Source organism: Yimella sp. RIT 621 (assembly GCF_004146205.1).
Classification (GTDB): Bacteria; Actinomycetota; Actinomycetes; order Actinomycetales; family Dermatophilaceae; genus Yimella; species Yimella lutea.
In genome coordinates this window covers 1-57,170 of the sequence record NZ_SEIP01000015.1, presented here as the reverse complement: position 1 = coordinate 57,170, position 57,170 = coordinate 1, and the positions used below count along the sequence as shown (strand labels likewise).

Genomic DNA, 57,170 nt, shown 5'->3' with positions numbered 1-57,170 from the left:
CGACCACGCCTCGGCGGTGACCGGGCAACGGGATGCAGGTGTCGTAAACTCGGGCGACTCTACGAAGGGAACACCAACAGTGAGCAGCCGCTCCGACTCCCGCTCCGAGACTTTCGAGCGCGACACGACCCACCAGCGTCCAGACGCCACCGCCGAACTCACCGAAGCGCTCAACTCCCGCGTGATGATCCTCGACGGCTCGATGGGTGTCTTCATTCAACGCCACAAACTGTCGGAGGACGAGTTCCGCGGCGAGCGATTCGCCGACTGGGAGCGTGACGTCAAGGGCAACAACGACCTGCTCTCGATCACCAAGCCCGAGTTGATCGCCGACATCCACCGCGCCTACCTCGACGCCGGCGCCGACATCATCGAGACGAACACCTTCTCGGCACAACGGATCTCGATGGCCGACTACGGCATGGAGGATCTCTCCTACGAGTTGAACTTCGCCTCTGCCGCGCTCGCCCGCGCGGAGTGCGACAAGGCCGCGACCGATGACAAACCGCGCTATGTCGCCGGTGCACTCGGCCCGACCAACCGGACGGCGTCCATCTCTCCTGAGGTCAATGACCCGGGTGCCCGCAACATCACCTACCAGGAACTCGTCGACGCTTACCTGGAACAGGCGCAGGGCCTGATCGACGGCGGCTCGGACCTGCTGCTGGTCGAGACGATCTTCGACACCCTCAACGCCAAGGCGGCGATCTTCGCCCTGGAAACCCTGTTCGAGCAGGAGGGACGCCGGTGGCCGGTGATCATCTCCGGCACGATCACGGACGCGTCCGGTCGCACGCTGTCCGGTCAGGTCACCGAGGCCTTCTGGAACAGCGTCCGCCACGCCAAGCCGCTCGCTGTCGGGTTCAACTGTGCGCTCGGGGCCGCCGACATGCGCCCGTACGTCGCGGAACTGTCGAAGGTCGCGGACGCGTTCGTCTCGGTTTACCCGAACGCCGGCCTGCCCAACGCCTTCGGTGAGTACGACGAGACTCCTCAGGAGATGGCGGACGTCGTCGGCGGCTTCGCCAAGGACGGACTGGTCAACATCCTCGGCGGCTGCTGCGGCACCACGCCCGAGCACATCAGCGAGATCGCCGACCGGGTCGAGGGCGTGTCCCCCCGCGAAGTACCGAGCATCGCCCCCGCACTGCGTCTGTCCGGTCTCGAACCGCTCAACGTGGTCGAGGACTCCCTGTTCGTCAACGTCGGCGAGCGCACCAACATCACCGGTTCGGCGCGTTTCCGCAAGTTGATCAAGGACGGCGACTACCCGACCGCACTGAACGTGGCGCGTCAGCAGGTCGAGGCCGGCGCACAGGTCATCGACATCAACATGGACGAAGGCATGATCGACGGCATCGAGGCGATGGATCGCTTCTGCAAGCTGATCGCCTCCGAGCCCGACATCAGCCGCGTCCCGGTGATGATCGACTCGTCCAAGTGGAGCGTCATCGAGGCCGGTCTGCGCTGCGTACAGGGCAAGCCCATCGTCAACTCGATCTCGATGAAGGAGGGCCTGGAACCGTTCATCGAACAGGCCCGCCTGTGCCGCAAGTACGGCGCCGCCGTGGTGGTCATGGCCTTCGACGAGGAGGGACAGGCCGACACCATCGAGCGTCGCAAGGAGATCTGTTCCAAGGCTTACGAGATCCTCACGCAGGAGATTGGTTTCCCGGCCGAGGACATCATCTTCGACCCGAACATCTTCGCGGTCGCGACGGGTATCGAGGAGCACTCCAACTACGGCGTCGACTTCATCGAGGCCACCCGTTGGATCAAGCAGAACTTGCCCGGAGCCCTGGTCTCCGGCGGTGTCTCGAACGTCTCGTTCAGCTTCCGCGGCAACAACCCGGTGCGCGAGGCGATCCACGCGGTGTTCCTGTACCACGCCATCGAAGCGGGCATGGACATGGGAATCGTCAACGCCGGCGCACTGGTCGTCTACGACCAGATCGATCCCGAACTCAAGGAGCGCATCGAGGACGTCGTGCTCAACCGACGTCCCGACTCCACGGAGCGGCTGCTGGAGATCGCGGCCGAGCACAACAAGGAAGCCGGCCCGGTCGACAACAGCGCGGCCCTCGAGTGGCGCAATCTTCCTGTACGCGAACGCATCACGCACGCGTTGGTGAAGGGCATGGACGAGTATGTCGTCGCCGACACCGAGGAGATGCGGGTCGAGCTCGCCGAGGCGGGGGAGCGGCCACTGGCCGTCATCGAGGGCCCGCTGATGGACGGCATGGGCGTCGTCGGAGACCTCTTCGGTGCCGGCAAGATGTTCCTGCCGCAGGTCGTGAAGTCGGCGCGCGTGATGAAAAAGGCTGTCGCACACCTGATTCCGTACATCGAGGCGGAGAAGAAGCCGGGCGACGCGGTGCGCGCCAAGGGCAAGATCGTCATGGCGACGGTCAAGGGCGATGTGCACGACATCGGCAAGAACATCGTCGGTGTGGTGCTGCAGTGCAACAACTACGACGTCGTCGACCTCGGCGTGATGGTGCCCACCGCCAAGATCCTGGAGACCGCGAAGGCGGAGAACGCCGACATCATCGGCCTGTCGGGTCTGATCACTCCCTCGCTGGACGAGATGGTCGGTGTCGCGCAGGAGATGGAGCGACAGGGGTTCGACATCCCGTTGTTGCTCGGCGGCGCGACCACGTCGAAGGCACACACCGCCGTCCGCGTGACCTCGAAGTACCACGGACCGGTCGTGTGGGTGAAGGACGCCTCGCGTTCGGTGCCGACGGCGTCTGCGCTGCTGTCCGACACTCGCAAGCAACCTTTCCTGGACGAGGTCGAGCGTGATTACGAGTCGATCCGGCAGCGCCACGCGGCGAAGAAGAACGACCGCCCGCTGATCTCCTACGAGCAGGCGATGGCCAAGCGTCCCCCGATCGACTGGTCGAACTACCAGCCGCAGCGTCCGCACATGTTGCTGCAGCAGGACGAGAACACCGGTAACGACCAGGTGCACGGGCAGATCCGCAGCTGGACCAAGGTGGTGCGCAACTACCCGATCGCCACGCTGCGCAAGTACATCGACTGGCAGCCGTTCTTCAATGCCTGGGAGATGAAGGGACGCTTCCCCGACATCCTCAACAACCCGGCGACGGGGGAGACCGCGCGCAAGCTGTACGACGAGGCGAACGCGATGCTCGACAAGATCGAGGCCGAGAACTGGCTCGAGGCGTCCGGCGTCGTCGGGTTCTTCCCGGCCAACTCCGTCGGCGACTCCATCGAGGTCTACACCGACGAGTCGCGCAGTGAGATCCGCACGATGCTGCACCACCTGCGCCAGCAGGGGCAGCACCGTGAAGGTGTCGCGAACAAGTCCCTGGCCGACTACATCGCCCCGAAGGACTCCGGCCTGCGCGACTACATCGGCGGTTTCGCGGTCACCGCAGGCCTGGGCGCAGGCGACAAGATCAAGGAGTTCAAGGACGCGATCGACGACTACAGCGCGATCCTGCTGGAATCGGTCGCCGACCGCCTGGCCGAGGCCTTCGCCGAGCGGATGCATGAGGTCGTGCGTCACGAACTGTGGGGTTACGCCGCCGACGAGACGCTCTCGAACGAGGACCTGATCGCCGAGAGGTACCGCGGCATCCGTCCTGCCCCCGGCTACCCCGCTTGCCCCGATCACACGGAGAAGGCGACCCTCTGGGAACTGCTCGACGTGAAGAACCAGACCGGCATCGAACTCACCGAGTCGATGGCCATGTGGCCGGGCGCGTCCGTCTCGGGCTGGTACTTCTCCCACCCAGATTCGCAGTACTTCGTGGTCGGACGCATCAACCGTGACCAGGTGGAGTCGTATGCGCAGCGCAAGGGCTGGACGCTGAAGCAGGCCGAGAAGTGGCTCTCGCCCAACCTCGGCTACGAACCGGAGGACTGATCGTGATGGCAGAGATGCCGGAAGCGATTCTGTGGGACATGGACGGCACGCTGGTCGACACCGAGCCGTACTGGATGAACGCCGAGCGTGAACTTGTCGCCTCGTTCGGTGGTGTGTGGACCGATGAGTTGGCGCACCAACTCGTCGGTAACCCGCTCGTGGTGTCGGCGCAGATGATCAGGGAGAACTCGCCGGTGGCACTACCCGACGAGGAGATCGTCGACACCCTCCTGAAGTCGGTGATCAGGCAGATGCAGGAGCACATCCCGTGGCGTCCCGGTGCCGCTGAGTTGCTGAAAGCGGCTGTGACACAAGGGATTCCCAATGCCTTGGTGACGATGTCCTACGAGTCCTTCGCGCGGGTGATGGTGGACGAACTGCCCACGGGCACGTTCGGTGCGGTCGTCACCGGGGACGTGGTCGAGCACGGCAAGCCGCATCCCCAGCCCTACCTCGTCGCCGCCGAGGCACTCGGGGTCGATCCCAGCCACTGTCTGGCGGTGGAGGATTCGCCGACCGGTGCGCGCTCGGCGGTCGCCGCCGGAGCCCGGACCATCGCGGTGCCGCACATCGTCGACGTGCCGGACGAGGTCGGTGCGGTGAAGGTCGCGACGCTGGCCGGGGAGACCATCGAGTCATTGTGGAGCCGCACGACTCAGTCCTGACCTACCTCCGGCTCACCGGCATACGCGGGATCCACTGCGCGTTCCGCTGCGAGTGCAGGCAGCGGTGGCGCGGTGCCGCCGAACTCCGGACACAGCGCCTGGTGACTGCACCAGGAGCACAGGCGTGAACGGGACGGACGCCAGTCGCCGGTGCTCGCCGACCGCGCGATGGCGTCCCAGAGCGCCTTGATCTTGCGTTCGGTCGCCAGCAGTTCGCGCTCGTCGGGGGAGTAGCGGACGATTTCCCCGTTGCCGAGGTAGACCAGTTGCAGCAGGCGGGGGATCTCGCCCCGGGTGCGCCACAGCACCAAGGCGTAGAACTTCATCTGGAACAGCGCCTTGGCTTCGAACAGTGCGGACGGCGAGCGGCCGGTCTTGTAGTCGACCACCCGCATCTCACCCGTCGGTGCCACGTCGAGGCGGTCGACGTAGCCGCGCAGGGTGAGCCCGTCGACCTCGGCTTCGACATAGAGCTCCCGCTCGGCCGGTTCGAGACGGGTCGGATCCTCGAGCGCGAACCACTTCTCGACCAGCGTGCGGGCCGGACGCAGCCAGTCGCCGAGCTCTCCGTCGACCAGGGACGCGAGTTCGGGCTCGCTCTCGACGAGCGCCTCCCACTGCGGTGCGAGCAGAGAGTGGGCATGCTCGAGCGTCCGATCGGCCGCCTCGACATCGAAGAGTCGTTCCAGCACGGCGTGGACGAGAGTGCCGCGAGCGGCCGCGGCGGACGGTGGCTCGGGCAGCCGGTCGATGACGCGGAAGCGGTACAGCAGCGGACATTGCATGTAGTCGGCCGCGCGGCTCGGCGAGATCGCTCGTTTCACACGTGTCACCGGATGATCGCCAATCCTTGAATCAGTCATCATGCCGTCCTGCATGGGTATGACCCTAGACAGCCCCACCGACACTCAGCCCCGGCTCCGACAGGCTGGGACCTACGAGGCGTCGTGTACGCAGTCGGGGTAGGTGACGTATGTGCGGCCGGTGCGGGAGGTCCAGGTGCAGACTCCGTCGTCGCTCATTTGGTAGTCCCAGTGCTTCTTGGTCTTTGCGTCGTGATGGTGTCGGCAGAGTGCGGCGAGGTTGTGCCCGGCGGTGGGTCCCTGCGGCCATTCGATGACGTGGTCGATGTCGCACCTGATGGCGGTCCTGGTGCACATCGGGAACCGGCAGGTCTGGTCGCGTCGTTGGACGAACTCCCTCATCCTTGATGTCGGCTCGTACGCCGTCGTCGAGGTCTCGCAGGTGACTCCGGTGTCGGCGTCGACCATTGCTCGGGTCAGGCGGCAACCGAACTGGTCGATCAACGCGTCGAGGACTTCGGGCCGGATGAACCCAATCCCTGCGATCCGTGCCCACCCCGTTGTGTAGCAGTGGTTCGATTCGGTTGTCGTTGAGCCGGATTCGGAGCCACCAGTGTCGGCGGCCTGCTTGGAGTCATCAGGACCTCGCGGGGATGAGGTGGATTGTCCGGGTGGGGGTGATCCGTCGTCCGGGGACGCCTCGGGCTCGTGTTTCGGGTCGTCGGTGGCACGTTTGGTGGCCGTCGCAGCCTGTTCCTCGCGTTCCTCGCGCACGACAGGGACCTGGATCACGACCTGGTAGGTCACGTCGGCGCCTTGTGTGACGAGGTCGTGCAACGCGCCGAGGCGCAGTTGTCCGAGCGTCGGCTTCGACTCACCGGTCTCGCTGCCCTCGCTTGCGGTCGGGTTCTTCGAGCGTTGATCAGCCAACTGGTCCACGGCTCCGTAGATGCGGGCGATCTGGTCGGCCGGTCCGATGGCACACAGCTCGGCCATCCCGGCAATGTCGGAGGGACGCACCCAGACACCGGTGGCTTCTTTGGCTTCCTTCTGGCGGGTCTTCTTCGCGGCTTCTTCCTCCCATTGGGTCACCAGTGCCCGTGCGGCGCTCTTCACCTTCAGGTAACCCCAGGTGTCGAAGCCTTTGGTGTCGAGCAGGTGCTGCTCGACCCGGTGGGAGGTTTTGGGTGAGGCGTTCACCAGCTCGGAGGCAACGAGGCTGACCTTCCAGTACGGGATCGAACCCTCGACCGCGGCCGCCAACAGACCGGGCGTTTTGGTGCACGCATCGATGGAGTTGCTCATCTTGCTCGACGCGGTGCGGGGTGCCATCTGACAGGCAGCCGCCAGGTCGGTGTCGGCAAACGACGCCTGGTGACCGAGCGCGTGCTCGACCTTCGCCGTGACCCCGGTGTCGGAATCGACCAACTCCTCGTCGATCGCGGCATACCGAGCCATGGCCATGGCTTGGACGGCTTGGGAGGTGGATGCCAACTGGGTGGAACCGGTCACTGCTTTCTCGAGCATGCGATGGTCATCGACGTCGACGGATCGGGTGGTGGCGATGGACTCGGTGTTGCGCACGGCGTCTGATTCGAGCCGGTGGAACGCTTCACGGGAGATCCGGTTCGCGAACGTCAGCATCTCCGCGGGTGACCCCAAAGCGTTCAGAAGCTGGTTCAACAAACGCTGCTTCTGATCTGAAAGCGATTGCAGCAGAACGAATTCCACCGGTGAGACCGGTTCGTAGAACTCGTAGCTAAGGGCCATACGAAGACTCTAGGCGGGACCACCGACAACCTCCGTCGGCGAATTCGTGCCGTGCCGCGATCGACCAAACAGGAGGTTTCCGAAAGCGAGGCCGCCGTCGTGTCGCGTCCCGGTGGTTTCGGCACCGATGCCCTCGTTCCTCGGGCGTCGGGCTCAACCAGCGATGTCGGTCAGGCTCAACCCAGCGACATCGGTCAGGCTCGACCGTCGCGCAACTGGATTCGGAGGCGCACAGAGCCGACGGTTAACCTTCGTCCATGACGCAGACCCCGCAGCCGGCCCCCGGTCTCAAGATCGGATCGCTGCGCGGAGTGCCGGTGTTCATCGGACGCAGTTGGGTGCTCATCGCGGTCGTCATCGTGTTCACCTTCGGTCCACAGGTGCAGCGGGCACTGCCCGAACTCGGGACCACTGCCTACGTCGTCGCCTTCGCGTACGTCGTCGGTCTGCTCATCTCCGTCCTTGTCCACGAGGCTGCGCACGCGCTGGCCGGACAATGGCGCGGGTTCGAGGTGCACCAGATCGTCGCCGACCTCTGGGGTGGCCATACCTCCTTCACCAAGGAAGGCCGCACCGCCGGCAGCAGCGCGATTGTCGCGGCAGTAGGCCCGCTGTCCAATGCGCTGCTCGCACTCATCGGATTCGGTGTACTGCAACTCGATCTGCCGGATGTCGCCCGCCTGCTGGTCGTTGCGTTCACCTGGGCGAACGGCCTGGTGGCGGCGTTCAATCTCCTGCCCGGCTTCCCCCTCGACGGCGGCCACCTGGTCGAAGCGGGTGTGTGGGCCGCCACCGGCAACCGAAACAAGGGGACGGTCGTCGCCGGCTGGTGCGGACGTCTGGTGACGCTGGCCGTCATCGCGGTCCTCATCGTCTGGCCCATGGTGCAGGGCCGTCCGTTGTCCCTCATCGGCACGATCTGGATCGCGCTCATCGCGTCCTTCATGTGGTTCGGGGCGTCCGCGGCGATCAACCGGGGCAACGTCAGCAGCCAGCTCGGGTCGGTCGCGCTGCGCGACATCCTGCGTCCGTTGTCGGCGGCCCCGTACGACATCGCGGTCGAGCACCTGCCGCCGTACGACACCGTCCTGATGGCGCCGAACGGTGAGCCCGAGGGCTTCGTTCCGGCCGGGAGCGCGATGATGGTGCCGCTCGACCAACGAGCGGCCACCCCGGCTTCCGCGCTGATGCTCAAACCGTCCGGACCCTGGGTGGTACGCCTGGAACACGACGAGGACGCCGAACACGACCTTTCCAAGCTGGTCGACAACGCCGCGAGGCACGGCGAAGTCGCCGAGCGCACCGTCGTGCTGGCACCGGACGGACGCCCGGTGGGCTGGATCGAGCGCGACGAACTCATCGCTGCGGTGCGCTCCGCCGTCCGCTGACCCGTTCGCCGGTTCGGAGCACCAGCCGGTGCGACCTAGACTTGCGCCTCATGACCGACGCCCCTGAAAGCAGCACCGACAGCGTCCCGGCGACCACGGACGGCCCGCTCGGTGCCAACCTGCGCCGCGGACCCTTCACCGAGGGCGAACGCGTCCAACTCACCGATCCGAAAGGTCGGATGCACACGATCACGCTCGGCACGGGCAAGCAGTTCCACACCCACCGTGGGTACCTCGCGCACGACGATCTGATCGGCCGCCCGGACGGCACCACAATCACCAACACCGCCGGCGTCGAGTACCTCGCGTTGCGGCCGCTGCTGCCTGACTTCGTGCTGTCGATGCCTCGCGGGGCCGCCGTCGTCTACCCCAAGGACGCCGGTCAGATCGTCACCATGGGTGACATCTTCCCGGGCGCGACGGTCGTCGAGGCCGGCGTCGGCTCGGGTGCGCTGTCGATGTCGTTGCTGCGCGCGGTCGGCGACCAGGGACGTCTGTACTCCTTCGAGCGGCGCGATGACTTCGCGCAGATCGCGAAGGGCAACGTCAACTCCTTCTTCGGTGCCCCGCATCCCGGGTGGTCGATCACCGTCGGCGATCTGGTCGACGCACTCCCGCAGACCGTCGAGAACGGCACCGTCGACCGCGTGGTGCTCGACATGCTCGCGCCGTGGGACTGCCTCGGCGTGGTCGGCGATGCCTTGGCGCCGGGTGGACTGCTCATCTGCTACGTCGCGACCGCGACGCAGTTGTCCCGCACGGCCGAGGCGATGCGCGACCACGGCGGTTTCACCGAGCCGCAAGCGTGGGAGTCGCTCGTTCGCGGCTGGCACCTCGAAGGTCTCGCGGTGCGTCCGGAGCACCGGATGCACGGCCACACCGGCTTCCTCATCTCCACCCGCCGCCTCGCTCCGGGGGTCACCCCGCCGGTGCGCAAGCGTCGCCCGAGCAAGGGTGCCGCGGACGGTTACGACGAAGCCGACGTCCAGGCCGTCATGCCGTCGGGCGAGTGGAGCCCGGAAGACGTGGGGGAGCGGCCGGTCTCGGACAAGAAGGTCCGCAAGCTGGCGCGTTCATTCAGTGAGCAGCAATCGGACCAGGAGCGTCCCGGCGGTTAGGGTCGAAGCCGGAGCCGTCTGTCGAAGGAGAGTGACGTGTCCGACCAACGCCCCACCGGTCAGAACCCGCAGTACGACGAGATGCAGAGTCTGCGCGCCGAGGTCGAGGCCCTGCGGACGCGCGTCACCAACCCGACCCAGCGGCTCGATCTCGAACAGACGATCCGCCAGCTGCAGTCGGCACAGGCGACTTTGTCGACACAGAACGAGCGGCTGGTGCGCACCCTGAAGGACGCGCGCGAACAGATCGTGTCGCTCAAGGGTGAGATCGACCGCCTCGCCCAACCGCCGGCCTCCTTCGGCGTGGTGCTCGAACGATCCGACGACACCGTCGACATCCTGACGTCCGGGCGCAAGATGCGCGTCTCGGTCAGCCCGACCATCGAGCAGACCGACCTGGTCCCGGGACGCGAGGTCGTACTCAACGAAGCCCTCAACGTGGTCAAGACGCTGGGCTATGAGAACGTCGGCGAACTCGTGCAGTGCAAGGAGTTCCTCGGCGAGGACCGGGTGCTCGTCGTGCTGCACGGCGATGAGGAGCGGGTCTGCCGGGTGGCGGCTGCGCTCAAGGACGAACGCATCCGGGTGGGCGACTCGCTGCTGCTGGACGCACGCACGAACTTCGTCTTCGAACGTATCCCCAAGGCCGAGGTGGCCGATTTGGTGTTGGAGGAAGTGCCCGACATCCAGTACGAGGACATCGGTGGGCTCACCGGCCAGATCGAGCAGATCCGGGACGCGGTCGAGTTGCCTTATCTGCACGCCGACCTGTTCCGTGAGCACGCGCTCCGTCCGCCCAAGGGCGTGCTGCTGTACGGCCCTCCCGGCTGTGGAAAGACGATGATCGCCAAGGCGGTCGCGGCATCGCTGGCGCGCAAGGTGGCCGAGAAGACCGGTCAGGACCAGACCAAGAGCTATTTCCTGAACATCAAGGGTCCGGAACTGCTCAACAAGTACGTCGGTGAGACCGAGCGGCACATCCGGCTGATCTTCCAGCGCGCCCGTGAGGCGTCCTCGGACGGCACGCCCGTGGTGGTGTTCTTCGACGAGATGGAGTCGTTGTTCCGTACCCGCGGTTCGGGCGTGAGCTCCGACGTCGAGACAACCGTCGTGCCGCAGCTGCTCGCGGAGATCGACGGCGTGGAGAAACTCGAGAACGTCATCGTCATCGGTGCCTCCAACCGTGAGGACATGATCGACCCGGCCATCCTGCGTCCCGGACGTCTGGACGTGAAGATCAAGATCGAACGGCCGGACGCCCAGAGCGCCCACGAGATCTTCAGCAAGTACCTCACCGCGACGCTGCCGCTGCACCCCGACGACGTGGCCGAGCACGGTGGTGACAAGCAGGCCGCGGTCGACGCGATGATCCAGGCGACCGTTGAGCGGATGTACGCCGAGGTCGATGAGAACCGCTTCCTTGAGGTCACCTACGCCAGCGGCGACAAGGAGGTCCTGTACTTCAAGGACTTCAACTCCGGCGCGATGGTGCAGAACATCGTCGACCGGGCCAAGAAGATGGCGATCAAGGATCAGCTCACGACCGGCGTCAAGGGCATCCGGGTCGAGCACCTGTTGCAGAGCTGCGTCGTGGAGTTCAAGGAGAACGAAGACCTGCCCAACACCACCAACCCGGACGACTGGGCGCGCATCTCGGGCAAGAAGGGGGAACGGATCACCTACATCCGCACTCTGATCGACGGCAAGACCGGCGGCGGATCCGCCAAGGCGATCGATTCGGTCGCCACCACCGGCCAGTACCTCTGAGGACGCCGGCAGTCGAACAAGTACAGAAGATCGCGTGAATCACGGCGACCAGCACCCACAGCAACAAGCCTTCATCGACGGAAAACCGTTGTCCGCCAATGGCAACGGAGTTGTGCACCCGGGGGCTCAGGCGCTGCGGATCATGGCGTTCTCGCTCTGTGCCGCGATCGTCGCCTTCGGGATCGTCGTCGCCGTCGTGACGGGGCAGAACGACTTCCAGTTGGTTGCGACGCTGCTCGGTGTGGTGGTCGCGGTGCTGACCGCAGTCGCGATACAGATCGCCGGTTATCCGGAGAAGCCGTTCCCGGTCGGCGCCCGCCCGGATGCGAACACCGTGCTCAACGCGTACCGCCCCGGGATGATGCTGCGATTCGCTTTGGCGGAGGCGCCGGCGATCCTCGCGCTTGCGCTGACCATCGCGTTGCAGGGCAACATCCTCAGCTACATCCCTGCCGCCCTGATCAGCCTGGTGCTGATGTTCATGCACGTGCTGCCGACGCCCGCCGTACTGCGCCGGGTCGAGGCGCGATTCGACGCCGACGGCGCACGTTCGGGTCTGTCTGCTCTGTTTGGCCACTGAGGCGCGAAGTTCGTAATCAGTCGGCCTCCGGGACGTCTCTGTGAAAAGATAGTTCGGCAAAGAACTCACGTGCCTGCCTCGGCTGGTACACCGACGCGAGAGTGGTGCCCTCCTTGATCGAACAGACGAACTCACGGGTGGATCGGATGACCGACCCGCAGCGAGACGTCTTCGACGCGGTCATGGGCCTGGACGCCGCCCGGATGCGCGGGCACATCGTCGATTTCCAGAGTGCGCGCGGCAATGACGCGGTGGTCGCGGAATTGCTCGTGCCTGTCCTGGGGATCATTGGGGAGATGTGGGAGAACGGCACGCTCAGCGTCGCCCACGAGCACCACGGATCACAGATCATCCGCAATGTCATCGGGGAGTTCCGGCGCAAGGGCAGTGGCCCCGTCCACGGCAAGATCGTGCTCGCCTGTCCGCCCGGGGAACTGCATGACCTTCCGGCGCACCTGTTCGGGCTCATGCTGCGCGACCGCGGTTGGCAGCCCGTCGTCCTGGGTGCGGACACGCCGTGGACCGCGATCCTGGCCGCCGTGCGAGCGGTCTGCGCGGACGCCTGCATCCTCACCGGCACTCGCCCCGGCCCGTTGCTGCTGCACAGCGACCGCCTGCGCGAACTGAGCACCGTCACCAAGGTCTTCATCGGCGGCGGAGCGGTGAACGGACCGGCCGTGCGCGGAGTGACCCCGTTGCCGCTCGACTGGCCCGCCGCTGCGGACGTCGTTGCCGGAGCGTTGAAGACGCGTCAAGACCGGAGCGTCAGCCCCGCCTGAGCACCAGCGTCCGGATGAGGCGCCAGCCGATCAATCCGGCGCCGACGAACAGGGTCGCGACGACGACGAAAGCAAGCGCCGTACCGTCGCCCATGATCCGCCGCACCAGCATGCCGATCGCGATCGCGCAGACCCAGATCGCAACCCCGGCCGGGACATGCACCGGCACGCGGCGGTCCCAGTTGTAGTACGCGACCACCCAGCCGGCGACCATGCCGAGCAGGAACGGCCACGCCGTATCCAGCACTCCCACAAGAGGATTTGCCTCACCGTGAGTCCGGCGTCCGATGGCCGCGAAGACCGTCACGACGAAGACGTCGAGTGCGAGCAGGTACCAGCGCGCCGTCCTGTGGCGGGCCACCTCGGCGCTCATCGCACCCACCAGTCGTTCAGCTGGTCGGCAATCTCCATCCGTGCCTGGTGGCCGCAGCTGGTCGCGCCGGGCATGTTGAGGAAGCCATGCGGGACGCCGTAGTACCGGGTGAGGCGCACCCGGACCCCGGCGCGTTCGAGCATCCGGGCGAAATCGATCCCTTCCTGGGCCAGCGGGTCACGGTCCGCCGTCTGCACCAGAGCAGACGCCAGACCGCGCAGGTCGGCACGCGCCGGCGACAAGGTGGGGTCGGTGTCCCGCAGACCGGTGCCCTCGAGGTACAGCTCCTTGTAGCGGTCCATGTCGCCTCCGGTCAGTGCGGGCGCTCGGCGCATCTCGTGCACGATCGACAGGTCGGTCGCCGGGTAGATCAGCACTTGTCCCAGCAGTTCGCGGTTGTGGTCGCGGGCGTGGATCGCGACGAGCGCCGAGAGGTTACCGCCGGCGCTGTCACCGCCGACGACGACGCGCGGCTCATCCGTGCCGCACTCGGCCGGACCGTGCGACAACCAGTCGAAGACGTCCAGCGAATCGTGCAGTCCCGCAGGCGCTTTGTGCTCCGGAGCCTTGCGGTAGTCCGGTGCGAGCACGGTGCAGTCGGCCCGGTCGGCGAGCATTGACAGCATCGAGTCGTAGTCCCGCGGACGCCCGCGTACCCACCCACCGCCGTGGATGTACAGCAGCACGCGGTCGGTGTGGCGGCGGGTGCGGTAGCGGCGCACGGTGATGTCGTGCCCGTCGCGTCCGGCCATGCTGAATTCGTCGATCGACACGCCCTTGGTCACCGAGCCGATGATGAGCGAGGCAGGGAACTTCGGCGCGGGGGAGAGGGCTCGGGACGCTGCGATCTGTTCCAGGCTCATCTCCGACAAGGTGGTGCGCTGCAGGCGCGCCAAGCCGAAGCACAGGGCACGGGTACGCAACGGCATGCCGGCGGTGTCGGACCAGGTCGTTCGGGACATGGCAGCAGTATCGCTGCCGGGCACGGACACCACGGGGTGCGACACAGCCTCGGCTCATAGGCTGGGCCCATGAGCGTGCGCCGGGTGATGGGTATCGAGACCGAGTACGGCATTTCGCAGCCGGGGGACCCGTCCGCGAATCCGATGCTGATGTCCGGGCGGGTCGTCACCGCGTACGCCCGATCGGTGGGACTTCGCTCGGGACAGACGGGCTGGGACTACGCCGACGAGGCGCCGTTGCAGGACGCCCGCGGGTTCGCGATGGACCGCGAGTTCGCCGATCCGAGTCAGCTCACCGACGAGGAAGATCCGACGATGGCGAACGTCGTGCTGACCAACGGTGCACGCTTGTACGTCGACCACGCCCACCCGGAATACAGCTCGCCGGAGGTCACCGGGCCACGGGACGCGGTCATCTGGGACCGCGCCGGTGAACTCGTGATGCGCGAGGCGGCCAGGCTGCTGAACCAGCCTGGCATGCCGCCGCTCAACCTCTACAAGAACAACACCGACGGCAAGGGCGCGTCCTACGGAACGCACGAGAACTACCTGATGCGGCGCCTGACGCCGTTCGCCGACATCGTCAGTGGCCTCATCCCGTTCTTCGTCTCACGTCAGGTCGTCTGCGGTTCGGGCAAGGTCGGAATCGGCACCGAATCACAGCGTGCCGGATTCCAGTTGTCGCAGCGGGCCGACTTCTTCGAGACCGAGGTCGGCCTGGAGACGACGCTGAAGCGTCCGATCATCAACACCCGTGACGAGCCGCACGCGGTCACCGAGAAGTACCGCCGGTTGCATGTCATCATCGGCGACGCCAACCACTGCGATGTCGCGAACTTTCTCAAGCTCGGCACGACCAGCCTGGTGCTCGGGGTGATCGAAGCCGGGGCGGTGACGCAGAATCTCGCCCTGCAGGAGCCGGTCGCCGCGCTGCGGGCGATCTCGCACGACCCGACGCTGCGCACCTCGGTGCGGTTGGAGGACGGCCGCGAACTCACCGCACTGGAGATCCAGTACGCCTACCTGCAGATGGTGCGTGACTGGTTGGGCAGCGACGACCTCGACAGCGAGACCGTGGAGGTGCTCGACCGGTGGCAGCAGGTGCTCGACAAGCTCGCCGACGACCCGATGTCGGCGGCCCGCGAGGTTGATTGGGTTGCGAAACTTCAGCTGCTGCAGGGGTATCGGAACCGCGGGCTGGAATGGAGTGACCCGAAGATGCGGGCGATCGACATTCAGTGGAGTGATGTACGGGCCGAGAAGGGGATCTTCCACAAGCTCGCCGCGAGCGGCCGGTTCGACGAACTCATCTCGGCGGCGGACGTCGAGGCGGCGGTGAGCAACCCGCCGACCGACACCCGTGCCTACTTCCGCGGACGCGCCGTCCGTCAGTTCGGCGAGAACATCGCCGCAGCCTCGTGGGACTCGGTCATCTTCGACGTCCCTGAGCGATGCACGATGCAGCGGGTGCCGATGCTCGAACCCCTGCGCGGCACCCAGCAACATGTCGGCGCACTGTTCGACCGGGCCGGCAGCGCGGACGAACTGCTGCGGACGCTGCTCACCGACTGACGGAGCGCTTCAACTCGCGGGCGACAGATTGCACGAGTTACCCGGCCCCTTGATCAGGCTGCTGGTGCGCTCGTAGGACACCTTGTTGGAGTCCGCGGTGACCAGGCGAACGAAGTAGCCGGCCGTACGGGCGACCCGGGTGGGTTGGAAGACGGCCTTGGGCTGTGTCCACCTGCCGTCGTCACCGCGCTCGAAACTGACCTTGACCATGACGCCGTCCTGGGTGGCGTCCGGGAAGCCCCAGTTCACGCCCTGGTCGGAGATCTGGTTGCCGAGGCCGAAATAGACCATCTTCCCGTTGACCCGCTCGCACTTCTGGACGACGTGGGCGTGGTTTCCGATGATCGTGTCCACCGAACCCGACTGCATGAGCTCGTTCGCGGTCTCGACCATGGCCGGTGTGGGGGCGTGATCGTTCGCGTTGCCCCAGTGCATCGAGACGAGCACGATCTGAGCACCGGACTTGCGTGCGGCGACGGCGTCGGCGATGATCCCGCTCGCCTTCTTGCGTTTCCACATCGCCTCCTTCATCCAGATCGCCTCGTCCGGAACCCACAGGTCGCTGCCGCCGGCGAAGTTGTCGAGGGTGTAGCTGTAGGCGAGGTGGGCGACCTTGACGCCCTTGACGTCGTACATGGCCGGTTGACCCGGTGTGTTCGCGTCCGGCCCGGGTCCGGCGGCCTTCAGACCGTGGTCCGCCATCACCGTTCGTGTATCGGCGAGACCCTTCACGCCGGCATCGAAGGTGTGGTTGTTCGCGGTGCTGCAGCCGTCGTAGCCCATCCACGCCATCGCTTCGGCGAACTCGCGAGGACCGTTGTGCCGCAACCCCTTCGTGAGGTTGGTGTTGTCAGGGGACAGCGCGGCCTCCATGTTGCAGATGGCGAGGTCGGCGGACTCGGTGAACGGCTTGGCATCGGCCATCAGAGCCTTGAAGTCGTAACCGCCGTCCTTGCTCTGCGCCTTGGCGGCCTTGATGGGATCTTCCTGGGGGATGTCGTCGCCGCTGAAGGCGATCGTGAGGCGGTCGGCCCCTGTCTGCGCGGTCTCGCCATCACTCCCGGGGCTTCCTGAACTACCGGAACGTGCGCTGGAGCCTTCACTTCGGCTCCCACCGTCTCCTGAGGTTCCGGAATCGGAACCACCCAGGGCGCAACCGCCCAGAATCACGGACGCGGCGAATGCCGCGGCGACCGTCACACGCGCCCTCTTCATACCCCTTGTACGCATGTGCGACACAGTAACCGCGGACTACCGGGCCGCCTCGCCGCCACGCGGTTAGGGTGGACGTAGTTCAGTACGCGCGAGGAAAGACGGTGTCATGGCACAGGAACGCATCAACCCCCAGCGCCGCGACGGCGACCCGGCGCAGGAGACGCCGCCACCCGCACCCGCTGCACCGCAGGTTCAGACCGGCGACATCGACAGTGTCCTCGACGAGATCGACGGCGTGCTCGAGGCGAACTCCGAAGAGTTCGTGCGCGGGTTCGTCCAGAAGGGCGGCCAGTGACCGCGGACCCGAGCGGACGACTGCCGGCCGCGTACTTCGCCCCGGGATCCTCGTCGTTTACCGAGTTCCTGCAGGCCTACGCCCCGACGCTGATGCCCGACTCGACCCATGCGCCCTCGAGTGTGCAGGTGGACGCTCCGCACGGCACGACGATCGTCTCGCTCACCTACAACGGTGGCGTGCTGGTCGCCGGTGACCGGCGCGCCACGATGGGCAACCTCATCGCCAGCCACACCATGAAGAAGGTCTTCCTCACCGACGACTACTCGTCGGTGGGCATCGCCGGCACCGCCGGTGTCGCGATCGAGATGGTGCGCCTGTTCCAGGTGGAACTCGAACACTACGAGAAGATCGAGGGAGACCGACTTTCGTTGCAGGGCAAGGCGAATCGGCTCGCCTCGATGATTCGCGGCAACCTCGGAATGGCGATCCAGGGGCTGGCGGTCGTACCGCTGTTCGCCGGGTTCGATCTCGACACCGGCAAGGGCCGCATGTTCAGTTACGACGTCACCGGCGGTTGCTACGAGGAGCACCAGTACCACTCGGTCGGCTCGGGGTCCTTGTTCGCCCGCGGCGCTCTGAAGAAGCTCTGGCGCTCGGGGATGAGTCAGGATGACGCCGTGCGGGTGATCGTCGAGGCGCTGTACGACGCCGCCGACGACGACTCCGCAACCGGTGGTCCCGACCCCGGCCGGCGCATCTGGCCCAATGTCGCGATCCTCGACGCCGAAGGCTCGCGGTTCGTCACCGATGTCGAGATCGAGGCGGTCGTGGAGACCGTCGTCCGTGCCCGCAGGGAAGGGGACGCGTAGCGATGAGCATGCCGTTCTACGTCTCGCCCGAACAACTCATGAAGGATCGGGCCGACTACGCGCGCAAGGGAATTGCTCGTGGGCGCGCGGTGGTCGTGCTCGCTTATGAAGGCGGCATCGCGTTCGTCGCCGAGAACCCCAGCCGAGCACTGCACAAGATCTCCGAGATCTACGACCGGATCGCCTTCGCGGCGGTCGGCAAGTACAACGAGTTCGAGAACCTACGGGTGGCCGGGGTCCGGTACGCCGATCTGCGCGGGTACTCCTACGACCGTTCCGACGTCACCGCCCGAGGCCTGGCCAACGCGTACGCGCAGACGCTCGGCACGGTGTTCACCCAGGAGTCGAAGCCGTACGAGGTGGAGATCGTGGTCGCGCAGATCGGCGCGACGGCGGACGACGACCAGATCTACCGCCTGATGTACGACGGGTCCGTCGCGGACGAGCACGGGTACGTCGCCATGGGCGGCGGCGCAGATCGGATCTCCGCCGGACTGGAGCAGGAATGGCGTCCCGACCTCGACCTCGGCGGCGCACTGCAGTTGGCGGTGCGGTTGCTCGGTGTCGATGCCGAAGGTAATCCGCGAGAACTCACCGCCGACCTGCTCGAGGTGGCGGTGCTCGACCGCAGCCGCGAGCGTCGCACCTTCCGACGCCTGCCCGTACCTCTACTGCGCGAATTGCTCAGCGCCCCGCAGGCCTGATTTCTCCCGAAGCCCGGTCACGATCCGTGGGTTGTTCGATGCCTGCTGGCATACTTCGGAACCGGCGCACAGTTCGGCGCCTAATGATTTTGGAGGGGGCGCGTCAGCTTTTGGCGGTCGAAGCACGCAGGACCACAGGTCGTTCGACGGAATCGGTGACGGACGCCGGCGAACTCCTCAGCGAACCCAGCATCTCCCCGCCCGGGCGCTCCGGTCTGCGGGGCAATGCGCTGGTCCGCTTGTTGCCGTACCTGCGCCCGTACCGCACCCGGATGATCGTCATGTTCATCGTCGCGCTGGCCTCCATCGGCAGCACGATCGCGATCCCGCTGATGACGCGGGCGGTGATCGACGGCCCGGTCGCGCACAACGACGAGCGCGGTCTGTGGATCCTCGGCGGTAGCGCTCTCCTTCTCGGTGTCGCCGAAGCGGCACTGTGGATGATCCGCCGGTGGCTGGTGCAGACCGCGAGCACCGGCGTCGAGAACGACATCCGCCAGCAACTGCACGCGCGCCTGCAGGTGCTGCCGATGAGCTTCCACGGCAGTTGGCAGTCGGGCCAATTGCTCTCCCGGGTGATGAACGACCTCGGCATGATGCGTCGCTTCATCGGCTTCGGGTCGGTCCTGTTGATTCTCAACGTGATTCAGGTTGTGGTTGTCACGGCGATCCTGCTCGGGATGTACTGGCCGCTCGGTCTGGTGGTGCTGATCTCGATCGGGCCGGTGGTCGGCGCGAACCTGCACTACGAGCGCCAGTTCAGCAAGGCCTCCCGTGCCGCTCAGGACCAGACCGGCAACGTCGCCACACAGGTCGAGGAGGCAGCGCTCGGCCTTCGCGTCGTCAAGTCGTTCGGACGCGAGCAGTACATGTTCGACCGATTCGACACCCAGGCGACCGAACTGCGTGAGATCCAGTTGCGCAAGGTCAAGATCATGTCGCGGTTCTGGACGCTGCTCGAAGTCATCCCGACCGCCACGCTGGTGATCGTGCTCGCGATGGGCGCCCATGCCGTCGGCAACGGCGACATCACGCTCGGCACGCTCGTCGCCTTCATCACCTTCATGCTCAACCTGGTCTGGCCGATCGCCGCCCTCGGCTTCCTGCTGTCCATGCTGCAGGAGACCGTGACCGCGGCAGACCGTGTCGCCGAGATCTTCGACACGCCACGCACCGTCGAGAGCGGCACGAGCGACACCCGCATCACCGGCGGCCGGCTCGAACTGCGCGATGCAGGGTTCCGGTTCCCCGACAGCGACGAATGGGTGCTGCGTCATCTGAACCTGGTGGTCGAGCCGGGGGAGACGGTCGCCCTTGTCGGCGCGACCGGCTCGGGCAAGTCGGTGTTCACCGGACTGATCCCGCGCCTGCGCGACGTCACCGAAGGCGCCGTGTTGATCGACGGCGTCGACGTACGCGAGCTTCCGTTGCCGGTGCTGCGCAAGGTCGTTGCGACGGCGTTCGAGGATCCCACGCTGTTCTCGATGTCGGTCCGCGAGAACCTCACGCTCGGCAACCCGGACGCGACGCCACAACAGATCGACGCAGCGATCCAGGTCGCTCAGGCGGAGTTCGTGCAAGACCTTCCGTTCAGCCTCGACACCCGCATCGGCGAGCAGGGGATGAGCCTGTCCGGTGGGCAGCGGCAACGGCTCTCGCTCGCTCGTGCGGTGCTGGCCGATCCGCGCATCCTCGTGCTCGACGACACGCTGTCCGCGCTCGACGTGCACACCGAGGCGTTGGTCGAGGAAGCCTTGCGCCACGTGCTCGCCGACGCGACCGGAATCGTTGTCGCACACCGTGCCTCGACCGTCCTGCTCGCCGACAAGGTGGCGTTGCTCGAGCACGGCACGATCACCCATGTCGGATCTCATACCGAGTTGTTGGCGACCGTCCCGCAGTACCGCTACCTACTGGCGGCGGACGACGAACTCGATCCCGATCTCGAGCACGACGAACCCTGGCAGACCGATGAACGACGTGAGGCGCGCGACGAGGTCGTCCTCGCCGGACGAAGCCGTGACGTCGAATCCGACGACGATCGCGAGGGACGCCGATGAGCACCGACACCGACCAGAAATCAGCCGGCACCACACCCGAATCGATCGAACAGGAAGCTGCCTCCTGGCGTGGCCGGATGGCAGAACAACAGCAGGACGACGTCGAGAAGAACGCCGAACGCGGTCAGGCGAAGGCGCTGCTGTGGGACCTCCTTCGTCCGTACCGCCGCCTCGTCGCGGTGCTCGGCGTCGCCGTCGTCATCGAGAATGCAGCACGCCTCGCCGTGCCGCGTCTGGTGCAGATCGGTGTCGACGAGGGAGTGCCGCCGCTGCAGCGCTCCGGCGACTCCAGCGTGCTCACCCAGGTCGTCATCGCCCTGCTGATCGCACTGGTTCTCCAGGGCTGCTTCCGGATGTTGTTCATCCTGCAGTCCGGGCGCATCGGCCAGAACGTGCTGCTCGAACTACGCCGCCGCGTCTTCAAGCACTTCGGCAAGCTCGACGTGTCCTTCCACGACCGGTACACCTCCGGCCGGGTGGTCAGCCGCTCGACCAGTGACGTCGAAGCCATCCAGGAGATGCTGGAGAACGGCTTCGACGGCCTCATCACCGCAGTCCTCACCCTGGTCGGCACCTCGATCCTGCTGGTCACCCTCGATCTGCGCCTGGGCCTGGTGTGCCTGATCAGTTTCCCGTTCCTGATCGCGCTGTCACTGTGGTTCCGCCGCGAGTCGGCGAAGGCGTACCGACTGGTGCGTGAGATCTCGGCGCTGGTCATCGTGCAGTTCGTGGAGTCGATGACCGGCATCAAGGCCGTCCAGGCCTACCGTCGCGAACCCCGCAACCAGCAGATCTTCGGTGACCTCGCCGACCGCTATCGCGACATCAACATCCGCACCATGCGCCTGATCGCCATCTTCATGCCCGGCGTGAAGCTGATCGGCAACCTCACGACGGGCGTGGTGCTGCTGTACGGCGGCTACCTGGCGATGCACGGCGAGATCACCATCGGCGTGCTGACCGCGTTCCTGCTCTACCTGCGGATGTTCTTCGAGCCGATGCAGGAGATCACGCAGTTCTACAACACCTTCCAGTCCGCGACCTCCGCGCTGGAGAAGCTCGCGGTGGTGCTCGACGAGAAGCCGGCGATCGGCGACCCGGAGCAGCCGACCGAGCTCACCGACGTCCGCGGCGAAGTGGAGTTCGACGACGTCCACTTCTCCTACGTCGAGGGACGACCGGTGCTTCCCGGGCTCGACCTGCGCGTCCCGGCCGGACAGACCGTCGCGTTGGTCGGTACGACCGGTGCGGGAAAGACCACGATCGCCAAGCTCATCGCCCGGTTCCACGACCCCGATTCCGGACGCGTCCTGCTCGACGGCCACGACCTGCGCGATCTGTCGCAGACCGACCTGCGCCGTCATGTCGTGATGGTGACCCAGGAGAACTTCATGTTCGAGGGCACCGTGGCCGACAACATCCGCTTCGGACGTCCGGACGCGACCGACGAACAGGTGCGCGAAGCGGCCGCAGCCGTCGGCGCCGACACCTTCGTGGACGCCTTGCCCGATGGCTTCGCCACCGATGTCGCCAAGCGCGGCGGACGACTGTCGGCCGGCCAGCGGCAGCTCATCGCGTTCGCGCGGGCGTTCCTCGCCGACCCCGACGTGCTGATCCTGGACGAGGCCACCTCTTCGCTCGACATCCCCAGCGAACGGCTGGTGCAGCAGGCATTGCAGACGATCCTGGCCGGCCGGACCGCGCTGATCATCGCCCACCGACTCTCCACGGTCGAGGTGGCCAACCGGGTAGTCGTTCTCGAACACGGGCAGGTACTGGAGGACGGTCCGCCACGCGACCTCATCACCCGTGAAGGCGGCCGGTACGCGTCCCTGCACCAGGCCTGGATCGACTCGCTCGCCTGACGCTGCCGCCCGACGACGGTTTCGGCCGGGGGTGCGACGGTTCCGTACTCGCGGCGCGGAATCCAGCACGGAGCGGAGCGAGCGTGAGCGTCGGGACGAACGGCGGCGGGACTGACAAGGACTGATCCGCGTCTGAGTGGATTGCCCGGCAGCGCGTAGCTGCCGGGCCGTTGGCGCGTTCAGCGTTCGCGCAGCCGGGTGGTGATCAGATCGGCTTCGTCGGTGGGGGAGAGACCCGCATTCCTGGGCCGGCCCGGACCCGCTCGTAGTTCCCAGGCGAGGGTGTCGGTGAAGGTGTCGGCCAGCGGCCGCACCTCCAGACCCACCTGCCGGGCCGCGCCGGCGTCGACGCTCATCATGCCGGCGAGTTCGGGCCAGGGCACCCACAGCGGTAACGAGCGCTCACCCATCCACGGGGAAACTGCGTGCGCCTGCAGCCAATCCGGCGGCACCGCAACGAGATCCGCAGTGTGTCCGGCGACCCGACGAGCGGTCGCGAGCACGGCGTGCAGCGGGACGGACGGTCCGGTCGCGTTGAAGACACCGGTCGTGCCGTCCTGCGCACAGCGCACCAGCCACTTCGCCAGGTCGCGAACGTCGATCAGTTGCACCTTCGCGTCCGGTACGTGGGGGACAAGCACCTTGTCGTCCGGGCGGGACGGATGGGCAAAACGCAGCGACCAGTAGCCGGTGCGGTCGGTGGTGTCCTCCGGTCCGGCCAGCAGACCGGCCCGGGCGATGAGGTGCGCTTTCGGGAAGGCCTGTGCGACAAGGCGTTCGCAGGTCACCTTGCCCGCACCGTACTGCTCGGGCGTCCAGTCGTCACCGTGCCACGCCTCGAGCAAGGCGGCACTTTCGTCAGCGCCGATGGCCTCGGGACCGACCCGCTCGTAGACGTTGATGGTGGAGACGAACAGCCATCGATAGGCACGGCCGCTGAGCGCGTCCAACGCTGTGCGGACATGCAGCGGGTCGCGGGCCACATCGATCACCGCGTCGAACTCGCCGATGAGGCCGTTGTACCCGTCCGGTGTGCTCCGCTCGCCCCGGACGAGTTCGGCCCCGTCGACCACCGACCCGCTCGCGCCACGGGCGAGACAGACCACCTCATGACCGGCGTCGAGTGCAGCCCTCGCGGTTGCTCGTCCGAGGAAGGCCGTACCGCCGAGGATGAGGAGTCGCATGACCCCATGTCAGCAGGCTTTCGTCCCACTGACCAGGATGTTTCGCTTTCGGCGCACAGCGCGCGTCCGACACCCGTCTAGGGTCGGAGCATGCAGCGGCGCATCTTTGGCATCGAGACCGAGTACGGCGTGACGTGCACCTCCGGCGGGACGCGCCGGCTGACGCCCGACGAGGTGGCGCGCTACTTGTTCCGTCGTGTGGTCAGCTGGGGACGCTCGAGCAATGTCTTCCTCGGCAATGGCGCCCGTCTCTACCTCGACGTCGGAAGCCACCCCGAGTACGCCACCGCGGAGTGCGACGACATCCGCGAGGCGGTGATCCAGGACAAAGCGGGGGAGCGCATCCTGGTCGATCTCGCGGTCGACGCCCAGGAGCGCATGGCCGAGGACGACATCCGCGGCGACATCTACATCTTCAAGAACAACACCGACTCGGCCGGCAACTCCTACGGATGCCACGAGAACTTCCTGGTCTCGCGGCACGGCGACTTCCAGCGGGTCTCCGAGCACCTGATCCCGTTTCTGATCAGCCGCCAGATCACCTGTGGCGCAGGCAAGATCGTCCAGCTCGGCAATCGGGCGGTGTACGCGGTCAGCCAGCGCGCCGACCACATCTGGGAAGGCGTCAGCAGCGCGACGACCCGTTCGCGCCCGATCATCAACACCCGCGACGAACCGCATGCCGACGCCGAGCACTACCGGCGGCTGCACGTGATCGTCGGCGACAGCAACATGTCGCAGACCACCACACAACTGAAACTGGGATCGGCCCACCTGGTGCTGCAGATGATCGAGGAAGGCATCCCGATGCGGGACATGAGCCTCGACAACCCGATCCGCGCCATTCGCGAGATGAGCCACGACATCTCCGGCCGCACGCTGGTGCGTCTCGCCAACGGAAAGGAGATCTCGGCGCTCGCCATGCAGACCGAATACTTCGAGCGGGCAACGGCATTCGTCGAACGGCAGGGCATCAGTGACGAGACCACCAAACGGGTGCTGGACCTGTGGGGCCGGACGCTGACCGCGATCGAGACCGACAACCACTCGCTGGTCGACACCGAGATCGACTGGGTGATCAAGAAGAAGCTGCTCGACCAGGTCGCCACCAAACACGGCTACGACCTCGATCACCCGCGCATGCTGCAGCTCGACCTGACCTACCACGACATCAAACCCGGACGCGGTGTCTTCGACATCCTGCAACGGGCCGGTCGGGCGGCCACGATCTGCACCGACGACGAGATCACCGCGGCGGTGACCACGCCGCCGCAGACGACCCGCGCCAAGTTGCGCGGCGACTTCGTCCGGGCGGCCCAGCAGCATCGCCGCGACTTCACGGTCGACTGGATCCACCTCAAACTCAACGACCAGGCGCAACGAACGGTGCTGGTCAAGGACCCGTTCGCCAACGAGGATCCGCGGGTGACCGCGCTGATCGAGGCGATGGGCTGAGCCGGGCTGACAGCCCCCGCACAGTCCCGCCGGTTATGGTGGACCGTCCGACAGCCGACAACACGAGGTATTTTCGCGTGCGCCGTAACACCCGCCTGCTCACCGTGGGCGTCCTTTCCACCACCTTCGTTCTCGCAGGGTGCGGCGACGACTCGGCCTCTAACAAGAGCAGTTCGCCGACGTCGTCCAGCGCAGCGACCAGCAGCGCCGCCAAGCCGCTGACGGTCTCGCCCGACAAAGTGACGCCGATGACGGCGATCAAGGTCGACGAGAAGAACCCGAAGGCGCCCAAGCTGACGCTCGCCACCAAGCCGTTCCAGGCCAACCAGACGACCGCACGTGTGGTGAAGAAGGGCAGCGGTGCGGCGGTGAAGGCCACCGACATCGCCTATGTGAACTATCTGGCGGTCAACGGCACCAACGGCAAGGAACTGCTCAGCACCTACGGGAAGGACGACGTCGCCGTCGTCCTCAACGACAAATCCCAGTTCCCGGGCTTCGTCAAAGCCCTGACCGGCAAGCCGGTGGGTACCGTGATGGACGTCGCGATCCCGCCGGCCGATGGTTTCGGTGCACAGGGCAGCCAGCAACTCGGGATCACCGCCAACGACACGCTGATCTTCCGGATGACGATCACCGGTGCGTCCGCCGTGCTCGACAAGCCCGCGGGCACGACCGTCGCCCCGAAGAAGGAGCTGCCTGCGGTTGCGGTCAGCGACGGCAACCAGAGCAAGAAGCCGGCGACGATCACCATGCCGAAGTCCGGTGGCAAGGTCGCCGCCGCACCGAAGTCGCTCGTCTCACAGGACCTCATCACCGGCAAGGGCCGCAAGGTCGTCGAAGGTCAGACCGTCAAGGTTCGCTACACCGGAGTCGTCTGGGGCACGGGCAAGGTCTTCGACAGTTCGGCGAAGAACGGCGGCGCGCCTGCCGACTTCCCGCTGCAGACCGCGTCGGCGACCAACCCGCAGGGTCTGCTTCCCGGGTTCGTCAAGGGCCTGGTCGGCAAACCGGTCGGCAGCCGTGTGCTGCTGGTTCTGCCGCCCGCCGAAGGCTACGGCGCGCAGGGTCAGCCGGCGGCCGGCATCAAGGGCACCGACACACTGGTGTTCGTGGTCGACATCCTCGCCGCACTCTGACCCCACCCATCCCTTTCCACGTCAGGAGAACAGTCATGCCGTTCGACCCGAACACCACCAAGCCCGAGATCGACTTCCCGGGTGACAACCCGCCGGCCGAACTCCTCATCGAGGACATCACCGAAGGTGAGGGCCGTACCGCCGAAGCCGGCGACATGGTGAAGGCGCACTACGTCGGCGTCGCTTGGTCGACCGGCGAGGAGTTCGACGCATCCTGGAACCGCGGCGCACCGCTGGACTTCCAGGTGGGAGTCGGTCAGGTCATTCAGGGTTGGGACCAGGGCATCGTCGGCATGAAGCCGGGCGGCCGCCGCAAGCTGACCATCCCGCCGGAGCTCGGCTACGGCGCTCGCGGTGCCGGCGGCGCGATCGGACCGAACGAGACCCTGATCTTCGTGGTCGATCTCGTCGCGGCGAGCAAGCCCGGCGCGGGAAGCGCCTTCGGTCTGCGCTGAGATCCGCGGGCACAGTCCCCAAGAATCCGCGTGAGTTTCGGCCCTTCGCCCAGCCCGGCGAAGGGCCGAAACTCACGCGGATTTGTCGTGATCAGGTCAGTAGAGAAGCGGCGTACCGTCCCGCGGCAGCAGCCGCGAGGAAGGACGCCGCGTCGTCGTCCATTCCGCGTCCCATCGTGCGCATCGCGACCGGGCTCGAGTCGAGTGCCTCGCGCAATCCCTGCACCGGGACGTCGATACGGCGTAGCCGTCCGTCGGACTCCCGGACGAGGTCGTCGGCCTGACGCGAGACCTTCGCCCCGAAATCGTCGCCGATCACCGGCACGGGCAGATCCGCCGGCACGAGCGCAACGCGCGTGTATGCCGTGCGGCTGTGGTGGGAGATGCCGTGGTGCCTCTCGCGAGCATCGCCCTCGGAGACCCGCAGCGACGCGATCGGACGACCGCCGAGCGTGTACGCGGCGTTCAGTGCCTCACCCGCAGATGTGCCGGAAAAGCCCCAGCGGGTGCCGGTGCCGAGGTTGCCCGGTCCTTGAGCCACGACCACCACGTCGGCGCCGAGCACATGCCGGGCGGCGAGCAGCCCGGTGTGCACATTGACTGCCTCGAGATCGCCGCCGAACGCCTGCCCGACGGTCACCACGCCGGAAAGCCAACCGGCGTCGCGCAGGCCGCTGATCGCCCGAGAGAATGCAGCCGGAAGAGCGCCGCCGTCCGTCATCACATATGCAACGTCGAGTTGAGGTCGAGACTCTCGTAGGCCGGCGACAACCGCGGGAACGGCGGAGTGAAGGTCGGCAGTGATGACCGGTACTCCGCCCAGGTCGTCTGCGTCACGCAGCAGTTCGTGGTGCGGGCTCTCCTGCTCGTCAACGCCGAGAACCATCGTCTGCAGGGGCGTGTAACGCGCCTTCATGATGTGGCCGTCGCCGGCTGCCGGCACCGGCGGCAGACGGTCGGGGAGTGCGACCACCAGGGCGACGCCGCCCGTCCCGAGTCGGCGGTCGACGGCGTTCGTGTTCAGCAGGACCCGGTCACCCACGGCGGGATCACCGACCAGGTCGATGTATGCGAGCGCAGCGACCTCGACCCCGTCGTCCGGCAGCTGCACGGTCAGTTGTTGCGCGCTCGACCAACGGGAGCCCAGCCCGACGACGACACCACTTCGCCACGTGATCACGCTCGTACACTAGTGCGATCCGATCCGATAGCGTCGGACGCATGAGCGCCCCGACTCCTGCCGCCAAGACCGAGCGGTTGCTCAACCTGGTGATCTGCCTGCTGTACACCCGGCAGCCGTTGTCCAAGCAGCGCATCCGCCAGGCGGTGCCCCAGTACGGGTCCGCGAGCAGCGACGAGGCATTCGACCGCATGTTCGAGCGCGACAAGGACGAACTGCGTGACCTCGGCATCCCGCTGCGGATCGAGGTCGTCGACCCACTGTTCGACGACGAGACCGGCTACCGGATCGACCGCCGCGAGTACGCCCTTCCCGACATCCACTTCGAACCCGACGAACTCGCCGTCCTCGGACTGGCCAGCCGCACCTGGCAGCAGGCCAGTCTGGCCGGGCCCGCGGCGAGTGCGCTGCGCAAGCTCGAGGCGGCCGACGTCAAGCGTGACGAGGGCACGCTCGTCGGCCTGGAGCCGCGTGTGCGCACCGCGGAGCCTGCTTTCCCGGCGATGAAGGACGCCGCGCTGGCCCGCCGCCAGGTCGACTTCGGCTATCGCAAACCCGACGGCACCGTCGGACGACGCAGGCTGCAACCGTGGACGGTCACCAACTGGCACGGCCGCTGGTATGTCGCCGGCTTCGATCTCGACCGCGAGGCGCCCCGGGTCTTCCGGCTCGGTCGGGTCGACGGTGCGGTGAAGACCGTGGGAAAGCCTGATGCCTACGAGGTGCCCGCCGACCACGACCCGATCGCGATGATCCAGGGCAGCGAGGTCGAGCGGGAGCCGCAGCCGGCGATCCTGCACGTCCGCACCGGCAGCGGCAACGCGTTGCGCCGCCGGGCGCGGACCGCCGGCGAGGTCGACGACACGTGGACCCAGATCGACATCGACTACACCGACACCGAGATCTTCGCCGAACAGATCGTCGGCTACGGCCCTGCCGTCCGGGTCATTCAACCCGCCGATCTGCGAGACGCCGTCATCCGACGACTCCGAGCGATCCTCGAGCCCGACCGAACCACCGACCAGGAGCGCTGATGGCCGCCGAGAGTGCGACGACCCGCCTGTCCCGACTGCTGACGATGGTGCCGTGGCTCATGCACCGGCAGGGCATCGACATCGAGCAGGCCGCCCGCGAACTGGACGTGACACCCGAGCAGGTCGAAGCCGACCTGAACCTGCTCTTCGTCTGCGGCACGCCTGGTCACATGCCCGACGACCTCATCGAGGCCGAATGGGACAGCGGAAAGGTGTTCGTCGGAAACGCCGACACGATCGCGCGACCGCTGAGGCTCGGGGTCGACGAGGCGCTCGCGCTGATCGTCGGCCTACGCACGCTGGCCGCGGTGCCAGGACTGGGGGCGCGGGACGCGATCGACCGCGCCCTTGCCAAACTGATCGACGCTGCCGGCGACGTGTCGGCCGCGTCCGAGCGGGTGCGGATCACCACCGGCGACAGCTCGCAGACTGCGTGGCTGGCCGACGCCCGGCAGGCGATCGCGGACAAGCGCCGGCTGCGGTTGCGCTACCTGGTCGCTGCCCGCGACGAGAGCACCGAGCGGGACGTCGACCCGATGCGCGTGGTGTTGATGGACGACCACTGGTACCTCGAGGGCTGGTGTCACCGGGCCGAGGATGTGCGAATGTTCCGGCTCGACCGCATCGAGACCCTGGAGGTGCTCGACCAGGACGGCACCCCGCCGGCGCAGGCACAGCCGCGTCAGCTCGGTGATTCGGTTTTCTCGCCTGGTTCGGACGCGGTCCCGGTGACCCTCGAACTGCAACCGCAGGCGTCCTGGGTGGTCGACTACTACCCGGTCGACGCAGTGGACCGCGCGGACGACGGCACCCTCACCACCACGCTGCGCACCACCGACATGCACTGGGTACGCCAACTGGTCTGGCGGCTCGGCGGAGCGGCTCGCGTGGTCGAGCCGGCGCAGCTGCGGGAGTCCGTCGACCGGGGTGCTCGCGAAGCACTTGCCGCGTACGGCGGGTGAGAGGGTGAGCGGCGCCACCGTCGCGTAGAGTTGGCGCCGTCCCGAGATGGGCACGTCCGAAGCGTGCCCACACACTCCCTGGAGGGAAACCGACATGTTCCGAGGCGCGTTCCAGCCCTGGCACCTGCTCATCCTGGTCCTGGTCGTCGTCGTCGTGTTCGGCTGGAAGAGGCTTCCGGACGCCGCCCGCTCGCTGGGTCGCTCGGCCCGCATCCTCAAGAGCGAGGTCGATGAGATGAAGGCCGAGTCGTCGGCCTCGAAGCAGACGGTCAACGGCGAGACCGTCCGCGACGAATCGGTCCAGGACTCCGAGGAGCGGCTGAGGAACCAGACCCACAACTCCGGTGGATCGCACGCTGCTGGCACTCAGCCGCAGGCCGGTCACCCGGACGGCTTCCCGCAGCGCGACAGCCAGAACGGCACCGCGTCCAACTGACGCGCTGAACCCGCTTCCCGAACTCGACGACCTCGATGGCACTGCTGCGTCGTAAGGACAATCCGGAGGCCCGGATGTCCTTGGGCGAACACTTCCGCGAATTCCGTCGGCGTGCCCTGGTGGCGGTGCTTGCGCTCGTGGTCGGCGCGGTGGTGGGTTGGATCCTGTTCGACCCTGTCGATGTACGCCTGGGTGGGGTGACCTTGAAGAACGAAGGCATCTTCCAGTGGCTGAAACGGCCGTTGACCCAGGTGGCCGCCGGGCGCCCCGATCCCAGCCTGATCAACCTCAACTTCGGTGGGCAGGGCGTCACCAGCGCGTTCGAGATCAAGCTGAAGATCGCCATGTGGGTGGGGCTGATCCTGTCCAGCCCGGTGTGGCTGTGGCAGATCTGGGCCTTCCTCGCTCCCGGCCTGACCCGCAAGGAGAAGCGGCTGTCGATGGTCTTCCTCGGGTCGGCCGTGCCGCTGTTCGCCGCGGGTTGCTGGGTCGCCACCTGGGTGCTGCCGAACGCGGTGAAGTTCCTGCTCGGCGTGACACCCGGCGACGCCGTCAACTACCAGGACGGCAGTGCGTACATCACGTTCGTCACCCGTTTCATCCTGGTGTTCGGTCTGGCCTTCCTGCTCCCGGTCTTCCTCGTCGCGTTGAACGCCGTCGGTGTGCTGCCGGCGAAGGTCATGCTCAAGGGCTGGCGGGTCGCGGTCATGATGATCTTCGTCTTCGCCGCGATCATGAGTCCCAGTCCGGACGCCTGGTCGATGCTCGCACTCGCCTTCCCGATGGTCGGGCTCTTCTACCTCGCCGTCGGCATCGCCGCCATCCTCGACAAGCGGCGTCAGAAGAAGCGTCCGGAGTGGCTGGACGTGTCGGACGACCACGCCTCCACCATCTGAGCGGAGCGCCGAACTAGTCTGCGGACATGCCCGTTCCGTCCGCGCCGAGCCCTTCCCGCCGCACCTTCGACAGCACGCACCTCGAACGGTTCGCCGAGGGTTACGACTTTCCGCTCGACGATTTCCAACGCGCCGGATGTGAAGCGGTGCAGAGCGGACAGGGTGTGTTGGTCGCTGCACCCACCGGCGCTGGCAAGACCATCGTGGGCGAGTTCGCCGCGCATCTGGCCCTGCACACCGGCCTGAAGACCTTCTACACGACGCCGATCAAGGCTCTGTCGAACCAGAAGTACGCCGATCTGGTGGAACGACACGGCAGCGACAAGGTCGGCCTGCTGACCGGTGACTCCTCGATCAACGGCGAAGCGCCGATCGTGGTGATGACCACCGAGGTGCTGCGCAACATGCTGTACGCGGGTTCCGACACCCTGTCCGGCCTCGGCTTCGTGGTGATGGACGAGGTGCACTACCTCGCCGACCGGTTCCGCGGCGCGGTCTGGGAGGAAGTCATCATCCAGCTCCCGCAGCAGGTGCAGGTCGTTTCGCTGTCAGCGACCGTCAGCAACGCCGAGGAGTTCGGTGAATGGCTACGCACCGTCCGTGGCGACACCGAGGTCATCGTCGAGGAGCATCGTCCGGTACCGCTGTGGCAGCACATGATGATCGGCAACCGCATCGTCGACCTCTTCGCCGAGTCGGGCGGTGAGAAGCGCGTCAATCCCGAAGTGCGGCAACGCATCTCCGCGCTCCAGCAACGTGACAACCCGCGCGGGGTACGGATGGACGCGGGTGCCCCACGTGGACGGCGCGGGCGTCCGGGCAAGGGACCCTCGGGTCCGGTTCGCGGTGGGCGACCATCGCGTGGACCCAGTCGGGCCGAGGTGATCGAAGCCCTCGACAAGGAGGGTCTGCTCCCGGCGATCACCTTCATCTTCAGCCGGATCGGCTGCGACTCCGCTGTCTCGCAACTCCTGGCGTGGGGCATCAGGCTCATCCCGCCGCAGGAGGGCGAGCGCATCCGACGGATGGTCGAGGAACGAATCGCCACCCTGCCGGAGGAGGACCTCGCGATCCTCGGTTATTACGACTTCGTCGAGGGGCTCACCCGCGGTTTCGCCGCTCACCACGCGGGCATGTTGCCGACCTTCCGCAAGATCGTCGAGGAACTGTTCGCCGCCGGACGCATCCAGGCGGTCTTCGCCACCGAGACGCTCGCGCTCGGTATCAACATGCCCGCTCGCACGGTCGTGCTGGAGAAGTTGGTGAAGTTCAACGGCGAGGCACACGCACCCGTCACCCCGGCCGAATACACCCAGCTCACCGGTCGCGCCGGACGCCGGGGAATCGACTTCGAAGGCCACGCCGTCGTCCTGTCCGGCCGAGACACCGACCCGGAGTCCGTTGCGGGACTTGCCAGTACGCGCACCTACCCGCTCAACTCCAGCTTCGTCCCGACGTCCAACATGGCGGTCAACCTCGTCGACCGGCTTGGTCGCGGCCCCGCCCGGCAGACACTGGAATCGTCGTTCGCGCAGTTCCAGGCCGACCGATCCGTCGTCGGCCATGCGCGCTCGATCAAGAAGAACCAGGAGGGTCTGGAGGGTTACGCAGAAGCGATGCGCTGCCACTTGGGCGACTTCGAGCAGTACGCCGCGCTGCGCCGCGAACTGTCCGATGTGGAGAAGCAGCTGAGCCGCCGCACGTCCGCCGCGAACACGGCAGCGGCAGCCGTCTCCTTGTCCAAACTGTCGGTCGGCGACGTCGTCCGTGTGCCGCTCGGACGACGCGAGAGCCTTGCTCTCGTGCTGTCGATGGACGCGCCTCGACGTGGTCTCGCGCAACCCTTCGTCCTGACCGAGGACGGACGCACCAAGCGCCTGGACGAGTCGGACGTCCGCGGCCCGGTGCCCACGCTCGGTTCGCTGCCGGTGCCGAAGCGTTTCAACCACCGCGACCGTAGGGCACGCTCCGATCTCGCCTCGACGCTGCGGATCAAGATGCGCGACGCCCGTGCGGGTGACGTGGACGCGCCGGACACCGAGGAACTGCGCCGGCTCGACGGCAAGGTGGGGGAGTTGCGCGAACGCATCCGGCAGCACCCCTGCCACGACTGCCCGTACCGCGAGCAACACGCCCGCTGGGCCGAGCGCTGGTGGAAGCTGCGTCGCGAGACCGACGGACTCCAAAAAATGGTCGACGGACGCACTCACAGCGTCGCCCGCACCTTCGAGCGGGTCTGCGACCAGCTCAGCGAACTCGGGTTCCTGTCACCGGACGGTCAGTCGGTCACCTCCGACGGACGAACGCTGCAGCGGATCTACGCCGAGAAGGACCTGTTGGTCGCCGAATGTCTGCGTCAGGACGTGTGGAAGGGGCTCGACCCGGCGTCGCTGGCCGCTGCGGTGTCCGCGATCATCCACCAGTCGCGCAGCAAGGACGGTCCGGATCCCGATCCGAAGATGCCGAACCGTGAGGTGGCCGATGCGGTCGAGCGGCAGAATGACGTCTGGGAGGGCCTGCTGGAACTGTCCAAGAGGCACCAGTTGCAGCCTCCGGGCGAGCCGGACGCGTCCATCGTGTGGTCGATCCACCGCTGGGCCGCCGGGCAACGCCTCGAGACCGTCCTGCGCGGATCCGACCTGACCGCAGGCGATTTCGTGCGCCGCTGCAAGCAGTTGATCGACCTGCTCGATCAACTGGCCGACCTGGAGGACTACCCGTCCGTGGCTGCGAACGCCAAGCGTGCCGTCAACCTGTTGTTGCGCGGTGTGGTCGCTGCCGACCGCCTGGACTGACCGCACACCGATCCGTCCGCACCGGCGCCGCGTGTGCGACCGGATCGGGGGGCCGGCTCTGGCAGGATGCTCGACATGGCCTTCTCCAACAAGCACCTGACGCAGGGCGAACACGTCGAACTCGAGTTCCGTACGCACGCCAAGAGGATCATCGGCCCGTTGCTGGTCATTCTGTCGATGATCGTGCTCGCGGTGCTGGCCTACATGTTCCTGCCGGATGACGGACGCCCGTGGACTCTCGTGGCCGTGCTCCTACTCTGTGCGATCGTCGCGATCGTCTGGGGCCTCATTCCGATCTGGAAGTGGCGCAACACGGTGTTCGTGCTCACCAACCGCCGTCTGATCACCCGCACCGGAATCATGGCCAAGTCCGGTCGCGACATCCCGCTCTACCGCATCAACGACGTGCAGTACGAGAAGGGCGTCTCGGACCGCATGCTCGGCTGCGGCACGCTGTTGATCTCCGACGCCTCCGACCAGCCGCAGCTGCGTCTGGACGACATTCCCCACGTCGAGTCGGTGCAGGTCAAGATCAACGAACTGCTGTTCGCCCACTTCGGCGACGGCCAGGATCGTCCGGACTCGGTGCCCGCCACCGGACGTGGCAACGACCGCCGTCAGGACCGCTTGGACGACCCGCGCGATCGGGGTCGTTCGGCCGCGCCGTACGACCGGGAGTACGACGAGCGCGCCCGCTCGGACCGCGACTACGACCGTGGCTACGACGACCGAGGCCGCGACCAGCGGGGCTACGACGAGCGCGGGTACGACCAGCAGGGTCACGAGCGCGACTCCTACCGTGCCTCGGGTGACCGGCCGTATGACAATCAGCCCCCGGTCGACCCCCGCGACGGCGCCGGCCCCGACCAGACACGTCCGCTGCCGCGCCAGGACGACCCGCCCCAGCGCTACTGAGCCTCAGTCGTCCAGGCCGAGGGCCTTCGTGACGCGCGCGACCGAACTGCCGATTGCGAACTCCTCGATCAGCGCGTCCAGTCGTTCGGGATCGGCGACCTGCTTCGGCAGCTTCGTGTCGATGTCGGACGGCAGCACGATGTCGCGCACGACGTTCACCACGCCGGGCGCGACATCGAGGTAGGCCGCCGATGCCTCGAGCTTGGCTCGACGGGCACCCTTGATCTCGGGGTCACCGCTGTCGATCGCCGCGCGGAGCCCGGCAAGATCGCCGTAGCGTGCGATGAGCTGAGCTGCGGTCTTCTCGCCGACGCCCGGCACTCCGGGCAGACCGTCACTGGTGTCTCCGCGCAGCACCGCCATGTCGGCATAGCCCGCTCCGGTTCCCACGCCGTACGCCTGTTGCAGGAACGACTGATTGATCAGATCCGGTTGCCGCACACCACCTTTGGCGGTGTACAGGACGCGGACGTCCTGGGCGTCGTCGACCAACTGGAACAGGTCGCGGTCGCCGGTGACGACGTCGACAGGCATCCGGCCGAGATGGGTCTGCACCAAGGTCCCGATCACATCGTCGGCCTCGTACCCGTCGATCCCGAGGCGGCACAATCCGATTGCTGCCAGGACGTCGCGGATGACGGGTACCTGCGGCGTCAGATTTTCCGGTGACTCCTCCTGGACATCGCTGCCCTCGGTGAGGCGGTGACTCTTGTAGGACGGGATCGCATCGACCCGGAACGCCGGACGCCAGTCGTTGTCCCAGCAACAAACGAGGTCCGTCGGCTTCTCCCGATCGACCAGGGTGGCGATCATGTCCAGGAATCCGGTCACCGCGTTGATCGGCACACCGGCGGGGGAGCGCCGGTCGGGCACTCCGAAGAACGCGCGGAAATACAGCGAGGCGGAGTCGAGCAGCAACAGGCGTCGGGTGGGCTCCATGCTGCAATACCGTAGAGGCATGGAAGACCTGGACCGCCGCATCGTCACACTTCTGGCGTCCGACGGTCGGCTGAGCTTCACCGACCTGGCCCGCGACACGGGGCTCTCGGTCAGCGCGGTACACCAGCGGGTGCGCCGCCTGCAGGAGCGGGGGGTGATCAAGGGGTTCCGCGCCGTCGTCGACCACGAAGCTGCCGGACTGCCACTCACCGCGCTGATCTCGATCGCGCCGTTCGACGCGTCCGCGCCCGACGACATCCCCGACCGGCTGCGTGGCCTGCATCAGATCGTGGCCTGTTACTCGGTCGCGGGGGAGGAGAACTACGTTCTGAAGGTGCGGGTAGCCAGTCCGCGCGAGCTCGAGGATCTCCTCGCCACGATCCGTTCTGCCGCCGCCGTCACCACACGGACGACAGTTGTGCTGAGCACGGCGTGGGAGGACCGCAGTCCCTTCGGTGACTGAACGACCGGGCGATCGTCGCTGCGCCTCGTCAATGGCGTGCCATCCGTCACCTGCTCGGCGTGTCGTCCCGCGACACGCCGCCGTCCCGAAGATCATTCCGAGAATCTTTTGCCGACACCGGCCCAGAACCGACCCGCTGACCAGCACAAACAGACGTTTTCGCAGTTCAGAGCCGCGTTTGACAGTGCATGGTCGGCAGGTAGCGTAGCTCTCACGCCAGATGGGCCCCGTCATCCAGTAGATAACTTTCGCACGCGTTGCGATCGGTCCCAACGATGAGTTACCGGGGCCCATCTGCATCACCTCGTGGTTCGGGCTTCCGGATTTGATGCGCAATCGGATCACGCCCCGCGGCAGTGCTCAACCGCGCAGATTAGGCTTGCTCGGTGACCACGACCTCCGCACCGGTTCGACCGGCACTCGTTCGTACGGCCGGTCGACTCCCGGCGCGGTCGGCGCTCGCAGTGCTCGGTGGGCTCTCGCTCTGGCTCGCCTTCCCCGGTACGGCGTGGTGGCCGATGGCACCGGTCGGCGTGATGCTCATGTCCTTGTCCACCATCGGGACGACGGCGCGACGCGGATTCTTGCTGGGTCTGCTCGGCGGACTCGCCTGTTTCCTGCCGACCCTGCACTGGAGCGGCATCTACGTAGGCGACACGCCGTGGATCGCGCTGTCGGTGACCGAGTCCCTCTACCTCGCGTTCATGGGCATGGCGATCGCCGTGGTCCAGCGCAGGGGTGCGGTTCGGCCGGGCGCCGTTGCGGCCCTGTGGGTGTTGCAGGAGTTGTTCCGCTCGAACGTGCCGTTCGGCGGATTCCCCTGGGCACGGCTGGCCTGGACCACGGCCGACTCACCCTTGGTGCGGTTCGCGTCCATAGCCGGAGCACCAGGTCTGACATTCGTCGTCGCGTTGCTCGGTGCTCTGCTGGCGCTCGTCGTATTCCGATTAGCCACAGGGCAATTGAGCCTGTTGCGGCTCCTCGTACCCACCGCTGCGACCGCGTTGGTCGGCGCATCGGCGTTTGTTGTCCCGGTGCCGACGGAGGGCAAGCCGCTCCAGGTCGTCGGCGTCCAGGGCAACGTGCCGACAACCGGACTCGACTTCAACGCGCAGCGCCGCGCCGTGCTCGACAACCACGTCGCCACCACGAAGCAGGCGGCCCGGATGGTTGCCGACGGCAAGATTGCGTCACCCGAACTCGTCGTGTGGCCGGAGAATTCGTCGGACATCGACCCGACCCGCAACGCCGACGCGGCAACCGGGATCGCACAAGCTGTCGGTGCCGTCGGCGTGCCGGTCATCGTCGGCGCGGTGCTGCAGGAGCCCGCCCCGAAGGTCTCCAACACCTCCATGCTGTACCTGCCCGGTCGAGGTCTGGTCGATCAGTACGTCAAGCAACACCCGGTTCCGTTCGCGGAGTACATGCCGTACCGGAGTTTCTTTCGTCAGTTCTCCGACAAGGTCGACCTGCTGACCACCGAGTTCGCCCACGGCAAGCAGGTCGGGGTGTTCGACATCCCGACCAGGTCCGGCACCGTGAAGGTGGGTCCGGTGATCTGTTTCGAGGTCGCCTACGACGCCGTCACCCGCGCACCGGTGGATCGGGGCGCGCAGTTGCTCATCGTCCAGACCAACAACGCCACCTTCGGCTACACCGCGGAGTCCGAGCAGCAACTCGCCATCTCACAGGTGCGGGCGGTCGAACACGGCCGCTCGGTGGTTCACATCTCGACCGTGGGCGTGAGCGGATTGATCACGCCGGACGGTGTGGTGCACGACCGTTCGGAGTTGTTCACCCGTAAGGTTCTCGCCGGGGAACTGCCGCTGCGGTCTGCCAAGACGATGGCCGACCGTTGGGGTGCAATTCCCGAGTACGTGATCGGCGCGATCGCGGGGTTGCTGGTCCTGATCGCGTGGCGCCGTACCCGGGGCGAGCGAGCGACCGTCCGCCGGACGGGAACATCCGCACCGGGCGGGGGCGTCGATCCGTCCGACAAGGCGGACGAGTCGACGACGACGCCGTCCCAGACAGAAGAGGAAGCACGTGACTGACATCCGCCGCGAGCCGCTGAAGCGCGTGCTCGTCCTGCTGCCGACGTACGACGAGCGGGACAACCTGCCGTTGATCATGGCGCGGATCCGCAAGGCGGTGCCGGACGCCGACGTGCTCGTCCTCGATGACAACTCGCCCGACGGCACCGGCGAGCTCGCCGATGACATGGCGGCCAGCGATGATCACATCACGGTGCTGCACCGCGCGGGCAAGGAAGGTCTCGGCAAGGCCTACCTCGCCGGTTTCGCCTGGGGCCTGGAGCGCGGATACGACGCGCTTGTCGAGATCGACGCCGACGGCTCGCACCCGCCCGAGATGCTGCCTCGAATGCTCGAGGTAGCCGGTGAGGCCGACCTGGTCATCGGTTCGCGGTGGGTCCCGGGCGGATCCATCGTCAATTGGCCGAAGTCCCGCGAGATCATCAGCCGCGGCGGCAATCTGTACATCCGGCTCGCCTTGGGCATGCCGGTCAAGGACGCAACCGCCGGCTACCGCGTCTACCGCGCCTGCGCACTGCGTGCGCTCGGTCTGGGCGACGTCTCCTCACAGGGCTACTGTTTCCAGGTCGACCTGACCTGGCGCGCGGTGCGTGCCGGCCTGGTCGTCGCAGAGGTGCCGATCACATTCGTGGAACGCGAGATAGGGGCGTCCAAGATGACCGAGTCGATCGTGCGCGAAGCGATGCTCAACGTCAGCAAGTGGGGCGCCGCGCACCGACTCGATCAACTCAAACGGCTCGCCGGCAGGAAGTGAACGCCATGGCCCAGCGACGCGGACGCGGCAAGATCGGCTGGATCCTGTTCCTGATGCTGCTGGTGATCCCGGTCATCGAGGTGATCGTGATCATCCAGGTGGGACGCACCATCGGCGGTTGGCAGACATTCGGTCTGCTGGTGCTGTGGTCGCTCATCGGTGCCTGGCTGGTCAAGAGCCAATGGCGTACCGCTTGGCGGGCGCTGCGCACTGCACTGCAGACCGGCCGCATGCCGGCCCGCGAACTCACTGACGCCGCGCTGATCCTCATCGGCGGCACACTTCTGTTGGCGCCCGGGTTCCTGACCGACATCATGGGTCTGTTCCTCATCCTGCCGTTCACCCGGCCTCTCGCCAGGCCACTGCTCCAGGCAGCGGTGGCACGTCGGCTGCTCGACGGAACGATGGTCGGGGCGACGACGGTGTCCACGGGTCCGACCGGGACACCCGGTGCCGGCCCGATGACCGGCCCGCGGCGCCGTCCGGCGCAGGACGATGTCATCGAGGGTGAGATCGTCGACGACTGAGTGGGCAGGTGAGCTGAGCAGCCCCCGACTGCCGTCCTCCCTCGCGTGGGGAGTGGGTTCGGCCGCTCGTGCCCGCCAGGACGTCACTGTGCGCGGAACAGTCGTGATCGCCCCGTCCGAGTCGGTGGCCGCCGATCTGCCGACGGATCTGTCCGGTCAGATCCTGATGCGGGTGGTCAGCGTGACCCAGGACATCACGCCGCTGGCCGTCGCTGCTGCAGTACGCGGGGCCGTCGCCGTCATCGCCACCCGCGTGGACGCGGTCTACCCGCGCCAATCCCTGTGGTCGGAGTCGGCCAGGTGCAGAGCACGCCTTGCCGCACCTTCAGCGCTCTGCGCCGATCGAGCTGCAACTCACCACCACGCTGCACCCGACGCCCGGGGGAGCGTCTGGGCTATCGCGCACGAATGAGCGACGTGACGCCGCGTGGCTCGAGCGATGGGAGTCGATAGCGACAACTCCTCCTGGCGGGGCGTCGAGACGCCGGCGCTGCTCGAGCCGGAGTACCACTCGGCTGACGACACGATTGCGGCCAACATCTCGCTCGAGCGATTGACCGTCTCGATGGAGATCCAAGGTTCGGCCGCACTCGCGCTCGCCCGCGCCTGAACACGATTCGGCCCCGGGACTCTGGTGAGTTCCGGGGCCGAATCGTTCGATGGGCTCAGGCCGTGCGCTTACGCCGGGGCTTGACCCCGCGCGACTCCCGCAGCAGGGTGAGGCGCTCTTCGAGCAGTTCCTCGAGTTCGGGGATCGAGCGACGCTCCAGCAACATGTCCCAATGGGTGCGCTGGTGCTTGACCGGCTTGCGTTCCGGTTCGGGGCCGTCGACGAGAACAGCCTCTGCGCCGCAGCGACACTCCCACAACGACGGGATGTCGGCCTCGACCGAGAACGGAAGCTCGCTGACGTGTCCTTCCGGGCACTGGTAACGGGTCAGCTGCCGGTCGCTGAGGGTGACGCCCTCGTCGCTCTCGTGGGAGACCGACGAAAGGTTCGTGCCTCGCAATGATCGCTCTGCCATGGTTTTCCCCTTTGCACCGAATCTGCACGTGGCCGCGACGAATCAACTCAAGATCGTCATGTGTTGGTGATCTGACCGTCGCGGTATCTGTTGGTGCCAACGGGCGCGGGCCGCGGATTGTTCCGAATGCCGCGAAATTTCTCCCTAGATGACCTGGGGCACATGGTTGCCGACGTCGCTGATCCCCTTGCGGACGTCCACCGCCCGCAGCAGCAGACCGCCGACGACGAAGAAGATCACCAACGCCACGATCGACAGACGGTAGCTGTGGAACAACTGGTAGACCAGACCGAATACGAAGGTACCGAACCAACTCGTGCCGCGTTCCATCGCCTGATAGAGGCTGAAGAACTCCGACTCCCGACCCTTGGGGACCAGGTGGCTGAACAGGGACCGGGACAGGGACTGGCTACCACCCATCACGATGCCGATGCCGACGCTGAGAACGAGCCAGAGCCCGAACGCCCTCTCCGGAATGAAGAACGCCACGCAGACGACGCCGGTCCACAGGAACAGGCTGAGCAGGATCAGTTTCTGCGAACCCTGGGTGCGAGCCATCCGTCCGAAGAGCATCGCGCCGAAGAACGCGACGAACTGCACCAGCAGAATGGTGATGAACAGCTGGTTCTCGTCGAACTTCAGCTCCAACGCTCCGTACAGCGCTGCCGCAGCGATGACGGTCTGAATGCCGTCGTTGAAGAACAGGTATGCGACCAGGAACTTCATCGTCTCGGGGTATCCGCGCAACTCCTTGAAGGTTTCCTTCAGTTGCTTGAAGCTGCCGCTGAACATCGGCTGCTTGCCGGATGCATCGGCCGCACTCGGGACATTGCGCAGGGCGATGACCGGGATGATGCCGAAGAGCAGCCACCAGATGCCGCCGGCAGCGAAGATGATGCGGACCGTCATCGACAGTGAGACGCCGAGTTTCTCGTGCATGAGCAGGAAGGCGAGCGCTCCGGCCAGCATGAGGCCGCCGCCGAGGTAACCCATCGCCCACCCGACGGTCGAGACCCGGTCGCGGTCGTCCGGGGGAGTGATGCGGATCATCAGCGCCGAGTAGATGATCAACGCGGCGCCGAGGCTGGTGTTCGCGACGATCACCAGCACGATCGCCAGCTGCCAGTTGTCGCCCTCGAGGAAGAACATCGCCGTGGCGGCGATGCCACCGATCAGCGTGAAGAAGCCCAGCAACCGGGTCGGACGCGGAGAGCGGTCGGCGAGTGCGCCGACGAACAGCAGCACGAAAGCGGAGATGATGGTGGACGCGGTGAGCGTGTAGGGCACCAGCGAGCCCGGCGGGATCGAGAAGCCGAGCACGGACAGGTTCCTGAAGCATTCCTCGTCCGTGGGCCGGGTCGGACACGCCGCCTTGTTGGCCAGACTGGTCACGTACGGGCCGAACAGCACCGTCATCGTCGCCGTCACGAATGCCGAACAAGCCCAGTCGTACCAGTACCAGCTGCGCTGCAGCGTGCGTTGTTCGGGAGTCGATTGCGTCCCGGCAGGCGCCTGCTTGGTCAGATCCACGAGTGAACTGTGACACATTCACGCACGCCTGGCAGTCGGACGCACCAAGCCTGCAGGGACACAATCGTGATGGACCATGATCGAGGTCGAACGGATGCGGCGGCTACGGTTGGACGGTGCGCGGATCCAAGGGGACCGCAGACAGGGGGAGGGCACGAGGATGGCCGGCGATCGCGTCGGAACGACCTTCGGCCCATATCGCATCGACGATCTCATCGGACGTGGCGGTATGGGCGAGGTCTACCGCGCCTATGACACGGTCAAGGACCGCGAGGTCGCCTTGAAACTGCTGCCGCGTGAGCTCGCGAAGGACGCGAGTTACCGGGAACGCTTCCAGCGCGAGGCCAGGGTCGCTGCGCGCCTGCAGGAACCGCACGTGATCCCGATCCACGACTTCGGTGAGATCGACGACATTCTGTTCATGGACATGCGCCTGGTGCGTGGCAAGGACCTGCGTGCGGTGTTGCGCCGACCCGACCACATGGACGTGACCTTCGCCGTCGAAGTGGCCCGACAGGTCGCGGACGCGCTGGAGGCGGCCCATACCGACGGCTTGGTGCACCGCGACGTCAAGCCGGAGAACATCCTGTTGTTGCCTTCGGGCTTCGCCTATCTGGCCGACTTCGGTATCGCCAGTCGCAGTGACGAGGTTCGATTGACCTCCACGGGCACCGCGATCGGATCCTTCGCCTACATGGCTCCCGAGCGTTTCCAGGACGAGCCTGTCGGCCCGGCGACCGACATTTACTCGCTCGGCTGCGTGCTCTACGAGTGCCTCGCCGGAGAGCCGCCATTCCCGCGGTCGTCCGTGCCGTCGATGATCCAGGCGCACCTGAACGACGCACCACGCCGGCTGACCTCCGTCAGGGGTGACGTCCCACCCGCCCTGGAGAAGGTCATCGCGCGGGCGATGGCCAAGGATCCGGCCCAGCGGTTCGGCAGCGCGCACGAGTTCGGGCGTGCCGCCACGGCAGCCGTGGAGGCGTCCGGACAAACGGCGAGGTCGGCCGGTGCAGGGGTGGCAGCTGCCGGAACGGCAACAGCGAAGCTGCCCAAACGCTCGCCCGCTGCCCTGACCGGAGGAGCCCCGACAGGAACGTCCCGTCCCCACTCGGGCCCCGCCTTCACACCGCGGCGTCCGACCGGCACCCACTCCCGCACCACCAACCCACCCCCCGCCGAGCGACCGGGCCGCAAGCTGGGCCCCGCGGCCGCGCTGTGGGCTGTGCTCGCCGCGCTCGGACTCGTCGCTGCGTTCGCGGCCTGGCAGGTCTGGGGCCAGGACGACGGCACGGGTGCCCTCGGAGCAGACACCCCCGATCGCTCGTCGCCGAGTTCGGGAACCACCAGCTCAACAGGTCCGAGCAGTACGTCGAGCCTGTCGACCTCGCCGTCGAGCCCGACATCGACCAGTACCTCGGTGAGCACCCGACCGGACGGCAAGATCACGACCGTGACGGTCACGCACACCGGCTCCTCGACCACCACCACGTCCGCGAGCACGCAAGCGTCGAGCAGGGAACCCACGACATCGACAAGTACCGACACGTCGACGTCCACACCGACCAGCCCGACCAGCCCGACCATTGCGCCAGGTGCGGGGTACGACTCGCAGGGCTGGACCAGCCATTCGCAGGTGCGCTGTTCGGGCGGCGATCGGGCGGTACTCGTGGCCTCCTCGGACTCCTCGTTGGTGACTATCTGCGAGGCCCCGTCGGGCAGCCGTTACTACCTCGGGCTGCGACCTGACCAGACTGAGAAGCCGAACAACCTTCGAGTCGCGAACCCGGTGCGTGAAAGCGACGGCTGGCGAGCCAACTCCGGCGGCTATGTCTACAAAGTCACGCCGTCGATGCTGTACATCTCGAACAGCTCCGGCACCTTGCGGGACGAGGCGATCTCCACTTACGTGGAGCCGTCCTGATCGATCAGACTCGTCGAATCTGACCCAGGTCGCGCACCGCACCGTACGACGCCGACGTCGCCAACGCGGCATACGCCTTGAGGGCCTTCGAGACGACGCGGTCACGGTTCACCGGCTGCCATGGGTGCTCGGAGGCTTCCATCTTGGCGCGGCGATCGGCCAGCGTCGCTTCGTCGACCTCCAGCGACAGGGTGCGTGTCCGGACGTCGATGAGAATCTCGTCGCCGTCCTCGACCAGGCCGATCAGACCGCCCTGGGCTGCTTCGGGCGAGACGTGTCCGACCGAGATGCCCGAGGAGCCGCCGGAGAACCGGCCGTCGGTGATGAGCGCGCACTTCTTGCCCATGCCGGTGCCCTTGAGGAAGGCGGTCGGGTGCAGCATCTCTTGCATGCCCGGGCCACCGGCCGGTCCCTCGTAGCGGACGACGATCACGTCGCCCTCCGTGATGCGCTTGGACAGGATCGCATCGACCGCGTCCTCCTGGCTCTCGACGACGAGCGCCGGGCCACGGAAGGTCCACAGGTCCTCGTCGATACCAGCGGTCTTGATGACTGCGCCGTCCTCGGCGAGGTTGCCGTGCAGCACGGCGAGGCCGCCGTCCTTGGTGTACGCATGCTCGACCGAGCGGATGCACCCGTTCTCGGCGTCGGTGTCCAGGCTGCTCCACTTGTTGTCGGTGGAGAACGCCTCAGTGGTGCGCACCCCGCCCGGTGCGGCGTGGAACAGGTCGACCGCTGTCTGCGACGGGCTCTCGGCGCGGATGTCCCACTCGGAGATCCATGCTTCCAAGGAGGGGGAGTGGACGCTGTGCACGTTTTCGTTGAGCATCCCACCCCGGAACAGTTCACCCATGATCGCCGAGATTCCGCCTGCGCGGTGTACGTCTTCCATGTGGTAGTCGGAGTTCGGCGCGACCTTGCTCAAGCAGGGCACCCGACGGCTGACGGCGTCAATGTCCTCGAGGCCGAACGGCACCTCGCCCTCCTGGGCGGCAGCGAGAATGTGCAGCACGGTGTTCGTCGAACCACCCATGGCCACGTCCAGTGCCATCGCGTTCTCGAACGCTTCCTTGGTCGCGATCGAGCGCGGCAGCACCGAGTCGTCGTCCTGCTCGTACCAACGCTTGGCGAGGTCGACCACCACGCGTCCGGCTTCCTCGAACAGCGCCCGGCGCGCCTGGTGGGTGGCCAGGGTCGAACCGTTGCCCGGCAGCGAAAGTCCCAGCGCCTCGGTGAGGCAGTTCATCGAGTTGGCCGTGAACATGCCCGAGCACGATCCACAGGTCGGGCAGGCCGACAACTCAACCGTCGCCAGGCCCTCGTCGTCGACGTCCTGGGACGCGGACGCGGAGATCGCGGTGATGAGGTCGGTCGGCGCGTGGGCGACGCCATCGACGACGACCGCCTTGCCGGCCTCCATCGGACCGCCCGACACGAACACGGTCGGGATGTTCAGGCGCATCGCGGCGTTCAGCATGCCCGGAGTGATCTTGTCGCAGTTGGAGATACAGACCAGTGCGTCGGCGGCGTGGCCGTTCACCATGTACTCGACCGCGTCGGCGATCACCTCACGGGACGGCAGGGAGTACAGCATCCCGCCATGGCCCATCGCGATGCCGTCGTCGACGGCGATGGTGTGGAACTCGCGGGCGACTCCGCCGGCCGCCTTCACCTGTTCGGCGACGATGTCGCCCATGTTCTTCAGGTGGACGTGGCCGGGTACGAACTGGGTGTAGGAATTTGCGATTGCGACGATCGGTTTGCCGAAGTCGGTGTCGCCCATGCCGGTGGCGCGCCAGAGTGCGCGAGCACCTGCGGCGTTGCGGCCGTGGGTGGTGACGCGGGAACGCAGTTCGGGCATGATCGACTCCTTTCGTTCACCGGCGCCGTAGTGCACCGATGATCATCCCAATCATCGCATCGCGCACCGCGTGGAGCACCGAGCGTCCATGACTCGAACGTTCGGTCCAGGATACGGACGGACGGACGGACAGCTTCGGACGCCCTCGAAATCCCCGCGAGACAGCGTTGCTGACTAGCGTTGACGCAAGAAAACTGACTTCGACGAAAGGTGCCCTGATGGCGCTCGTACGCATGCTGGCCCGCCCGCTTCTTGCCGCCCCGTTCATCTTCGGTGGCTTCAACCAGTTGCGCTCCAGCGGCCAGCTCGCCCCTAAGGCCGCGCCGGTCACCGACCGTCTGGCGGCGCCGCTGAAGCTGCCGACCAACGACCCCAACACCCTGGTGAAGGCGAACGGTGCCGCGATGGTCGCCGGCGGAATCCTGCTCGCGACGGGCAAGGCGCCCCGCGTCGCCTCGACGCTGCTGTCGGGTCTGCTGATCCCGACCACGCTCGCCGGGCACGCCTTCTGGGAGGCCGACACCGAGCAGGAGAAGCGCCGCCACCTCGTCTCCTTCGTGACCAACCTCGGCCTGCTCGGTGGTCTGATCACCGCTGCGGTCGACACCGCGGGCAAGCCGGGTCTGCCCTACCGCGCCGGCATGGCCAAGAACGCCATCGGCCGCGCTGCACACACGACCGCGCTCGAGGCACGCCTGGCGGCAGCCAACGCGCAGAACAAGCTGCCGGTCTGATCCATCGAGAAAGGACGCGTCGACGGCTGTCGGCGCGTCCTTTCTCATTTCCGTGACCGGGTCGACCGGACACAAATCTGCGTCGAGGTGACATTCCCGAGGTGTAGGAACAGACTCTCGGGAGGACAATGAACGACATCGACGAACTCGCCGAGCCAAGCGTCGATGGTGGCACTTCACCGCTGCTGACGGCACTGCGCGATCACGTCGGGCACCACTGCGTCGGCATTGACCGGGGTCCACGCCTCGCTGGGCACCCATTCGCTCCCACACGAGCGGCACGCGAACAGCGGCTCACCGTTGAGCTGCTGTTGCGTTGTGTCCCAATCACATTCGCTGCGACAGGGTTCGATGCGCAGGTCCGCCACGATCGTGGTCGGCTCAGACCGGGAAGCCCAGATGGGCGAGCGCCTGTCGCAGCAGCACTCCGTGGCCGCCGCTCATCTCCTCGCTGCGTGACAACTCCATCGCCTCGTCCGGGTTCAGCCACGCGAGGTCCAGGGCGTCCGCACTCGGTGCGCAGTCGCCCATCACGACGACGACGTGCGCCATCGACACCGCGTGCTGCCTCGGGTCGTGGAACGGAGTCACACCGGGCGTGGGGAAGTACTCGGCGATCGCGAACGGCTGCGGCGAGATCGGCACCTGTGGAAGTGCCATCGGGCCGAGGTCCTTGTCGATGTGGCGCAGGATCGCGTCCCGGATCCGCTCGTGGTAAAGCACCCGACCGGACACCAGTTCCCGCTTGATCCGACCTTCGGACGTACCACGCAGCAGCAGACCCACCTGCGTGACGACAGACCGTTCGTCCACCCGGACCGGCACCAAGTCGAGGTAGAGGATCGGCAGGCGTTCGCGCGCGTCCCGGAGTTCCTCACGGGAGAGCCAGGCGCCGCTGGTGTCGGTGTCCATCTCGCTCATGCCGTCATTGTGTCAGCGCGCTCCGGTGGCAGGGCGGTCGCGTCGCGGTGAGCTGACAATGCCGGCAGGGCCGGCGGAGCGGGTCGGTCTTTCGCCGAGGCGAAGTAGGCGGAGACCCGCGATCGGCGGATCGCGAAGATCCTCGGTGAGCGCGGCTTGATCTGTCGGCGACCGATCAGCTGCTTCCGCTCACCACCACGGGGATGATCACCGCGGTCATCATCGCGGTGTTGAGGGCCTGGATCGCGCGCGAGACAGCGTCACCGCCGGGGTCCCCGGCTGCTACCTGCTCGATACGGGCCTTCAGGTCGCGCTTGCCCAGGCCGCCGGACTCCTGCTCGAGCACCTTGTGGGCGACGTCCAGGCCCTGCAGGATCGACAGCAGCGTTGCGTCCTGCGAGGTCGCTGCAGCGCTGCCCGAGAGCACAGCGGCCAGACGTGTTCGAGTCTCCTGCTCGGGTTGCGGGTTGAGCACCGGGTAGCGCTCCGGGACGAAGCCCAGTGCCTTCTTCTCGACGACCTCGACCACCCCGTTCGCGGCAAGTCGTTGCACGACAAGGCTTTCCGGGTTCAGCTTGCGGTCACTGATCAGGGACGAGAGCTTCTTGCCGTTGTGCTTGTCAGCGATTCTGGCCAGTCCGTGGTCGACCACGGGGTCGCCGGTGGGGGAGCCGTCCACCATCGTGAGACGCGGCTGCTTCTCCTTGGTGACGTCGATCTTCCCGGCGCGGATGAGATCGGACAACATGGCGCCCACCAGGCCGTAGCCGCGTTGCGCACCCATCCCCTCGATCTTGCCGTCGTCCTTCGTCAGCAGCATGAACAGTTGATCAGTCGTCGGCATCATGTCTTCGACCCTATGAAATCTGCCCACCGATGTGGCCGGACGGGGATGACCGCCGGGCGGACCTCTGCTTGGATCGTGGACGGTCGCGGACTCGCGCGGCCGGCGACAGACGGAGCTGCGATGACACCGCCGAAGTCCACGACACCCGCCGCGGATTCCCACGAGATGATCCGCGTGCAAGGCGCTCGCGAGAACAACCTCAAGGGTTTCGACGTCGACATCGCCAAGCGGCGCCTGACGGTCTTCACCGGTGTCTCCGGTTCCGGCAAGAGCTCACTCGTGTTCGGCACGATCGCCGCCGAGTCGCAGCGGATGATCAACGAGACCTACTCGACCTTCGTCCAGGGGTTCATGCCGACGCTGTCGCGCCCCGAGGTCGACCGGCTCGAGGGGCTGACGACCGCGATCGTCGTCGGGCAGGACCGGATGGGCGCGAACCCGCGCTCGACCGTCGGCACCGTCACGGACGCGAACGCGATGCTGCGGATGCTGTTCAGCCGTCTCGGCGACCCGCACGTCGGCGGACCCAACGCGTACTCGTTCAATGTGCCGACCGTGAAGGCGAGCGGGGCGATCACCGTCGAGCGCGGCGCGAAGACGATCGCCGAGAAAGCGACGTTCAACCGGCTCGGCGGCATGTGCCCGCGTTGTGAGGGACGTGGCTCGGTGTCCGACGTCGATCTCACCGCGCTGTACGACGAGGAACTGTCGCTGCAGGACGGCGCACTGAAGATCCCGGGCTACTCGATGGACGGCTGGTACGGCCGCATCTTCGGCGGGTCCGGCTTCTTCCCGATGGACAAGCCGATCAAGAAGTTCACCAAACGCCAGTTGCACGACCTGCTTCACAAGGAGCCGACGAAGATCAAGGTCGACGGGATCAACCTCACCTACGAAGGCGTGATCCCCAAGATCCAGAAGTCGATGCTGTCCAAGGACGTCGAGGCGCTGCAACCACACATCCGCGCGTTCGTCGAACGAGCCATCACCTTCCAGACCTGCCCCGAGTGCGACGGCACGCGCCTGACGCCCGAGGCCCGCTCGTCCACGATCAAGGGCATCAACATCGCCGACGCGTGCTCGATGCAGATCAGCGATCTCGCCGAGTGGGTCCGTGCACTGGACGAGCCGTCGTTCAAGCCCCTTCTCGCCGGGCTGCAGCACCTGCTCGATTCCTTCGTCGGGATCGGCCTCGGTTATCTCGCGCTGGAGAGACCGTCGGGCACCCTGTCCGGCGGTGAGTCGCAGCGCACGAAGATGATCCGGCACCTCGGTTCGTCGCTCACCGACGTCACGTACGTCTTCGACGAGCCTTCGATCGGCCTGCACCCGCACGACATCGACCGGATGAACGATCTGCTGATCCAGTTGCGCGACAAGGGAAACACCGTGCTGGTGGTCGAGCACAAGCCGGAGATGATCGCGATTGCCGACGAGGTCGTCGACCTCGGTCCCAAAGCGGGGACGGACGGCGGGGAGATCGTCTTTCAGGGCACGTTGGACGAATTGCGCAAGGCCGACACACTCACAGGCAAGCACCTGGACGACCGGGCTTCGATCAAGGAGTCGGTGCGCGACCCCGACGGTGCACTCGAGATCCGTGGAGCCTCCACCAACAACCTGCAGGACGTGGACGTCGACGTACCGCTCGGCGTGCTCGTTGCGGTCACCGGAGTCGCAGGTTCGGGCAAGAGCTCGCTCATTCACGGGTCGTTGGAAGGACGCGACGACGTCGTATCGATCGACCAGGGTGCGATCAAGGGTTCACGCCGCAGCAACCCCGCCACCTACACGGGACTGCTCGATCCGATCCGCAAGACCTTCGCGAAGGTGAACGGGGTGAAACCCGCTCTGTTCAGTGCGAATTCGGAGGGCGCCTGCCCGGTCTGCAACGGCGCCGGCGTCATCTACACAGAGCTGGGCTTCATGGACACCGTGACCACCGTGTGCGAGGAGTGCGAAGGCAAGCGCTTCCAGGCGGCGGTGCTGGAGTACAAGGTCGACGGGAAGGACATCAGCGAGGTACTCGCGATGTCGGTCGAAGAAGCCGAGGAGTACTTCGCCGACGGTGAGGCCAAAACGCCTGCGGCACATAAGATCCTGCAGCGACTGGCCGATGTCGGACTGGGCTACCTCACGCTCGGCCAGCCGCTCACGACACTGTCGGGTGGTGAACGCCAGCGGATCAAGCTCGCCACGCACCTGGGGGAGAAGGGCGGGATCTACGTCCTGGACGAACCGACCACCGGCCTGCACCTGGCCGACGTCGAGAATCTCCTGGGCCTGCTCGACCGCCTGGTCGATTCTGGCAAGTCGGTCATCGTGATCGAGCACCATCAGGCGGTGATGGCGCATGCCGACTGGATCATCGATCTGGGTCCGGGAGCCGGTCAGGACGGCGGCAAGATCGTGTTCGAAGGGACGCCCGCCGAGTTGGTGAAGAAGTCGACCCTGACAGGCAAGCACCTCGCCGCGTACGTCGGATCGAAGTAGCCCCCCCTACACCCGTGGTCAAGGGCGGTCAGAAACCGCCGATGTCGCCACCACCGAAGTCGCCGCCGCCCATGTCGTCACCGAAGTCGGCGCCCCCGAAACCGTCGTCCATGCCCTGACCCATTCCGGGGTCCTCCGCGAAACCCTGGTCCGCTGCGCCGGGGTCGCCGGCGTCCGCGCCCGGATCTCCGGCCGCCTCGTCCGCGCCGCCGTTGTCTGCGAAACCGTCGCCGAAGCCGTTCCCGTCGAACATCTCCTACGCGATCGCGGTGCCGATGAACGCGCCGGCGATGCTGCCCATGAGTGAGCCGCCGATCATCGCGCCCATGCCCATTCCGCCCATTCCGCGCCCCATACCGCCGCCGAACATGCTGCGCATCGCGCCGGGCCGCTGCATCTCCATGCGGGTCGCGCTGCGGGCAAGCGTCTTGGGGGAGTCGTCCTGGGGAGGCTGACCGGGGGCGGCCTCGGCCAGCTGCTGCAACACCTGACGTCGCTGACCCGGAGTCAGCTGCGCGAACGCCTGCTCGTGCGCGGCTTCGATGTGGTCCGGGGGAGCGGTGCGCAACAGATACTCGTACCGCTCGATCGCCTGATCATCCGACATCTGCTGCTGCCCGCCCGGCGGCTGTCCACCCTGGGGCACGCCTTGCTGGCCGGGCGGCGGACCGGCGTCCTGAGCGCCGAACCCACCCGACTGCTGGTGGGGTTGCTGACTGGTGCGGCCGAGAAGCCGATCGAGAATTCCCATGGGTCGACGCTAGAGCCGAACCGTCACGTCGATAGGTCGTACGCAACGGCAGTTTTTCCCGGACGCGAGACCACCCCTTCGGTGCCCCGGCCCGGTCCGCATCGCCGCTACGTTCGAGGGATGACTGATCCCACCGCAGGACCCGGCCGTTCCCGTGGTCGCTTTTCCGCGTTCCCGTTCCCGCGCTACTCCCGCCGCACCAAACGCGGCACCAACGTCTCCGTCGGTGGCTGCTGCCTGCCGATCCCGATCGGATGCATGACCCTCACCACGGCCGCCGCCGTCGGTGCCTACGCATTGCGTAAGGGCTCCGGCCTGGGCTGATCCGACCACTCTCGGCAGACTTTCCCGCGAGGCCATGTCGAGAACGACACGGTGGCTCCGTCTCCTTGATGTCAGCGGCCCAGAACGGGCCGATACGTCACGAAGGGAAAGTCTGATGGCCAAGTACCTGCTCCTGAAGCACTACCGATCGACCGGCAAACCCGCGGAGGTCGTCCCCGAGATCCCGATGGACGACTGGTCGGCCGACGAGGTCGACGCACACATGCAGTACATGAACGATTTCGCCGACCGGCTGGAGAAGTCCGGTGAGTTCGTCGACGGTCAGGCATTGTCGATGGCCGGCGCGTGGGTGCGTCACGACGGCGAAGGCAAGCCGCCGGTCACCGACGGGCCCTTCGCCGAGACCAAGGACCTGATCGCCGGCTGGATGATCATCGACGTCGAGACCTGGGACCGAGCCGTCGAACTGGCCGGTGAACTGTCGGCGGCCCCTGGCAAGGACGGAAAGCCGATCCACGAATGGCTGGAAGTCCGACCGTTTCTCGGGGTGGACGCGCCGACCATCGCCGACTGACTGTGCCTGACCTGTTCGATGCTGCTGCACTGCGAAGTCACATCCCCGCAGTGATCGGCGTCCTCGTCCGCCGCGGAGCCGACTTCGCGACGGCCGAGGACGTCGTCCAGGAAGCATTGCTCGAGGCACTCCGGACGTGGCCGCGGCAGGCCCCGCGGGTCACTCACCCCCTGATTGGCGATAGCACTGGATCATTCAGCCGATGACGTAAACCGCTGCGTCAGCGACGGCGTTTCGTGCTTCAGTCCGCTTGACTCACTCGGTCACCGTTGAGTTGACCGTAGCGGGATGCTAGCCCGCGTGTCGGTGTACGTCGGTGGCCACGTGCGGTTTGACCTGCAGGCGTTCCCACATGGATGGGTATACGGACTGGCAGAGTAAGAGTGTCGCTACCCACGAGCTTGGTCACGCCCTAGGACTGGCCGATCACTACTCGACCTACATCTACGACGTGATATGGGGATACACCGACTCCCGCAAGGCGTCTGTGCCGTATACCCATGACAAGGCCACCTACTACTCGCTCTGGGGATGATGAGATGAACATTCAACGCACCACCCTCGTGATCGCCCTTGCTGCGGCCACGTCGCTCACCGCCTCCGCCTGTTCCCAGGGCTCTGGCGAAGATCAGGCATCCGGACCTACAAAGACAGCTCACTTGAGTCACAGTTTCGACGTCACGGATCAGAGGGCAGTCGCAGGATGGAGCGACCGCATCTTCGTCGGCACGGTCGAGGCCAAAACCGGTAGCAAGTCCAGGGTCAAGGACCTTCCGGCCGGCCAGTGGAAGGTCCGAGTGAAGGAAACCATTAAGGGGCCACAGCTTCAGGTCCAGACCGTTTCGCAGACGGGTGGCAAGGACGCGGATGGCACAGTGATCCTGATGGACGGCGACCCCATCCTGGTGAAGGGGAAGACCTACATCTTCGCGGGCCGGTACGACCCCCGCACAGACACCGTGGTCGTCGTGTCCAAGTACGGGGACGTCCCCGTCTCCGATGTCGCCGACACCAAGGTGAATGCCATGAAGGCATCGGCGAAGAACCCCAAGGCGGTTCACAAGCCGGCGATCTAGACATCTTCAGCCTGTGATGCCGAGGGGGTTGATGTCTCGGCATCACAGGCTTGTGTCAGGTCTAGGGACCTCTTTTGAACGAAGTACAGGTTGGACGTCGATCACTTCGCCAGTGATCCGGGGTCGGATCCTGCCCGGGGCCTGCTCGTAGACTGCCGCGTAGGTGCTCGAGCCGACCATTGATCGCCTCGGTGGGTCCGTTGCTGGTGCCGGGCCGGTCGAAGAACGCGAGCACGTCGGCCGCGCGCTTGATCAGCGTTCTTCCCAGGGTGATGACCTCGGCCAACGGTTTCGGCACGCCGGTACTGATCGAGTCGATCAGCTCGGTCATGAGCTTCTTCCCGGTAGCCCGGTCCGGGTGCCGGTACGCCGCGATCATCCGTTGATAGATGCCCCAGGTGCACTCGACCTGAACGTGCTCATCGACAGCGAACAGTGCGGTGAGGCGTTCGTGTTGCCGGTCGGTGAGCAGGCCCGCGCCAGTGTGCAGGGTGCGCCGTGCCCGGTACAGCGGATCCGTGGTGCGGCCACGGTGCCCGTGCAGTTCTTGCTGGACCCGCCGGCGGCACCTATCCAGGGCGTCACCGGCCAACCGGACAACATGGAACGGGTCCATCACCGTGGCCGCAGCCGGGATCTCCTCAGCGGCAGCGGTTTTGAAGCCGGTGAACCCATCCATCGCGACGACCTCCACAGCCTCCCGCCACTGGGCGGATCGGTCGGCCAGCCAGGTCTTGAAGACCTGCTTGGACCGTCGGCAACCATGTCCAACAACCGTGCTGGTCCGATGCCGTCCCGGATCGGCGTGAGGTCGATGATCGCCGATGATCACCTATTTGTCGCCGGCCCGGGTGTGCCGCCACACGTGCTCGTTATCGACACTCATCGACACCGATCGCGGTGACGCCGTCGAACCGGGCCGGGTCGTCGATCAACACCCGGTGCCCCTCGGCGAGGACGGCGTCGTTGGCGGTGTCCCATGCAACGGCGAGGGCTTCGGCGACCCGGGCGATTGTGAGGTGCTGACACACGATCGCGGTCAATGCCCACCGCACGGCCCGGCGGGACAGGCGTGCCCGTGGTTCGGCCGCCGCGGAGCAGTCCTGCCGCCATACATGCCCACATTCTCGGCACCGGTACCGGCGCAGAGTGATGGCCAGCGTCGTGGGTCGCCACCCCAACGGTTCATGAGCCAGCCACCGCACGACGGTGTCACGCGGTGCGCCTTCGCACCCGCACCGGTGGCACCACGCATCATCGTCGACGACGCGGCACGCCAACACGGCCCGCTCGGGTTCAACGCCTTGCCCCGTCACGACCAGGCCGAGCTCATCCAAGCCGCAGAAGGTCGTCAGGTCAGGGGTAGTGAAGGTAGCGTCGTACATGTCGAGGTCTTCCAGATGGGCAGCGTCAGAACTTCCATCATCGGGAGACCTCGACCCTCACCCGAACAACGACGCGCTACCAACCCCTACACCCTCGATTGGGATGAGCCCGCAAAGGGCACCAGCCAGGGCCGGTCACCGCCGCGGAGTTCGCGATCAACACCGCCTGGCTGGCGCGGCCGATCCGGTCGCCTGGACGCCGGCCGCTCGTCCTTACCGGCAAGGCAAAGACCTCGCACTGTGCGGGCCGAAAGCTGGGCTAGGCAGGGCTTCCTGGCTGACTGGTTGTTTCAACTTTGATGAGGTGCCTGTACTTCTGCTGAAGCCGAGCTAGCTCCTGCGTGAAGGCGGGGTCGGTCGTGTTCTCGTGGGTGACTAGAACCGCGCCGTCGAAGGTTGACAGCGAGACACCCCAACTCAGGCGTGCCGAAGTGGCCGACGGGTTCAGTGCGTTGTTGACATCGGTCTTCGTAGCCTCAAGCGTCGCAAGTGTCGGCACCCCCGGCCGGTCAGCGACATAGTTCAACCGGAGCGGGGCCTTGTCGCCGTACCGCTCGCCGAGGCCTTTCGCCCACGTCAGGTAGTCTGCGGGATCCTTCGGGCCGAAGGGAACCTCGACCGTTCCGGATCGGACGACGACATCACGCTGTGGCCAACCAGGCTTGCGCGCCATTTCCGCAGCAATGCCACTACGCACCTGTTCTGTGGTCGTTATCAACGTTGTTCCCGCTGGCTGGGGCGATATGGTTCGACCGTATCCGGCAGTGATCGCCACCACGCCGATGAGTGCCGCAGCAACGGCGCCACTAGCGATGCCAGTGATGGACAGTGCCCGTCGGCGGCGACCTGTTCTCCAAAGCTGGGTTGCGTCGATTTCAAGTTGACGTGGCGCACGGTCCGCTAAGTGCCCGAATGCTTCGTGGGTCGGCGTTTTCATGGGTGACGCTCCTTAGTGTCAGCCTGTCCAAGCTCAGGGTGTTTGATGCGGATCGCGTTAAGGCCTCGGTGCACGTGGGATGTTCGTGCGGGATGCAATCCTTGACGTCTAGGGAACCTGATCAGGACGGGTGATGAGTGCTCAACCGCAACGCATCGAGACCTTCGGTGAGTGCAGTGACGTGGTGGTGTACGACATCATGCGCGAACGCCTGACTCGCCTGGGCGGCTCGCTGATCGCCCTGATCGACTTGGAGGAGGCCCGCGGTGCTGACCGGGTGCGTGTGGGGGAGTTGTTCGCACGCAAGGACGAGTACCGTCGCGCGGTCGACGCGGTGGATCCGGGGGACCGAGCTGCCCAGATACGGATGATCGCCTACCTGTCGAGTGAGCGGGACCGGGTTGAGGATCTCCTCCCGGTATGAACACAACATCTAAGGGAGAAGGTCCTCTCGCTGCGGGTCGTAGCAGACGAGACCGTTAGACGCACCGATGCGCGCAATCTCTGCCGCATGCACCGCCCCCGGAACGGTAAGAGAGACAGAAATAAAGTCGCCAGTGGCTCCGAGCATTACAGGAAGACTTGCCCATGGGCTACCATCGTCGAACTCTGGGAACTTATCTACCGCTTCGGCCACAAACGCTTCGATTGCTGGTTCGGCATCCGAGCTGTCGTCATCTTCTGCTTGAGCGAAACGGCGTTCGAACTCGTCCGCCGCTTCTTTGTCTGAGTTCGGCGTCTGGCCTACCCATAGACCTAGATCGTATGACACGATTGTCTCTCCTTCAGGTTAATCGTCATCGACGACGTGATTCTTCCCAGATCCCGGTCACCCGTCCACTGTAGGGGTTAACCATTACTCTGATGCACCGGATCCGAAATCCGAGGGTACGGTACCGATTATCCCAGTATCGCTGCGATTTGGTGAGCTGGCAACTGTTAGCCTTTACTTCCCAATACATATTACCTTTGGTCGTAATATCATAAACAGGGTCAAGTCCCGGGTAGTGGTGTAG

The 57,170-nt window shown here is 66.3% G+C and carries 53 protein-coding genes and 1 pseudogene; 36 read left to right on the top strand and 18 right to left on the bottom strand.

Annotation, left to right across the window (positions count from 1 at the left end):
- The first annotated feature begins 184 nt into the window (after positions 1 to 184).
- Positions 185 to 3,895, top strand: a complete 3,711-nt coding sequence (gene metH, locus EU513_RS13635; RefSeq protein WP_240796066.1) for a methionine synthase — start codon at positions 185 to 187, stop codon at positions 3,893 to 3,895.
- Between the two features lie 5 nt (positions 3,896 to 3,900).
- Entirely contained in the window at positions 3,901 to 4,560 is a 660-nt protein-coding gene (locus EU513_RS13630) for an HAD family phosphatase (RefSeq protein ID WP_129626847.1), read from the top strand.
- Here EU513_RS13630 and EU513_RS13625 read toward each other — a convergent pair.
- Both EU513_RS13625 and EU513_RS13620 read right to left on the bottom strand, forming a co-directional pair.
- Positions 4,551 to 5,384: a PD-(D/E)XK nuclease family protein gene (locus EU513_RS13625; protein WP_239702866.1), complete on the bottom strand. Its 834-nt coding sequence runs from the start codon at positions 5,382 to 5,384 to the stop codon at positions 4,551 to 4,553. The two genes, EU513_RS13630 and EU513_RS13625, sit on opposite strands and share 10 nt — an antisense overlap.
- Before the next feature lie 111 nt (positions 5,385 to 5,495).
- Positions 5,496 to 7,133 (bottom strand): HNH endonuclease signature motif containing protein, encoded by a 1,638-nt coding sequence (locus EU513_RS13620; protein WP_129626846.1) that lies wholly within the window; start codon positions 7,131 to 7,133, stop codon positions 5,496 to 5,498.
- Between the two features lie 257 nt (positions 7,134 to 7,390).
- Here EU513_RS13620 and EU513_RS13615 point away from each other — a divergent pair, with 257 nt between their 5' ends.
- From EU513_RS13615 to EU513_RS13595, 5 genes are all read left to right on the top strand, one after another.
- The gene (locus EU513_RS13615) at positions 7,391 to 8,521 is read left to right on the top strand and encodes a site-2 protease family protein (RefSeq protein WP_129626844.1); all 1,131 of its coding nucleotides are present in this window, start codon (positions 7,391 to 7,393) and stop codon (positions 8,519 to 8,521) included.
- Between the two features lie 50 nt (positions 8,522 to 8,571).
- The gene (locus EU513_RS13610) at positions 8,572 to 9,639 is read left to right on the top strand and encodes a tRNA (adenine-N1)-methyltransferase (RefSeq protein ID WP_129626842.1); all 1,068 of its coding nucleotides are present in this window, start codon (positions 8,572 to 8,574) and stop codon (positions 9,637 to 9,639) included.
- A gap of 81 nt (positions 9,640 to 9,720) precedes the next feature.
- Positions 9,721 to 11,406, top strand: a complete 1,686-nt coding sequence (gene arc, locus EU513_RS13605; RefSeq protein ID WP_129626884.1) for a proteasome ATPase — start codon at positions 9,721 to 9,723, stop codon at positions 11,404 to 11,406.
- 34 nt (positions 11,407 to 11,440) lie between these two features.
- Positions 11,441 to 11,986: a hypothetical protein gene (locus EU513_RS13600; RefSeq protein WP_129626840.1), complete on the top strand. Its 546-nt coding sequence runs from the start codon at positions 11,441 to 11,443 to the stop codon at positions 11,984 to 11,986.
- Between the two features lie 146 nt (positions 11,987 to 12,132).
- Positions 12,133 to 12,765 (top strand): B12-binding domain-containing protein, encoded by a 633-nt coding sequence (locus EU513_RS13595; protein ID WP_129626839.1) that lies wholly within the window; start codon positions 12,133 to 12,135, stop codon positions 12,763 to 12,765.
- On the opposite strand, the gene EU513_RS13590 is transcribed toward EU513_RS13595, so the two are convergent.
- Complete coding sequence (locus EU513_RS13590; RefSeq protein WP_129626836.1) at positions 12,752 to 13,138, bottom strand: DUF3054 domain-containing protein; 387 nt, start codon at positions 13,136 to 13,138, stop codon at positions 12,752 to 12,754. The two genes, EU513_RS13595 and EU513_RS13590, sit on opposite strands and share 14 nt — an antisense overlap.
- On the bottom strand, positions 13,135 to 14,100 hold the full coding sequence (locus EU513_RS13585; protein WP_129626834.1) for an alpha/beta hydrolase: 966 nt from the start codon (positions 14,098 to 14,100) through the stop codon (positions 13,135 to 13,137). The genes EU513_RS13590 and EU513_RS13585 overlap by 4 nt, the downstream gene beginning before the upstream one ends.
- Positions 14,101 to 14,169: 69 nt before the next feature.
- Here EU513_RS13585 and dop point away from each other — a divergent pair, with 69 nt between their 5' ends.
- Positions 14,170 to 15,672, top strand: coding sequence for a depupylase/deamidase Dop (gene dop, locus EU513_RS13580; protein WP_129626832.1), 1,503 nt, complete (start codon positions 14,170 to 14,172; stop codon positions 15,670 to 15,672).
- A gap of 9 nt (positions 15,673 to 15,681) precedes the next feature.
- Here the strand turns inward: dop and EU513_RS13575 are convergent, their stop codons facing one another.
- Positions 15,682 to 16,902 (bottom strand): CapA family protein, encoded by a 1,221-nt coding sequence (locus tag EU513_RS13575; RefSeq protein WP_129626830.1) that lies wholly within the window; start codon positions 16,900 to 16,902, stop codon positions 15,682 to 15,684.
- 91 nt (positions 16,903 to 16,993) lie between these two features.
- Here EU513_RS13575 and EU513_RS13570 point away from each other — a divergent pair, with 91 nt between their 5' ends.
- From EU513_RS13570 to EU513_RS13550, 5 genes are all read left to right on the top strand, one after another.
- Positions 16,994 to 17,182, top strand: coding sequence for a ubiquitin-like protein Pup (locus tag EU513_RS13570; protein WP_129626828.1), 189 nt, complete (start codon positions 16,994 to 16,996; stop codon positions 17,180 to 17,182).
- Positions 17,179 to 17,994, top strand: coding sequence for a proteasome subunit beta (prcB, locus tag EU513_RS13565; protein ID WP_129626826.1), 816 nt, complete (start codon positions 17,179 to 17,181; stop codon positions 17,992 to 17,994). The genes EU513_RS13570 and prcB overlap by 4 nt, the downstream gene beginning before the upstream one ends.
- Before the next feature lie 2 nt (positions 17,995 to 17,996).
- Positions 17,997 to 18,698: a proteasome subunit alpha gene (prcA, locus tag EU513_RS13560; protein ID WP_129626824.1), complete on the top strand. Its 702-nt coding sequence runs from the start codon at positions 17,997 to 17,999 to the stop codon at positions 18,696 to 18,698.
- Between the two features lie 155 nt (positions 18,699 to 18,853).
- Entirely contained in the window at positions 18,854 to 20,758 is a 1,905-nt protein-coding gene (locus EU513_RS13555) for an ABC transporter ATP-binding protein (protein WP_240796063.1), read from the top strand.
- Between the two features lie 77 nt (positions 20,759 to 20,835).
- Entirely contained in the window at positions 20,836 to 22,623 is a 1,788-nt protein-coding gene (locus EU513_RS13550) for an ABC transporter ATP-binding protein (RefSeq protein ID WP_129626882.1), read from the top strand.
- A 179-nt stretch (positions 22,624 to 22,802) separates the two neighbouring features.
- Here the strand turns inward: EU513_RS13550 and EU513_RS13545 are convergent, their stop codons facing one another.
- Positions 22,803 to 23,807 (bottom strand): NAD-dependent epimerase/dehydratase family protein, encoded by a 1,005-nt coding sequence (locus EU513_RS13545; RefSeq protein ID WP_129626820.1) that lies wholly within the window; start codon positions 23,805 to 23,807, stop codon positions 22,803 to 22,805.
- A gap of 90 nt (positions 23,808 to 23,897) precedes the next feature.
- On the opposite strand from EU513_RS13545, the gene pafA reads away from it, so the two are divergent.
- From pafA to EU513_RS13530, 3 genes are all read left to right on the top strand, one after another.
- A complete protein-coding gene (gene pafA, locus EU513_RS13540) occupies positions 23,898 to 25,262 on the top strand; it encodes a Pup--protein ligase (protein ID WP_129626818.1) in 1,365 nt (454 codons plus the stop codon).
- A gap of 77 nt (positions 25,263 to 25,339) precedes the next feature.
- A complete protein-coding gene (locus tag EU513_RS13535) occupies positions 25,340 to 26,401 on the top strand; it encodes an FKBP-type peptidyl-prolyl cis-trans isomerase (protein ID WP_168990283.1) in 1,062 nt (353 codons plus the stop codon).
- 35 nt (positions 26,402 to 26,436) lie between these two features.
- Entirely contained in the window at positions 26,437 to 26,856 is a 420-nt protein-coding gene (locus tag EU513_RS13530) for an FKBP-type peptidyl-prolyl cis-trans isomerase (protein WP_129626814.1), read from the top strand.
- Between the two features lie 91 nt (positions 26,857 to 26,947).
- Here the strand turns inward: EU513_RS13530 and EU513_RS13525 are convergent, their stop codons facing one another.
- Positions 26,948 to 28,036 carry a DUF3866 family protein gene (locus EU513_RS13525; RefSeq protein WP_129626812.1) on the bottom strand — a complete coding sequence of 363 codons (1,089 nt, stop codon included), beginning with the start codon at positions 28,034 to 28,036 and terminating at the stop codon, positions 26,948 to 26,950.
- 41 nt (positions 28,037 to 28,077) lie between these two features.
- Between EU513_RS13525 and EU513_RS13520 the strand changes: the two genes are divergently transcribed.
- From EU513_RS13520 to EU513_RS16190, 6 genes are all read left to right on the top strand, one after another.
- Positions 28,078 to 29,070: a YafY family protein gene (locus EU513_RS13520; RefSeq protein WP_129626810.1), complete on the top strand. Its 993-nt coding sequence runs from the start codon at positions 28,078 to 28,080 to the stop codon at positions 29,068 to 29,070.
- Positions 29,070 to 30,032 (top strand): YafY family protein, encoded by a 963-nt coding sequence (locus EU513_RS13515; protein WP_129626808.1) that lies wholly within the window; start codon positions 29,070 to 29,072, stop codon positions 30,030 to 30,032. Before EU513_RS13520 ends, EU513_RS13515 begins: the two co-directional genes overlap by 1 nt.
- Before the next feature lie 94 nt (positions 30,033 to 30,126).
- Positions 30,127 to 30,468, top strand: coding sequence for a Sec-independent protein translocase subunit TatA (tatA, locus tag EU513_RS13510; RefSeq protein ID WP_129626806.1), 342 nt, complete (start codon positions 30,127 to 30,129; stop codon positions 30,466 to 30,468).
- A 35-nt stretch (positions 30,469 to 30,503) separates the two neighbouring features.
- Positions 30,504 to 31,364, top strand: a complete 861-nt coding sequence (tatC, locus tag EU513_RS13505) for a twin-arginine translocase subunit TatC (protein ID WP_240796061.1) — start codon at positions 30,504 to 30,506, stop codon at positions 31,362 to 31,364.
- Positions 31,365 to 31,390: 26 nt separating this feature from the next.
- Positions 31,391 to 34,159: an RNA helicase gene (locus EU513_RS13500; protein ID WP_129626804.1), complete on the top strand. Its 2,769-nt coding sequence runs from the start codon at positions 31,391 to 31,393 to the stop codon at positions 34,157 to 34,159.
- Positions 34,160 to 34,234: 75 nt separating this feature from the next.
- Positions 34,235 to 35,074, top strand: coding sequence for a PH domain-containing protein (locus tag EU513_RS16190; RefSeq protein ID WP_129626802.1), 840 nt, complete (start codon positions 34,235 to 34,237; stop codon positions 35,072 to 35,074).
- A 3-nt stretch (positions 35,075 to 35,077) separates the two neighbouring features.
- Here the strand turns inward: EU513_RS16190 and EU513_RS13490 are convergent, their stop codons facing one another.
- Positions 35,078 to 36,013 (bottom strand): 5'-3' exonuclease, encoded by a 936-nt coding sequence (locus EU513_RS13490; RefSeq protein WP_129626801.1) that lies wholly within the window; start codon positions 36,011 to 36,013, stop codon positions 35,078 to 35,080.
- 19 nt (positions 36,014 to 36,032) lie between these two features.
- Between EU513_RS13490 and EU513_RS13485 the strand changes: the two genes are divergently transcribed.
- From EU513_RS13485 to EU513_RS15995, 6 genes are all read left to right on the top strand, one after another.
- On the top strand, positions 36,033 to 36,476 hold the full coding sequence (locus EU513_RS13485) for an Lrp/AsnC family transcriptional regulator (RefSeq protein WP_129626799.1): 444 nt from the start codon (positions 36,033 to 36,035) through the stop codon (positions 36,474 to 36,476).
- Between the two features lie 386 nt (positions 36,477 to 36,862).
- On the top strand, positions 36,863 to 38,530 hold the full coding sequence (gene lnt / locus EU513_RS13480) for an apolipoprotein N-acyltransferase (protein ID WP_129626797.1): 1,668 nt from the start codon (positions 36,863 to 36,865) through the stop codon (positions 38,528 to 38,530).
- Complete coding sequence (locus EU513_RS13475; protein ID WP_129626795.1) at positions 38,523 to 39,284, top strand: polyprenol monophosphomannose synthase; 762 nt, start codon at positions 38,523 to 38,525, stop codon at positions 39,282 to 39,284. Before lnt ends, EU513_RS13475 begins: the two co-directional genes overlap by 8 nt.
- Before the next feature lie 5 nt (positions 39,285 to 39,289).
- Positions 39,290 to 39,811 carry an FxsA family protein gene (locus EU513_RS13470; RefSeq protein WP_129626793.1) on the top strand — a complete coding sequence of 174 codons (522 nt, stop codon included), beginning with the start codon at positions 39,290 to 39,292 and terminating at the stop codon, positions 39,809 to 39,811.
- Positions 39,812 to 39,899: 88 nt separating this feature from the next.
- Positions 39,900 to 40,223, top strand: coding sequence for a hypothetical protein (locus EU513_RS13465; protein ID WP_129626791.1), 324 nt, complete (start codon positions 39,900 to 39,902; stop codon positions 40,221 to 40,223).
- 27 nt (positions 40,224 to 40,250) lie between these two features.
- Complete coding sequence (locus tag EU513_RS15995) at positions 40,251 to 40,421, top strand: hypothetical protein (RefSeq protein ID WP_168990282.1); 171 nt, start codon at positions 40,251 to 40,253, stop codon at positions 40,419 to 40,421.
- A 55-nt stretch (positions 40,422 to 40,476) separates the two neighbouring features.
- On the opposite strand, the gene EU513_RS13460 is transcribed toward EU513_RS15995, so the two are convergent.
- Entirely contained in the window at positions 40,477 to 40,836 is a 360-nt protein-coding gene (locus EU513_RS13460; protein ID WP_129626789.1) for an RNA polymerase-binding protein RbpA, read from the bottom strand.
- Positions 40,837 to 40,980: 144 nt separating this feature from the next.
- Entirely contained in the window at positions 40,981 to 42,366 is a 1,386-nt protein-coding gene (locus EU513_RS13455; protein WP_370447362.1) for an MFS transporter, read from the bottom strand.
- A gap of 160 nt (positions 42,367 to 42,526) precedes the next feature.
- Between EU513_RS13455 and EU513_RS13450 the strand changes: the two genes are divergently transcribed.
- Positions 42,527 to 44,290 carry a serine/threonine-protein kinase gene (locus tag EU513_RS13450; protein WP_168990281.1) on the top strand — a complete coding sequence of 588 codons (1,764 nt, stop codon included), beginning with the start codon at positions 42,527 to 42,529 and terminating at the stop codon, positions 44,288 to 44,290.
- A 4-nt stretch (positions 44,291 to 44,294) separates the two neighbouring features.
- Here EU513_RS13450 and ilvD read toward each other — a convergent pair whose 3' ends face one another.
- Positions 44,295 to 46,151 (bottom strand): dihydroxy-acid dehydratase, encoded by a 1,857-nt coding sequence (ilvD, locus tag EU513_RS13445; protein WP_129626783.1) that lies wholly within the window; start codon positions 46,149 to 46,151, stop codon positions 44,295 to 44,297.
- A 218-nt stretch (positions 46,152 to 46,369) separates the two neighbouring features.
- Between ilvD and EU513_RS13440 the strand changes: the two genes are divergently transcribed.
- Positions 46,370 to 46,885 carry a DoxX family protein gene (locus EU513_RS13440; protein ID WP_129626781.1) on the top strand — a complete coding sequence of 172 codons (516 nt, stop codon included), beginning with the start codon at positions 46,370 to 46,372 and terminating at the stop codon, positions 46,883 to 46,885.
- 381 nt (positions 46,886 to 47,266) lie between these two features.
- Here the strand turns inward: EU513_RS13440 and EU513_RS13430 are convergent, their stop codons facing one another.
- A complete protein-coding gene (locus EU513_RS13430) occupies positions 47,267 to 47,797 on the bottom strand; it encodes an NUDIX hydrolase family protein (protein WP_370447363.1) in 531 nt (176 codons plus the stop codon).
- Positions 47,798 to 47,981: 184 nt separating this feature from the next.
- Positions 47,982 to 48,653, bottom strand: coding sequence for a GPP34 family phosphoprotein (locus EU513_RS13425; RefSeq protein WP_129626777.1), 672 nt, complete (start codon positions 48,651 to 48,653; stop codon positions 47,982 to 47,984).
- A gap of 120 nt (positions 48,654 to 48,773) precedes the next feature.
- Here EU513_RS13425 and EU513_RS13420 point away from each other — a divergent pair, with 120 nt between their 5' ends.
- The gene (locus tag EU513_RS13420) at positions 48,774 to 51,146 is read left to right on the top strand and encodes an excinuclease ABC subunit UvrA (protein WP_129626775.1); all 2,373 of its coding nucleotides are present in this window, start codon (positions 48,774 to 48,776) and stop codon (positions 51,144 to 51,146) included.
- Between the two features lie 28 nt (positions 51,147 to 51,174).
- Here EU513_RS13420 and EU513_RS16470 read toward each other — a convergent pair whose 3' ends face one another.
- Entirely contained in the window at positions 51,175 to 51,399 is a 225-nt protein-coding gene (locus tag EU513_RS16470; RefSeq protein WP_240796060.1) for a hypothetical protein, read from the bottom strand.
- Positions 51,400 to 51,402: 3 nt separating this feature from the next.
- Positions 51,403 to 51,897 (bottom strand): hypothetical protein, encoded by a 495-nt coding sequence (locus EU513_RS13415; RefSeq protein WP_240796059.1) that lies wholly within the window; start codon positions 51,895 to 51,897, stop codon positions 51,403 to 51,405.
- Positions 51,898 to 52,017: 120 nt separating this feature from the next.
- Here EU513_RS13415 and EU513_RS13410 point away from each other — a divergent pair, with 120 nt between their 5' ends.
- The 4 genes from EU513_RS13410 (at position 52,018) to EU513_RS13395 (ending at position 53,832) form a co-directional block, all read left to right on the top strand.
- On the top strand, positions 52,018 to 52,221 hold the full coding sequence (locus EU513_RS13410) for a hypothetical protein (protein WP_129626773.1): 204 nt from the start codon (positions 52,018 to 52,020) through the stop codon (positions 52,219 to 52,221).
- A 115-nt stretch (positions 52,222 to 52,336) separates the two neighbouring features.
- The gene (locus tag EU513_RS13405; protein WP_129626771.1) at positions 52,337 to 52,756 is read left to right on the top strand and encodes a YciI family protein; all 420 of its coding nucleotides are present in this window, start codon (positions 52,337 to 52,339) and stop codon (positions 52,754 to 52,756) included.
- The gene (locus tag EU513_RS16685; protein WP_205744787.1) at positions 52,702 to 52,962 is read left to right on the top strand and encodes a sigma factor; all 261 of its coding nucleotides are present in this window, start codon (positions 52,702 to 52,704) and stop codon (positions 52,960 to 52,962) included. The genes EU513_RS13405 and EU513_RS16685 overlap by 55 nt, the downstream gene beginning before the upstream one ends.
- A gap of 453 nt (positions 52,963 to 53,415) precedes the next feature.
- Positions 53,416 to 53,832, top strand: a complete 417-nt coding sequence (locus EU513_RS13395; RefSeq protein ID WP_129626769.1) for a hypothetical protein — start codon at positions 53,416 to 53,418, stop codon at positions 53,830 to 53,832.
- A gap of 151 nt (positions 53,833 to 53,983) precedes the next feature.
- Here the strand turns inward: EU513_RS13395 and EU513_RS13390 are convergent.
- Together EU513_RS13390 and EU513_RS13385 are read right to left on the bottom strand one after the other, a co-directional pair.
- A pseudogene (locus EU513_RS13390) lies at positions 53,984 to 55,217 on the bottom strand (ISL3 family transposase); the annotation flags it as partial.
- Positions 55,218 to 55,476: 259 nt separating this feature from the next.
- A complete protein-coding gene (locus EU513_RS13385; RefSeq protein ID WP_129626767.1) occupies positions 55,477 to 56,154 on the bottom strand; it encodes a hypothetical protein in 678 nt (225 codons plus the stop codon).
- Between the two features lie 133 nt (positions 56,155 to 56,287).
- On the opposite strand from EU513_RS13385, the gene EU513_RS13380 reads away from it, so the two are divergent.
- Complete coding sequence (locus tag EU513_RS13380) at positions 56,288 to 56,578, top strand: hypothetical protein (protein WP_129626765.1); 291 nt, start codon at positions 56,288 to 56,290, stop codon at positions 56,576 to 56,578.
- 9 nt (positions 56,579 to 56,587) lie between these two features.
- Here the strand turns inward: EU513_RS13380 and EU513_RS13375 are convergent, their stop codons facing one another.
- Positions 56,588 to 56,926: a hypothetical protein gene (locus EU513_RS13375; protein ID WP_129626763.1), complete on the bottom strand. Its 339-nt coding sequence runs from the start codon at positions 56,924 to 56,926 to the stop codon at positions 56,588 to 56,590.
- Positions 56,927 to 57,170: the final 244 nt, after the last annotated feature.

Bases quoted from the DNA above. Each gene is read 5' to 3' on its own strand.
- EU513_RS13405 (WP_129626771.1), top strand. From the start codon at position 52,337: ATGGCCAAGTACCTGCTCCTGAAGCACTACCGATCGACCGGCAAACCC.
- EU513_RS13415 (WP_240796059.1), bottom strand. From the start codon at position 51,897: ATGGGAATTCTCGATCGGCTTCTCGGCCGCACCAGTCAGCAACCCCAC.
- EU513_RS13440 (WP_129626781.1), top strand. From the start codon at position 46,370: ATGGCGCTCGTACGCATGCTGGCCCGCCCGCTTCTTGCCGCCCCGTTC.
- tatA (WP_129626806.1), top strand. From the start codon at position 30,127: ATGTTCCGAGGCGCGTTCCAGCCCTGGCACCTGCTCATCCTGGTCCTG.
- EU513_RS13490 (WP_129626801.1), bottom strand. From the start codon at position 36,013: ATGGAGCCCACCCGACGCCTGTTGCTGCTCGACTCCGCCTCGCTGTAT.
- EU513_RS13410 (WP_129626773.1), top strand. From the start codon at position 52,018: ATGACTGATCCCACCGCAGGACCCGGCCGTTCCCGTGGTCGCTTTTCC.
- EU513_RS13385 (WP_129626767.1), bottom strand. From the start codon at position 56,154: ATGAAAACGCCGACCCACGAAGCATTCGGGCACTTAGCGGACCGTGCG.
- EU513_RS13610 (WP_129626842.1), top strand. From the start codon at position 8,572: ATGACCGACGCCCCTGAAAGCAGCACCGACAGCGTCCCGGCGACCACG.
- EU513_RS13570 (WP_129626828.1), top strand. From the start codon at position 16,994: ATGGCACAGGAACGCATCAACCCCCAGCGCCGCGACGGCGACCCGGCG.
- EU513_RS13425 (WP_129626777.1), bottom strand. From the start codon at position 48,653: ATGATGCCGACGACTGATCAACTGTTCATGCTGCTGACGAAGGACGAC.
- tatC (WP_240796061.1), top strand. From the start codon at position 30,504: ATGGCACTGCTGCGTCGTAAGGACAATCCGGAGGCCCGGATGTCCTTG.
- EU513_RS16190 (WP_129626802.1), top strand. From the start codon at position 34,235: ATGGCCTTCTCCAACAAGCACCTGACGCAGGGCGAACACGTCGAACTC.
- prcA (WP_129626824.1), top strand. From the start codon at position 17,997: ATGAGCATGCCGTTCTACGTCTCGCCCGAACAACTCATGAAGGATCGG.
- EU513_RS13630 (WP_129626847.1), top strand. From the start codon at position 3,901: ATGGCAGAGATGCCGGAAGCGATTCTGTGGGACATGGACGGCACGCTG.
- pafA (WP_129626818.1), top strand. From the start codon at position 23,898: ATGCAGCGGCGCATCTTTGGCATCGAGACCGAGTACGGCGTGACGTGC.
- EU513_RS13590 (WP_129626836.1), bottom strand. From the start codon at position 13,138: ATGAGCGCCGAGGTGGCCCGCCACAGGACGGCGCGCTGGTACCTGCTC.
- EU513_RS13620 (WP_129626846.1), bottom strand. From the start codon at position 7,133: ATGGCCCTTAGCTACGAGTTCTACGAACCGGTCTCACCGGTGGAATTC.
- EU513_RS15995 (WP_168990282.1), top strand. From the start codon at position 40,251: ATGGGAGTCGATAGCGACAACTCCTCCTGGCGGGGCGTCGAGACGCCG.
- metH (WP_240796066.1), top strand. From the start codon at position 185: ATGATCCTCGACGGCTCGATGGGTGTCTTCATTCAACGCCACAAACTG.
- EU513_RS13515 (WP_129626808.1), top strand. From the start codon at position 29,070: ATGGCCGCCGAGAGTGCGACGACCCGCCTGTCCCGACTGCTGACGATG.
- EU513_RS13460 (WP_129626789.1), bottom strand. From the start codon at position 40,836: ATGGCAGAGCGATCATTGCGAGGCACGAACCTTTCGTCGGTCTCCCAC.
- EU513_RS13585 (WP_129626834.1), bottom strand. From the start codon at position 14,100: ATGTCCCGAACGACCTGGTCCGACACCGCCGGCATGCCGTTGCGTACC.
- EU513_RS13500 (WP_129626804.1), top strand. From the start codon at position 31,391: ATGCCCGTTCCGTCCGCGCCGAGCCCTTCCCGCCGCACCTTCGACAGC.
- EU513_RS16470 (WP_240796060.1), bottom strand. From the start codon at position 51,399: ATGTTCGACGGGAACGGCTTCGGCGACGGTTTCGCAGACAACGGCGGC.
- EU513_RS13450 (WP_168990281.1), top strand. From the start codon at position 42,527: ATGGCCGGCGATCGCGTCGGAACGACCTTCGGCCCATATCGCATCGAC.
- EU513_RS16685 (WP_205744787.1), top strand. From the start codon at position 52,702: ATGGCTGGAAGTCCGACCGTTTCTCGGGGTGGACGCGCCGACCATCGC.
- EU513_RS13420 (WP_129626775.1), top strand. From the start codon at position 48,774: ATGACACCGCCGAAGTCCACGACACCCGCCGCGGATTCCCACGAGATG.
- EU513_RS13615 (WP_129626844.1), top strand. From the start codon at position 7,391: ATGACGCAGACCCCGCAGCCGGCCCCCGGTCTCAAGATCGGATCGCTG.
- EU513_RS13485 (WP_129626799.1), top strand. From the start codon at position 36,033: ATGGAAGACCTGGACCGCCGCATCGTCACACTTCTGGCGTCCGACGGT.
- arc (WP_129626884.1), top strand. From the start codon at position 9,721: ATGCAGAGTCTGCGCGCCGAGGTCGAGGCCCTGCGGACGCGCGTCACC.
- ilvD (WP_129626783.1), bottom strand. From the start codon at position 46,151: ATGCCCGAACTGCGTTCCCGCGTCACCACCCACGGCCGCAACGCCGCA.
- EU513_RS13545 (WP_129626820.1), bottom strand. From the start codon at position 23,807: ATGCGACTCCTCATCCTCGGCGGTACGGCCTTCCTCGGACGAGCAACC.
- EU513_RS13530 (WP_129626814.1), top strand. From the start codon at position 26,437: ATGCCGTTCGACCCGAACACCACCAAGCCCGAGATCGACTTCCCGGGT.
- EU513_RS13595 (WP_129626839.1), top strand. From the start codon at position 12,133: ATGACCGACCCGCAGCGAGACGTCTTCGACGCGGTCATGGGCCTGGAC.
- EU513_RS13380 (WP_129626765.1), top strand. From the start codon at position 56,288: ATGAGTGCTCAACCGCAACGCATCGAGACCTTCGGTGAGTGCAGTGAC.
- EU513_RS13430 (WP_370447363.1), bottom strand. From the start codon at position 47,797: ATGGACACCGACACCAGCGGCGCCTGGCTCTCCCGTGAGGAACTCCGG.
- EU513_RS13550 (WP_129626882.1), top strand. From the start codon at position 20,836: ATGGCAGAACAACAGCAGGACGACGTCGAGAAGAACGCCGAACGCGGT.
- EU513_RS13520 (WP_129626810.1), top strand. From the start codon at position 28,078: ATGAGCGCCCCGACTCCTGCCGCCAAGACCGAGCGGTTGCTCAACCTG.
- dop (WP_129626832.1), top strand. From the start codon at position 14,170: ATGAGCGTGCGCCGGGTGATGGGTATCGAGACCGAGTACGGCATTTCG.
- EU513_RS13470 (WP_129626793.1), top strand. From the start codon at position 39,290: ATGGCCCAGCGACGCGGACGCGGCAAGATCGGCTGGATCCTGTTCCTG.
- EU513_RS13575 (WP_129626830.1), bottom strand. From the start codon at position 16,902: ATGCGTACAAGGGGTATGAAGAGGGCGCGTGTGACGGTCGCCGCGGCA.